Source organism: Bacillus sp. FJAT-49711, assembly GCF_018343715.1.
In the GTDB taxonomy this organism is placed as follows: Bacteria; Bacillota; Bacilli; order Bacillales; family Bacillaceae_C; genus Lederbergia.
The window spans coordinates 403701-461371 of the sequence record NZ_JAGYPL010000004.1; the positions used below are offsets into that span (position 1 = coordinate 403701).

The 57671-nt window shown below is 35.4% G+C and carries 54 protein-coding genes, 3 pseudogenes and 1 riboswitch (2 of these 58 cut by a window edge); of the genes and pseudogenes, 6 read left to right on the forward strand and 51 right to left on the reverse strand.

From position 1 onward, the window contains the following. Together KHA96_RS19595 and ltrA are read right to left on the reverse strand one after the other, a co-directional pair. Positions 1–72, reverse strand: the 5' end (the start) of a protein-coding gene (locus KHA96_RS19595) for an AAA domain-containing protein (RefSeq protein WP_213130990.1). 2157 nt of this gene lie to the left of the window's left edge; 72 of the gene's 2229 nt are visible here — the first part of the coding sequence; its start codon is at positions 70–72; its stop codon lies beyond the left edge, outside the window. Positions 73–355: 283 nt separating this feature from the next. Then, positions 356–1618: a group II intron reverse transcriptase/maturase gene (gene ltrA, locus KHA96_RS19600; RefSeq protein WP_213127439.1), complete on the reverse strand. Its 1263-nt coding sequence runs from the start codon at positions 1616–1618 to the stop codon at positions 356–358. A 785-nt stretch (positions 1619–2403) separates the two neighbouring features. Here ltrA and KHA96_RS19605 point away from each other — a divergent pair. Further along, positions 2404–2622, forward strand: coding sequence for a hypothetical protein (locus KHA96_RS19605; RefSeq protein WP_213130991.1), 219 nt, complete (start codon positions 2404–2406; stop codon positions 2620–2622). 119 nt (positions 2623–2741) lie between these two features. Here the strand turns inward: KHA96_RS19605 and KHA96_RS19610 are convergent, their stop codons facing one another. The 6 genes from KHA96_RS19610 to KHA96_RS19635 form a co-directional block, all read right to left on the reverse strand. After that, positions 2742–2993: a hypothetical protein gene (locus KHA96_RS19610; protein WP_249315777.1), complete on the reverse strand. Its 252-nt coding sequence runs from the start codon at positions 2991–2993 to the stop codon at positions 2742–2744. Between the two features lie 278 nt (positions 2994–3271). Then, complete coding sequence (locus tag KHA96_RS19615) at positions 3272–5320, reverse strand: DUF4179 domain-containing protein (protein ID WP_213130992.1); 2049 nt, start codon at positions 5318–5320, stop codon at positions 3272–3274. Between the two features lie 354 nt (positions 5321–5674). After that, the gene (locus KHA96_RS19620; RefSeq protein WP_213130993.1) at positions 5675–6241 is read right to left on the reverse strand and encodes a DUF4256 domain-containing protein; all 567 of its coding nucleotides are present in this window, start codon (positions 6239–6241) and stop codon (positions 5675–5677) included. A gap of 178 nt (positions 6242–6419) precedes the next feature. Further along, positions 6420–8456 (reverse strand): DUF4179 domain-containing protein, encoded by a 2037-nt coding sequence (locus KHA96_RS19625; RefSeq protein ID WP_213130994.1) that lies wholly within the window; start codon positions 8454–8456, stop codon positions 6420–6422. Positions 8457–8760: 304 nt separating this feature from the next. Next, complete coding sequence (locus KHA96_RS19630; protein ID WP_213130995.1) at positions 8761–10065, reverse strand: nucleobase:cation symporter-2 family protein; 1305 nt, start codon at positions 10063–10065, stop codon at positions 8761–8763. Continuing rightward, the gene (locus tag KHA96_RS19635; RefSeq protein WP_213130996.1) at positions 10065–10649 is read right to left on the reverse strand and encodes a xanthine phosphoribosyltransferase; all 585 of its coding nucleotides are present in this window, start codon (positions 10647–10649) and stop codon (positions 10065–10067) included. Before KHA96_RS19635 ends, KHA96_RS19630 begins: the two co-directional genes overlap by 1 nt. 140 nt (positions 10650–10789) lie before the next feature. After that, positions 10790–10891: riboswitch (purine riboswitch) on the reverse strand. A gap of 739 nt (positions 10892–11630) precedes the next feature. Here KHA96_RS19635 and KHA96_RS19640 point away from each other — a divergent pair. Then, on the forward strand, positions 11631–11939 hold the full coding sequence (locus KHA96_RS19640) for a DUF3784 domain-containing protein (protein ID WP_213130997.1): 309 nt from the start codon (positions 11631–11633) through the stop codon (positions 11937–11939). A 152-nt stretch (positions 11940–12091) separates the two neighbouring features. Further along, positions 12092–12412 carry a hypothetical protein gene (locus KHA96_RS19645; RefSeq protein WP_213130998.1) on the forward strand — a complete coding sequence of 107 codons (321 nt, stop codon included), beginning with the start codon at positions 12092–12094 and terminating at the stop codon, positions 12410–12412. Positions 12413–12522: 110 nt separating this feature from the next. On the opposite strand, the gene KHA96_RS19650 is transcribed toward KHA96_RS19645, so the two are convergent. From KHA96_RS19650 to KHA96_RS19690, 9 genes are all read right to left on the reverse strand, one after another. After that, positions 12523–13551, reverse strand: coding sequence for a phosphotransferase enzyme family protein (locus KHA96_RS19650; protein WP_213130999.1), 1029 nt, complete (start codon positions 13549–13551; stop codon positions 12523–12525). Positions 13552–13741: 190 nt separating this feature from the next. Next, the gene (locus KHA96_RS19655) at positions 13742–14386 is read right to left on the reverse strand and encodes an HAD family hydrolase (protein ID WP_213131122.1); all 645 of its coding nucleotides are present in this window, start codon (positions 14384–14386) and stop codon (positions 13742–13744) included. A 148-nt stretch (positions 14387–14534) separates the two neighbouring features. After that, on the reverse strand, positions 14535–15365 hold the full coding sequence (locus KHA96_RS19660) for a hypothetical protein (protein ID WP_213131000.1): 831 nt from the start codon (positions 15363–15365) through the stop codon (positions 14535–14537). Positions 15366–15396: 31 nt separating this feature from the next. After that, positions 15397–15765 carry a DUF5071 domain-containing protein gene (locus KHA96_RS19665; protein ID WP_213131123.1) on the reverse strand — a complete coding sequence of 123 codons (369 nt, stop codon included), beginning with the start codon at positions 15763–15765 and terminating at the stop codon, positions 15397–15399. Positions 15766–15781: 16 nt separating this feature from the next. Further along, positions 15782–16030 (reverse strand): YcxB family protein, encoded by a 249-nt coding sequence (locus KHA96_RS23165; protein ID WP_249315780.1) that lies wholly within the window; start codon positions 16028–16030, stop codon positions 15782–15784. A gap of 308 nt (positions 16031–16338) precedes the next feature. Beyond that, positions 16339–16818 (reverse strand): glutathione peroxidase, encoded by a 480-nt coding sequence (locus KHA96_RS19675; protein ID WP_213131001.1) that lies wholly within the window; start codon positions 16816–16818, stop codon positions 16339–16341. 272 nt (positions 16819–17090) lie between these two features. Beyond that, complete coding sequence (locus KHA96_RS19680; protein ID WP_213131002.1) at positions 17091–18044, reverse strand: tRNA dihydrouridine synthase; 954 nt, start codon at positions 18042–18044, stop codon at positions 17091–17093. Positions 18045–18475: 431 nt separating this feature from the next. Continuing rightward, on the reverse strand, positions 18476–19183 hold the full coding sequence (locus KHA96_RS19685) for a M48 family metallopeptidase (RefSeq protein ID WP_213131003.1): 708 nt from the start codon (positions 19181–19183) through the stop codon (positions 18476–18478). Between the two features lie 21 nt (positions 19184–19204). Then, on the reverse strand, positions 19205–19702 hold the full coding sequence (locus tag KHA96_RS19690) for a YehS family protein (protein WP_213131004.1): 498 nt from the start codon (positions 19700–19702) through the stop codon (positions 19205–19207). Positions 19703–19989: 287 nt separating this feature from the next. On the opposite strand from KHA96_RS19690, the gene KHA96_RS19695 reads away from it, so the two are divergent. After that, complete coding sequence (locus KHA96_RS19695) at positions 19990–20139, forward strand: hypothetical protein (RefSeq protein ID WP_213131005.1); 150 nt, start codon at positions 19990–19992, stop codon at positions 20137–20139. A gap of 18 nt (positions 20140–20157) precedes the next feature. Here KHA96_RS19695 and KHA96_RS19700 read toward each other — a convergent pair whose 3' ends face one another. From KHA96_RS19700 to KHA96_RS19745, 10 genes and pseudogenes are all read right to left on the reverse strand, one after another. Further along, positions 20158–20613, reverse strand: a complete 456-nt coding sequence (locus KHA96_RS19700; RefSeq protein ID WP_213131006.1) for a CBS domain-containing protein — start codon at positions 20611–20613, stop codon at positions 20158–20160. A 133-nt stretch (positions 20614–20746) separates the two neighbouring features. Further along, positions 20747–22261: a DHA2 family efflux MFS transporter permease subunit gene (locus KHA96_RS19705; protein ID WP_213131007.1), complete on the reverse strand. Its 1515-nt coding sequence runs from the start codon at positions 22259–22261 to the stop codon at positions 20747–20749. A gap of 140 nt (positions 22262–22401) precedes the next feature. Then, positions 22402–23022, reverse strand: coding sequence for a TetR/AcrR family transcriptional regulator (locus KHA96_RS19710; RefSeq protein WP_213131008.1), 621 nt, complete (start codon positions 23020–23022; stop codon positions 22402–22404). A gap of 496 nt (positions 23023–23518) precedes the next feature. Beyond that, positions 23519–23593 (reverse strand): annotated as a pseudogene (locus KHA96_RS19715) (M48 family peptidase); the annotation flags it as partial. 282 nt (positions 23594–23875) lie between these two features. Then, positions 23876–28303 carry a coiled-coil domain-containing protein gene (locus KHA96_RS19720; protein WP_213131009.1) on the reverse strand — a complete coding sequence of 1476 codons (4428 nt, stop codon included), beginning with the start codon at positions 28301–28303 and terminating at the stop codon, positions 23876–23878. Continuing rightward, positions 28304–29038, reverse strand: coding sequence for a DUF6063 family protein (locus tag KHA96_RS19725; RefSeq protein WP_213131010.1), 735 nt, complete (start codon positions 29036–29038; stop codon positions 28304–28306). Beyond that, the gene (locus tag KHA96_RS19730) at positions 29028–30539 is read right to left on the reverse strand and encodes a replicative DNA helicase (RefSeq protein WP_213131011.1); all 1512 of its coding nucleotides are present in this window, start codon (positions 30537–30539) and stop codon (positions 29028–29030) included. Before KHA96_RS19730 ends, KHA96_RS19725 begins: the two co-directional genes overlap by 11 nt. Next, positions 30536–31570 carry a Wadjet anti-phage system protein JetD domain-containing protein gene (locus tag KHA96_RS19735; RefSeq protein WP_213131012.1) on the reverse strand — a complete coding sequence of 345 codons (1035 nt, stop codon included), beginning with the start codon at positions 31568–31570 and terminating at the stop codon, positions 30536–30538. The genes KHA96_RS19730 and KHA96_RS19735 overlap by 4 nt, the downstream gene beginning before the upstream one ends. A 218-nt stretch (positions 31571–31788) precedes the next feature. Beyond that, entirely contained in the window at positions 31789–32172 is a 384-nt protein-coding gene (locus KHA96_RS19740; RefSeq protein WP_213131013.1) for a retropepsin-like aspartic protease, read from the reverse strand. Next, complete coding sequence (locus KHA96_RS19745; RefSeq protein WP_213131014.1) at positions 32169–32429, reverse strand: hypothetical protein; 261 nt, start codon at positions 32427–32429, stop codon at positions 32169–32171. Before KHA96_RS19745 ends, KHA96_RS19740 begins: the two co-directional genes overlap by 4 nt. Before the next feature lie 450 nt (positions 32430–32879). On the opposite strand from KHA96_RS19745, the gene KHA96_RS19750 reads away from it, so the two are divergent. Beyond that, complete coding sequence (locus KHA96_RS19750) at positions 32880–34433, forward strand: ABC-F family ATP-binding cassette domain-containing protein (protein WP_213131015.1); 1554 nt, start codon at positions 32880–32882, stop codon at positions 34431–34433. A 462-nt stretch (positions 34434–34895) separates the two neighbouring features. Here the strand turns inward: KHA96_RS19750 and KHA96_RS19755 are convergent, their stop codons facing one another. From KHA96_RS19755 to KHA96_RS19770, 5 genes are all read right to left on the reverse strand, one after another. Then, positions 34896–36347 (reverse strand): Na+/H+ antiporter NhaC family protein, encoded by a 1452-nt coding sequence (locus KHA96_RS19755; protein WP_213131016.1) that lies wholly within the window; start codon positions 36345–36347, stop codon positions 34896–34898. 56 nt (positions 36348–36403) lie between these two features. Continuing rightward, on the reverse strand, positions 36404–37450 hold the full coding sequence (locus KHA96_RS19760; RefSeq protein WP_213131017.1) for an aldo/keto reductase: 1047 nt from the start codon (positions 37448–37450) through the stop codon (positions 36404–36406). Then, positions 37450–37794, reverse strand: coding sequence for a TIGR04076 family protein (locus tag KHA96_RS19765; protein WP_213131018.1), 345 nt, complete (start codon positions 37792–37794; stop codon positions 37450–37452). Before KHA96_RS19765 ends, KHA96_RS19760 begins: the two co-directional genes overlap by 1 nt. Before the next feature lie 31 nt (positions 37795–37825). Then, the gene (locus KHA96_RS23310; RefSeq protein WP_283248476.1) at positions 37826–37960 is read right to left on the reverse strand and encodes a hypothetical protein; all 135 of its coding nucleotides are present in this window, start codon (positions 37958–37960) and stop codon (positions 37826–37828) included. A gap of 347 nt (positions 37961–38307) precedes the next feature. Then, a complete protein-coding gene (locus KHA96_RS19770) occupies positions 38308–39225 on the reverse strand; it encodes a phosphotransferase enzyme family protein (RefSeq protein WP_213131019.1) in 918 nt (305 codons plus the stop codon). Between the two features lie 104 nt (positions 39226–39329). Here KHA96_RS19770 and KHA96_RS19775 point away from each other — a divergent pair, with 104 nt between their 5' ends. Beyond that, a complete protein-coding gene (locus KHA96_RS19775; RefSeq protein ID WP_213131020.1) occupies positions 39330–39515 on the forward strand; it encodes a hypothetical protein in 186 nt (61 codons plus the stop codon). 137 nt (positions 39516–39652) lie between these two features. On the opposite strand, the gene KHA96_RS19780 is transcribed toward KHA96_RS19775, so the two are convergent. From KHA96_RS19780 to KHA96_RS19865, 19 genes and pseudogenes are all read right to left on the reverse strand, one after another. After that, positions 39653–39892 (reverse strand): helix-turn-helix domain-containing protein, encoded by a 240-nt coding sequence (locus tag KHA96_RS19780; protein ID WP_213131021.1) that lies wholly within the window; start codon positions 39890–39892, stop codon positions 39653–39655. Beyond that, positions 39876–40313: an RNA polymerase sigma factor gene (locus KHA96_RS19785; RefSeq protein WP_213131022.1), complete on the reverse strand. Its 438-nt coding sequence runs from the start codon at positions 40311–40313 to the stop codon at positions 39876–39878. The genes KHA96_RS19780 and KHA96_RS19785 overlap by 17 nt, the downstream gene beginning before the upstream one ends. A 156-nt stretch (positions 40314–40469) precedes the next feature. Continuing rightward, positions 40470–41636 carry a TcpE family conjugal transfer membrane protein gene (locus KHA96_RS19790; protein WP_249315781.1) on the reverse strand — a complete coding sequence of 389 codons (1167 nt, stop codon included), beginning with the start codon at positions 41634–41636 and terminating at the stop codon, positions 40470–40472. A 67-nt stretch (positions 41637–41703) separates the two neighbouring features. Further along, entirely contained in the window at positions 41704–42204 is a 501-nt protein-coding gene (locus tag KHA96_RS19795) for an antirestriction protein ArdA (protein ID WP_213131023.1), read from the reverse strand. 49 nt (positions 42205–42253) lie between these two features. Continuing rightward, positions 42254–42745, reverse strand: coding sequence for an antirestriction protein ArdA (locus KHA96_RS19800; RefSeq protein WP_213131024.1), 492 nt, complete (start codon positions 42743–42745; stop codon positions 42254–42256). Between the two features lie 159 nt (positions 42746–42904). Beyond that, positions 42905–43126, reverse strand: a pseudogene (locus tag KHA96_RS19805) (hypothetical protein). 129 nt (positions 43127–43255) lie between these two features. After that, positions 43256–44455, reverse strand: a pseudogene (gene mobT / locus KHA96_RS19810) (MobT family relaxase). Between the two features lie 212 nt (positions 44456–44667). Beyond that, positions 44668–46008, reverse strand: coding sequence for an FtsK/SpoIIIE domain-containing protein (locus tag KHA96_RS19815; RefSeq protein WP_213131026.1), 1341 nt, complete (start codon positions 46006–46008; stop codon positions 44668–44670). Continuing rightward, positions 46008–46388, reverse strand: coding sequence for a YdcP family protein (locus tag KHA96_RS19820; protein ID WP_213131027.1), 381 nt, complete (start codon positions 46386–46388; stop codon positions 46008–46010). Before KHA96_RS19820 ends, KHA96_RS19815 begins: the two co-directional genes overlap by 1 nt. 13 nt (positions 46389–46401) lie before the next feature. Beyond that, complete coding sequence (locus KHA96_RS19825; protein WP_213131028.1) at positions 46402–46716, reverse strand: YdcP family protein; 315 nt, start codon at positions 46714–46716, stop codon at positions 46402–46404. A 192-nt stretch (positions 46717–46908) separates the two neighbouring features. After that, entirely contained in the window at positions 46909–47034 is a 126-nt protein-coding gene (locus tag KHA96_RS23315) for a hypothetical protein (protein WP_283248477.1), read from the reverse strand. Positions 47035–47134: 100 nt separating this feature from the next. Beyond that, complete coding sequence (locus tag KHA96_RS19830; RefSeq protein ID WP_213131029.1) at positions 47135–48271, reverse strand: helix-turn-helix domain-containing protein; 1137 nt, start codon at positions 48269–48271, stop codon at positions 47135–47137. A gap of 23 nt (positions 48272–48294) precedes the next feature. Beyond that, on the reverse strand, positions 48295–49017 hold the full coding sequence (locus KHA96_RS19835) for a DUF5986 family protein (protein WP_213131030.1): 723 nt from the start codon (positions 49015–49017) through the stop codon (positions 48295–48297). Positions 49018–49567: 550 nt separating this feature from the next. Next, positions 49568–49936, reverse strand: coding sequence for a DNA cytosine methyltransferase (locus KHA96_RS23415; protein ID WP_349305816.1), 369 nt, complete (start codon positions 49934–49936; stop codon positions 49568–49570). A gap of 380 nt (positions 49937–50316) precedes the next feature. Beyond that, positions 50317–50661: a DNA cytosine methyltransferase gene (locus tag KHA96_RS23180; protein ID WP_249315815.1), complete on the reverse strand. Its 345-nt coding sequence runs from the start codon at positions 50659–50661 to the stop codon at positions 50317–50319. A 241-nt stretch (positions 50662–50902) separates the two neighbouring features. After that, the gene (locus tag KHA96_RS19850; RefSeq protein WP_213131031.1) at positions 50903–52618 is read right to left on the reverse strand and encodes a hypothetical protein; all 1716 of its coding nucleotides are present in this window, start codon (positions 52616–52618) and stop codon (positions 50903–50905) included. A gap of 1072 nt (positions 52619–53690) precedes the next feature. Next, complete coding sequence (gene rlmD, locus KHA96_RS19855) at positions 53691–55070, reverse strand: 23S rRNA (uracil(1939)-C(5))-methyltransferase RlmD (protein WP_213131032.1); 1380 nt, start codon at positions 55068–55070, stop codon at positions 53691–53693. 495 nt (positions 55071–55565) lie between these two features. After that, entirely contained in the window at positions 55566–56588 is a 1023-nt protein-coding gene (locus KHA96_RS19860) for a multicopper oxidase domain-containing protein (RefSeq protein WP_213131033.1), read from the reverse strand. A 425-nt stretch (positions 56589–57013) separates the two neighbouring features. Continuing rightward, positions 57014–57671: the 3' portion of a Gfo/Idh/MocA family protein gene (locus KHA96_RS19865; protein WP_349305806.1), read on the reverse strand. It continues 338 nt past the right edge of the window; the window shows 658 of its 996 coding nt (coding positions 339–996); the start codon falls outside the window, past its right edge — the gene reads right to left on this strand; it ends in the stop codon at positions 57014–57016.

The window sequence follows — 57671 nt, forward strand, 5'->3', positions numbered from 1 at the left end:
CTTTTTTAAATGATTAATCTCTTGTTGCAGAGCTTGCTGCCATTCCTTGATATATGTTTTCGTTGTTGTCATTTGCTTCCCCTTGTTATTCGGCTTTGTTCCAAATTTATATTTTGAATAATAACCTATGACCTAAAATAAGAGATTCCTAGGTTGAAACTTTTTTCTAAAACCATATATAACAGAATGACCAAATGTTAAGCAATCTTTGGTCAATTTCTCTGAATACGCCTAAGTTTTCCTCTAATTTCCTCTTTTGAAAAAATGAATCTCAAAGGAAAATCGAGTAGGAGGGAGTGATTAACCCCCGACCTCTCACACCACCGTACATACCGTTCGGTATACGGCGGTTCAACTAAGATTGGTGACGCAAAGTTTCGTAACGAGATAATAGACTTTTGAGCCCTTGGGAATTCCAGTAGGAGTTTCCAAGGGTTCTGTGTAGTATCGGACTTTTGGAGATTCTCCAATAACTTCTACGTGAGTTTCCCCATTCATAAGCCTTTCCTTTCGGAACGCCAAGTCTAATGAGGTTCCTCACCTTCGTGCTTGGTTTCTTCCAATTCTTCCACATACACATCCGAAGTCTTCTTCTAATCCATGAATCAAACTCCCTGAATACACTTGGCGTATCTGCCAGGGCGAAGTATCCGCACCATCCCATTAGATATTGGTTTAGTTTCTCTATTCGATATTCCATGGGATAAGGTTTCTTTCTTGAGGTAATTTCTCGGATTTTATTCTTCATCCGTTTCACGCTTTCTTTGGCAATCCGAACTTTGGGTTCTTTATGAAAGGTAAAACTGAATCCAAGAAATTTCCTCTTCCAAGGACGGTCTACAGCTGACTTTTTCAAATTAACTTTCAGCTTAAGCTTTCCTTCTATAAACAAGGTGATGGAATCCATCACCCGGTTTCCTGCTTTCATTGTTTTCACATAGATATTAGCATCATCGGCGTATCGTACAAATTTGTGACCTCTTTCCTCTAACTTCTTGTCAAATTCGTCAAGGACAATGTTAGAGAGTAAAGGACTGAGAGGTCCTCCTTGTGGAGTTCCTTCCTCACTGGTTGTCACAATGCCATTTATCATGATTCCCGATTCTAGATATTTACGGATTAACTTAAGCAGGCGTTTATCTTCGATTCGTTTCGCTAGTGTCCCCATTAATTTGTCATGGTTTACTCTGTCGAAGAACTTCTCCAAGTCGATATCAACCACCCAACGATAACCTTCCTGTATATAACCTTTTGCTTTCCTAACCGCATCATGGGCGCTTCGACCTGGTCGAAATCCATAACTATGGTCTGAGAACATCGGGTCATATATAGTCGTTAAAACTTGGGCAATTGCTTGTTGAATGAGACGGTCTGTTACGGTAGGGATACCTAATAATCGCACCCCACCGTCAGGTTTCGGGATTTCGACCCTGCGGACGGGTTGCGGTGTATAGGTACCCTCAAGAAGTTCCATTTTCATGGATTCCCAGTGTTTCTTGATATGCTCTCGTAGGTTTTGTACGGACATCCCATCCACACCATGACTTCCTTTATTTCGTTCCACCCTTTTCAGGGCGGAAAGGAGGTTTTCCCGTGACAGTATTCGTTCCATTAACATTGGTTACGCCTCTTTCCGTGAACAACGATTCCACTTATGCCAGTTCTGCTCCACCATCTTGAAGTCCCCCATGGGATTCACCATATCCTCCTTCAAGCATGCCTTATCGGTTATCTGTGTTCATCGCAGGTTACTGAATGCCAAGATGTTGCTCTCTCTTAATTGTTCAGCCCTTCCCATTCTTCTCGAGTTCGAATGGTACTATGGCCTCTGCTGACTTCTGATTGTTCAGCTATCCATCACTGGATAGGTTACCAAGTGAACTTGGCGTTCCAATCAGACCTCCCCAGGTAAGAACGTAGTCTTTCCCTCCACCTATCTGCTTCATTTACTACATACAACCTTCGGCAGAAAGGGCTTTGTTCTGTACTGCAAACTCACCCAATCGTAAATAGCCTAATATGAAGTTCGTGTTCCTCAGACCGGAGGTTTGCCGCTCGCTTCCTTCAGATTCCACGTCACCGTGGACACCCTTGCGTTAAGCTAACTGCTACTTCTGCCTTCGCAGTTCGGGACTTGCACCCTATAGACTACGCCCATGCTGGGCGCACAGTTAAAAGGCAACTCCCAAAGGGTTAGTTGCCTTCTTTCAATATTTATTTTACCACTTACTCTCATCTTGGATCAGTAAATTATTCTCCCTACAAGTATGTTGCATTCATCATTTTTTCAAAAGTTTTATACTAATCTTTTGTTCTAAATCTAACTGTAATCATATATTTTATTAGAAGAATACATTATGTGCTTTTATGTAACACCTACCATATGAATGAGGTGAAGCCAAAATGTTTGTTGTTTATTTTTTAGAAGACAAAAATATTTTATTAAATCAGCTGCTGAAACGTGTTCCATCCGTCGGTGAGAATATCATTATTAAAGGCCGTAAAGGTAAAGTTTCAAGTGTTGATCATATTGATGAAAAAAAGCTTCATGTTCAAGTTATTTTTGAAAAGGTAAATAAAAATAAACTTGTGGCAGATAATTCAAAAAAGAAAAAAAGGTAAGCAACATTTGTTTCTCTCTTCACTGAAGTTTTTTTCAATAGGAGTTTTTTTGCTCCATCATAAAGCCTCTCTTATTCGGAGAGGCTTTTGCATACTTTGCTTTCTATAGAGGTTCTTCACTATACTTTGAATACTTCTTCTTTCGAGCTCTCTAATTGCATTCTTTCTAATTCTAGTTTTAATTTTTCCGTCTCCAGCAAGTAATTCTGATGTTTCATTTTTTCCAATTCCAGCTGATCATGAATGAATTCGCCTTTGATTTTTGCACTAGATCGCAAATGATCCGTTATTATTCCAAGTATTGGAACTGAACAAACCATAATACCAATAATCCACCACAAAGAAATCACCTCGTTTTTTACTGTTTTCAATAGTTTAATACATTATTGATAAGTTATATATAGTGAATATACGTTGGAAAAGAAATTAAGATTCAAAGTGATATGAAATATTTTTCATGCTATAAAAAACTTAAAATCGGAATACTTAATTACACGAATTTAGGTTCAAATATGAAATGTTATTGACCTTTCTTAAAATAAGCATTGCTAAACAGCTCCACATAGCAGGCTGTATACGGCGGCATATAAGATACGGGTGAAATTTTTCACTTGATTACTCTTATGAATAAGCATGTTAGCAATTAATGTTATTTCAACGGAATCTTTACAACATCGTCCAAATATTTTGTTGTACTATATCCTTTAATTTCTAATCTTTCAGGAATTACCGCCTCTTCTGAATCATGACTATGTAACGCTATGCTTTGTACTGTAAAGAAATATCGGGGCTGTTCGATTTCTTCATATACATAAGGGTTTGTATAAATATCGTATTCAATTCCGTTTTTATCGATAAGTACTCCTTCAGAATCAAAATCTCTGGAACTAATTAGACTTTCATCCTCACCCATAATATTAAAGTCAAGCGACTGATATTTTCTATTCTCAATTTCATGATTACTAATGACAACATGGGTTGGCTGTCCTACTTCCACCTTGTCGATGGAGAGTGTACTACCTAAATATTCAAAGCTTTGAGGATATTCATTAGAAGCATCCAATTCGATAGTTTTTGGTTCTTCAACCGCTAATTCAACGGATAGGAATTTAATGTTAATGACTTTTGGCTTTTCTACAAAAAGCGGTTCAAAATATATTCCATAAGAAAGCCAATTATTGTTTTCATAATAGCCATAGCTGTTGTACTTATCAGCTTCCACCTTTTTATTATTTACTTGTAGATAGTCAAAATCAAGTCCGTGTATTCGCTTCTCTGGTAGGTCATAAATATAAGAATAATTTAGAGTCGTCGCTGTTGGAGCTATCGTTAGTTTATCAAATCGAACTGGGATTCCTTCTACTTCTATTTTTTCATCCAATTCATATTCGAGAGAGGGATGTTTCGTTACAGGTATCTCGAAGTTCCACTCTCCTGCTTCATACGCCATGCTCTCGTAAGCCAAAGGACTATTCTGTCTAGAGGGGTCACGAATCAATCGCTGCAGCTTAGTGATTTTAAGTTTAATGGTTTCGTTGTCCGCTTTAATTGGTAGCAGACTAAGCTTCCCATGGTATACGTTGTTTGCTTTATTATTTAGATCGGATTTAAGGTCAGGGGGATAGTATGTTGGGGATATTTCGCGACTCATGATTTCATGCTTATTTTCCGCAAAAACCCCATCATCATAATTCAACATATATTGGTTTTCTTTATCTGTATCTTCTATTTCATAAAAAACAAGGGTTTGTATATCATCAGCAACCACACTTTTAAGCTTAATCTTTATTCCATTGCTTTCCGCTTCAAGGTTCAACCTTTCACCTAGGCCATGTTTTAAAAATGCACGCAATTGCTGATCTTCTTCCGTCCACGTATAGTAAAGATTTGTAAAAGACCCTGTAAACACTCCTATACCTATTAATAAAGCAAAAACACCCGCAAAGATATATCCCATTCTTTTACGTTTCTTGTTTTTCTGTTCCTTCTGCATTTCCATTTCTGCCAGCCTATCTTTGACGTTTCCCATGAAATCAGCTGGCACATGAAAATTCCCCATCATTTCCGTAAGATTTAACATAGCATCCTGAAAGGCTCCCAAATCCTCCTGACAGTCTTGACAATGATAAATATGCATCTCGAAATCAATCTTTTTTGATCGTTCCAGTGTCCTTTCTAAGTAATCGATGTAATATGTATGGTACTCCTTACAACCATCGAACGATGACCCGAGCCCCATATCCTTCCTAAGAGACTGAATTCCTGAGAACAAAAATTCTTTCAACGTTCCCATAGAAATTTGGAGAAGTTGTGCCGCTTCCTCCAGAGAAATTCCAATAACATATGTAAGAACCACAGCCTCTCTCTCGTGGTCCTTTAACTGATCGAGTGCTTTAATAAACTTACTTTCCTCTAAAGCTTGTAAACTTCTTTTATGCGAAAGCTCTCGGCATGTATGTAGAAAAATAAATGTTACCCACATTTCGAACGATATTTCTCTATTACATTTAGGCAATTCCTTAGTCAGTTTTATAATGGACTCGTAAAAAAGCTCCTCTATCTGCTGTTGATTTTTAAGATAGGACCAACCAAGTATATAGAAAGATTGTTTATGTTGATCGAACCAATCAACGATAGAATCCACTTCTTTATCTCTTATCATAGACATTGACATGGGGTCTATTTTTGCTGGAATCATTAAGTGTCCCCCTTTTCTACATTCTCTTTGTAGGGATCTTTACAGATTGATCATTCTATTCATTAAAAAAACGAATGTAGGACATTGCAGAACCCTGTGAATGTTGCCACTATTTATTTCGTTTAGCTTTGTTTAATAGATAATTATATTGTACTCTGAATAGGTGAATATTTCAGTAAATTGAAGCGAGATCTTCTTAACCTTTTTGTATTTCGATAAATTAACTATTTTTGCATGTTCTGATTGGCCAAGGCGAAGTTAATAGCTATGATAGCCATTTAAGAAGCAGAATCCTTACCGGAATCCTGCTTCTTTTATTGAAGCCTTTTTTACTGGTTGCTTTCACACTAATATTTAAACCCTTAATGATCCACGGAAACCCCTGGCAGCATAATAGGAATCTGCTCCATTATGGTACACAAAGACAGTATCGTAACGACAATCACAAAAAATTGCCCCTCCCAGCTTCCTTATATTGGAAGGTGTTTTCACCCAGCTCGATGTTTTCATATCGAAATTACCAAGTTTCTGCAGCTCCCGGTATTGTTCTTCTGTTAAAATCTCTATACCCATGTCAGCCGCCATATCTATAGCATTATTTTCTGGTTTATGTTTTTTCCTTGACTCAAGTGCTTCACGATCATAACAAACACTTCGGCGGCCTTTAGGACTCTCAGCTGAACAATCGAAAAAAATGTATTCATCCGTGTCCTTATCATGACACACAACATCCGGTTCACCGCCAGTACGTTCCATTTCATAAAGCGACCATAGCTTTTCAGTATTAGCATCTAATTTTTCATGGACTTTGGCCCATTCAATCTCTTTATGAAGATTCATGTTTTTGTCAAAACGAGATTTTAATGTCCTAATCATTCCTTCACGTAGTTCTTGGGATAACATTCTTTTTTCCTTCTTCATACTAAAGCCCCCTCGTATCATATGTATAGAAGTCTATCATTAACGGTAATATTCATTAATACTTTGCAAAATTGTTTAGCTGTATCCGCTATTTCGTTTTGTTGGCAACACATGGCTTCTAGAAATTTATTAAACTTATTACCTATAGATGGATTAATATTTGGTGCATACATTAATATTATTTCAACAAGATCGTCACTACATCATCCAAATATTTGGTTGTGCTGTATTCATAAATCTCCAGTTTTTTGGGAACTACTTTCTTTCCAGGGTTACTACTTTGTAACTGTATATTTTCAACTGTAAAGAAATAACGGGGCTGCTCGATTTCTTCATATATGAATGGGTTTTTATCCACATCGTATTCAATCCAGTTTTTATCAACTAGCACTCCTTCTGAATTTATCCCGAATGAGTTAACTTCCTCACCTTCTTCACCCACAATATCGAATTGAATCGATTCATATGCTCGATTTTTAATTTCATGATCGCTTATGACAATCTTAGTAGGCTGTCCAACTTCCACTTTGTCGATGGAGATTGTACTTCCTGCATATTCAAAGGTTTGAGGATATGCCTTTGAAGCATCCAAGTCGATGGATTTTTTATCTTCGATCATTAAATAAACAGATTGGAATTGAATGTTAACCTCTTTTGGCTTTTCTCCAAAAAGTGGGTCAATATGTGTTTGTAAAGAAATCCAATCATTGTTTTCAAATACGACATTGCTGCCGTACATATCGGCTTTCACTATTTTATCGTTCACTTTTAGATTGTCAAAATTAAGAGTTTGTATTCTCTTCCCCGGCAGTTCATATTTAAAAGCACTATGCAGAATAGTCGTCGTTGGAGCAATCGTTAGTTTATCCAATCGAACAGGAAACCCTTCGATTTCAGTTTTTACATCCAACGTATATTCTTTCGAGGGCTGTTTATTTACAGGAATATCAAAATTCCATTCACCTGTTTCATATTCTATGTTTTTGTAATCCCTATTCTGTTCGGAAGAGTCACGAATCAATTTTTGAAGCTTTGAGATCTTAAGTTTTATTGTATCTTTATCATTTAAAAGCGGCCGAAGACTAATCTTTCCTTGGTACACATTCTTATCTATATTATTTGGCTCGGATTTAAGGTCAGGAGGATAGTACCTTGGATAGGCAACAAGATCCATTTTTTGATATTCCTTCACCACAGAAATACCCTCATCGTAATCAATCATATATTGACTTTTTTTAACGGTATCCTCTACTTCATAAAAAACAAGAGTCTGAACATCATCAGCAATCACACTCTTAATCTTAATTTTTATACCATTGTTTTCCGCTTCTAGGTTCAGCCTTTTTCCTAATCCATGTTGTAAAAAAGCGCGTAATTGCTCATCTTCCTCTGTCCATGTATAGTAAAAACTCGTAAATACCCCTGTAAAAACTCCAATACTTGTTAATAATGCGAAAATACTTGCAAAAATAAGCGCTATTCTTCTACGCTTCTTATTTTTCTGTTGTCTATGCTTTTCATTTTCAGCCAGCCTATGTTTGACATTATCCATGAAATGAGAGGGTACATGAAAATCTTCCATTCTTTCAGTAAGATTTAATATAACATCTTGGAAGGTGCCCAAATCCTCACGACAGTTTTGACAATGATAAATATGCATCTCGAAATCAATCTTTTTCGATCTTTCCAAAGTTCTTTCGAAGTAATCGATATAATTCTTATGATACTCCTTACAACCATTAAAGGTTGAACCGTATTCCACTTCTTTCCTTAGTAACTGAACTCCGGTAAACAAAAGCTCTTTCAACTTTTCCACTGAAACTTGGAGAAGATGTGCCGCTTCCTCCAGAGAAAATCCTATTATGTATGTAAGAACAACTGCTTCTTTCTCATCATTTTTCAACTGACCAAGTGAATGAAATAAAACTTTATTTAATTTATCTTTCTTAAACATTTTATCATCAGAAAGTTTCCGGCATATTTGTAGAAAAATAGACATTATCCACATTTTTAATGAGGTTTCTCTATTAAAACTTTGTAATTCCTTATCAATTTTTATAATGGATTGGAAAAATGCTTCTTCTACTTGCTGCTGATTTCTTAGATAGGAGCAACCAAGTGTATAGAACCATTGCTTATGCTGCTCGAACCAATCAACGATAGATTCTACACCTTTTTCTTTTATGGTAGTGAGCTCTATCTTTTCAGGGATCATAATTATGTCTCCCCCTTTTTATATTCACTTTATATCGAATGATGATAGATTGTATAATCCTATTATAGCTATATTTTAATATTAATTAAATTTTATTCTGAATTGAAGGAAATATCGGTAAATTTATTTAAGAATCTTTACTTTTCGATGAATGAACCACTAAATTTTTCCAAATTAAATGCAGTATTCATAAACTAATTTCATATCTTTAATATTGAAACCAAAGGGAACCTCTCATTCTTTGAGAATAAAAAATCCTATTCAGCATGTGTAATTAATCATCACAAGCTGAATAGGAATATTTTTAAGCACTTTGCTTCGATACAACAACGGTTTCCTGCCTTTTCCGATTTGGCAACATATTAAATATAATATTTAGTGCAATGGCAGTTATACTCCCAGCAACAATTCCATTACTTGTTAATATTTGCAGTCCTGATGGAAGTGCCGAAAATAAGTTAGGCGCTACTGTAACACCGAGGCCTAACCCGACAGAACAAGCAATAATCATCGAGTTTTCTTGGGAATCGGAAATAATTTTACTTAGCATTTTAATCCCTTGCGAAACGACCATGCCAAACATCGCCATCATTGCTCCCCCTAAGACCGATGTTGGAATAATGGTTGTGAATGCAGCAATTTTAGGAAAAAATCCAAGGGCGATTAGCATGGCACCCGTAATGAAAATCACTTTACGGGAACGAACACCTGACATTTGAATCAAACCAACATTTTGCGAAAATGTTGTGTATGGGAAGGCATTGAAAAGCCCGCCAATGACGGAAGCCAGCCCTTCTGCTCGATAGCCTTTTGCCAAGTCTTCTTTCTTCAACTTCTTATCACATATATCACTCAAAGCGAAATAAACACCTGTAGATTCCACTAAAGATACCATCCCAACGATTGTCATTGTAAGGATGGCTGACCATTCAAATGTTGGATATCCAAAATAAAAGGGTCTTACGATTTGTGCAATGGCCGCATCCTGAACGGGCATTAAATCAACCTTGCCCATAATACTGGCAGCAATTGTTCCTACACCTAGACCGAGTAAAATCGAGATGGCCCGAATAAAGCCTGTGGAAAATCGGAAGATTAATATAATCATGATTAAGGTTCCAAAAGCTAGTACAATATTCGACAATGATCCATAGTCTGCCGCATCTTGGCCGCCGCCCATATTATTGATCGCTACTGGAATAAGCGTAATACCAATTATGGTCACAACAGAACCTGTTACGACAGGAGGAAAAAACTTAATCAATTTGCCAAAAAAGCCGGCAATCAACATGATAATTAGGCCTGAAGCAATAACGGAACCATAAATAGCAGAAATCCCAAATTCCTCGCCAATTTTCATAATCGGTCCTACCGCTGTAAATGTACAACCAAGCACAACCGGAAGACCGATTCCGACAAATCGGTTATTTATGATTTGTAAAAGTGTAGCAACTCCACACATCAAAATATCAATCGACACAAGATACGTTAACTGTTTATGATCAAACCCCAACGAATTTCCGATAATTAATGGCACGAGAATAGCACCTGCGTACATAGCCAAAAGATGCTGGATTCCCAATGTCGTGGATTTCAGTGCATTTTTCATCAGATATAACTCCCCTCCATAAATTCAACTTTTCCATTTTGCAAGGAGGCGATATTGGCGAGTGATTCAACCCGAATACCGCGATCACGAATTAATTGACCACCTGATTGGAATCCTTTTTCAATAACAATGCCAACTCCAGCAAGTTTTGCTCCTGCTTGCTCAATCATTTCAAGTAAACCCAAAACGGCTTGTCCATTTGCTAAAAAGTCATCAATAATCAAGATGACGTCATCTTGTTGAATAAAATCACCGGAAATAGAAATTTCGTTTGTTTCCTTTTTTGTAAATGAGTGGACTTTAGCCGTATAAAGATTTTCTGATAACGTTAATGACTTCCTTTTCCGCGCAAATACGACGGGGACGTTCATTAAAAGTCCTGCCATCGTTGCTGGAGCAATTCCAGATGACTCGATGGTTATAATTTTTGTAACACCAGCTTCCTGAAAGCGAATGGCAAATTCCTCGCCTATTTCCTTCATTAAATTCGGATCTATTTGATGATTTAAAAACGAATCCACTTTTAAAACAGTATCCGACAAGACTCTTCCTTCTGAAATAATTTTCTCCAGTAATGTCTTCACATTGATGTCCCCTTTCAACGAACTGATTAAAAAACAAAAAAACTCGGAGACGGTGCCCCTATATAAATGGAGGGCAGCAAAGTCTTCGAGTTTACGTCTTAAGAAATAGGAAAAAACAAGATTATGAAATAACCTTATTTTTCCAATCATTTGCCACCCATAGTCGATTTGTTTACGGCAAATCGGTAGAAACTTGCAGGCCCTATCCCTGCGATTATATGAGTGAATTACTATAGAATTGTAGAATATTGTTATTATAGCATTTATTAATGGATTTTCAATCATAACTTTTTGGTAATTGAAAAAGGATTGTAGTAATAAAAATTAGTTCTTAAATAGGATGAATTCGAGAATCTTCTCGTATATTCCCAAGGCAGCAAAATCTGAATTAATTAAGAGATAAGTGTAAATAAAGCCTAAGGTTTTAGTTTTATTATTTATCATCTTTTTGATTTTAGTCTAGTAACTATATAGATTATTAAATCTATCGTTAAAAATAGTAAACCAATAACTAATAAATATTTAAAAAATTCAGATGTCGAGTAACCTCCAACGTAGATAAAATATAAAAATATACAAAAAAACCCTATACTAGAAAAGACTTTCTGAATCTTCATCACAATATTAATCTCCTTTTAAGATTGAGAGTATTGTATGTAATTCTTTTTTTAATATAAATAATTTTACTGTTTTTCATACTACAAATTAATATAATAATAATCCCCCTTAACGATCCTTTCTTATTTTCATTTTTAATATTTTTAGAAACCTTACTTGCCACAACTTTAAGTTATAGTAATAACAAAATGCACAAAAAACTTGCATTAATCCTACTTTGTTTATAGTCATATTGAATATTAGATTCGGATTGAAAATGATATTATTTTAAAATTAATAAAATACTATATGTGTGATTTAATACCCTTAGTTAGTGAAACCTTTACATTTGATTACCGTAAATATATTTATGGAGATGATTTTATGAGAACATTTACTACCATAGCATCAATAATAGCTGGGATATTTATCATTTATTTAGGTTATTTAATTAGAGTAAAAAAGATGTTATCCCTAATCATTGGTTATAGCGACAGTACTTTTTACGGTGACAAAGATAAATATGCTAAAAGAACAGGATTTACTGCAATAATATTAGGAATCATAGTTGCTGCAATGCCTTTAGTGGTTTTTGTTTTTGGTGAAGGTACTATACACATATATAAATACATGATTGGCGTATATGTCGTACTAATAATAATAATGGCTAATTATTGGCGGTTTCGTTTATAAAGAAATTCGTAAAAAGATATCATTTCTTTGTTCTCCAATATGTTAAGATTAAATATTCTTATAAGGATGGAAATTCCTTTTAATAAAACGCCATATTGTTTAATTAACTTTTTAAGATTTCATTAGAACAAAAAGTGAAAGGAGATTCTCATATGGGGTTAGTCATAGGAATTATGCGTATCGTACTACCTATTATAATAGTTGGAGGAATTGGAGTATTTGTAGTTAAAAGGCTTGAATATAAATATAACCAGGGGAACCTTGGCAAGAAAAAATCAAAGAGTGCTCAAGATTTATTAGTTAGTTTAATACCATTTGGGATGCTGTTTGGTTGTTCTATTGGGATAATTCTTAGTATATTTTTCCAATCATCACCATTATCTTCCATTAGTTTAGGCGCTGGAATTGGCCTATTATTTGGATATTTTGCTTTTGAAATTTATAGTACGAAAAGAACAGCCATTCATAAATAGCTATCTTCTTTATACTGCGCGTTTCCTCATGTAGGAAACGACGCAGTTTTCCTTATATTATTCACTAAGGTACATTTTGAACTTAAATGCTATTAATTCGAAATTTAGCTTTACCATATATTAACTACTGATTCACTATTTTCAATCCTTATTCTGCTTTCTTTTAGCCAATCAATATTCCATTGGTGTAAGGTAGAAAAGTCCCAACTTCGATAACAGCCTGCATACACAATGATTTCTCTTAATAGCAGAAATATAGGAATCTGTTTTAACCATTTTTCATCAAAATAGCTTTGTTCTTTATATCCTTTTAGAAAGTGTTCCATAAATAAACGGGCTTGAGATTCTCTTCTTGCTTTTCCATCTTCTCCACCGTAGACATAAACAAAATAATATAACGGAATGGCAATATCCTCAATAAACCAACTGTATTGCGCCTCATCAAAATCAAAAAGGGTTATTTTCCCTTCATCATTCACTAGGAAATTCCCAACACCTATATCACCATGAATAAGTCCATATGAATTTTCATCTTTAGGAATATTATTTTGAATTTTGTTTATTACATTTCGACTGGCTTCAAGTACTAAGATTTGATCTGATGGGATAAAATTGTCCACATTTTTCAGGTAATAATTTTGGTGCCAATCATGTCTACGTGTCAATTCATCCTTTGGTTTATAGACTTTTGATAAGGAATGGACTTTTCCCATGATTTGACCTAGTTTGTAATAAAGATTGGTATCATTTAGACATTCAGGATAGCCAATTTTTGAACCTTCCGCCTTTATAAAGGAGCTTACAATAAAAACTACGTTCGCTGTATTAATAACTTCTACATAATTTCCCGATTTAGACTGTATGGGTCTCGAGACAGAAACATCATTTTGGGCCAAATATAGTAGCCAATCCATTTCCCCTATTACAGCATTAACACTACGATGAGAGCTAGGGGTAAATCTTAAAATATATTTTTGATTAGCTTTTTTATATTCATATATAAAATTCTGCCAATTTCCAAGATGGGATAATTCTGTGAATGGAATACCGAACCTATTTGCTCCAGTGGATAAAATTTCCTTATTAAAATGATCAATAATATCTTGTTCCACAACTTCTTCTCCCTTTAATTTTTTCATGAAAAAGCATTCAAGGTAATGAGATTGATTTCCCTTATTAATTAATACTTTTAAAAAGAAAGAGCGCAATTCTTAATCAAAAAATGCGCCCTATCCTATGAAATAAATAAGAAATGATCCCAATCATAAAATTACTTGTTCACCTATCCCTAATACTCATTATGTAAAAATGCACTTGTTTTTGGTAGCCCTATTTCAAATTTTCAAGTGATTGTATAAATTCATTTACAGTATAAAACATTTGATCTGGTTGAACACTAAACTCCAGTGTCTGATAATTTGGCAACCACTTTACTCCAATAGTATGTACGTTAGAACGTTTACCCGCAAGTATGTCGGCGTCGCTATCTCCTAGAAAAACAGCTTCGGTATTTTTTATATTAAGTTGTTCCAATGCTTTATTTATTCCTTCTGGATGAGGTTTTGGTTTTTCAACATCATCACCAGTAATGATTACATCAAATAAGTTATTCATATTAAGGCAGTCTAAAGAAATGAGCAGACTTCTGCTCGCTTTTCCTGTTACGATCCCTAGCTTGTACCCTTCTCTTTTTAAAAGTAGAAGTAGGTTGTCAATTTCCTCATTATATTGAACGAGCTCTTGATGCTTTTCTATATATTTTTCATAATATAATTCAATGGCTTTATCATAATTGGAATCTCTAAGGTTTTCTTTAATAATCCCCGTCTCGGATGGACCGAACATAGCCTTAATATCATCTGAAGTAACCTCTAGATTGTCAAACTCCTTAAATACAGCCTGAAACGCATAAAAACAAACCGGCAAAGTATCGGCAAGAGTACCATCAAAATCAAAAATAATCGCTTTAATAATTAAACACCCCTGTAACAAAATAATTACTCTTTAGAATGATTGAATTTTCTACACCAAGTAATAATTTACATATACTTGTTTGAATAACTAACAGATTTAGAAAATTGTTTATGCCAAACTATCTATTCAGCTGTTTCTCCACTTCTATTTAAGCGATATTTCCACCGTGCATTGAAAACATATAAACATCATCTTCATCTGTTACAGTCCAGCCATCAAAATACTGACTAGCATGAAATACATCTAAAAAGAGGTTGTCACATTGAATAATAAGAAACGGACATTGTTCGAATAACAGTACATCTTGAATTGTTTTACCAATCAATAATTCCTTGATTGTTTTCCATTCCCTTTGGTTAGATTGGATATCTGTTTCTCCAAATAAAATTACATCCGTATCTCGAATTCTCCAGGGACATTCAATCATAATGGCACCTTTTACTAGTTGAATAATGAAATTAGGATTTGATTCGACGGCCGTAACCTTTTGCCCTATGAATTCTTTAAAATCGATTTTACTTATTTTCGTATGCCACGTCTTACGAGCATGTGTCATAATCATTTCATTCATTTTGTCCTTCGTATAAACATCATCATTATCTCTGTACTGAAAGTCATCAATAGCCTTACTGATCTCTTGCCAAATCATTTGTTCATCGAATAAATGATGGGCGATCGTACAATCATATATCTCTTTCACAATTGAAACAGCATTCTTAACAGGTAATAATAACTGTGAGTGTAGATGTTTTACATGATAATGTAAACATTGTTCTTTTGGAGGAGGTTTTTGCTGCAACGCTTTCATTACATTTGAAAACATTTCTTCCAATTCAAATAGATTAAATGGCTCTTTCATACTAGCTAACTTCTTAATTTCTATAACATCCAAATAGAGATGATGTTTTGCCCACTCTATATAATCTGATGCTCTTACAGAATGGGTATACTTCTTGTAGTACAATTCTAAAAGGTCCATAGAGATCTCCTATACATGTATCCTAATAAAATTATTTAATCGTTTGCAAAATAAACATGGCCGTTTCATCAAGTTCTTCTAATTTTTCTTCAGCTGTAGGTCTTTCAACCAGCCTGATTAAGTCAGTCTCAAATACCTTTCTGGATTCTTCAGGCAGTCTTTTAACTAAAATTTCTAAACACCAATATTTCCAAACGTTATCGTCGGTTTCTAAAACTTTCTCAATATAGGGAACGATTTCATTCGGGAACTCAAGTAGCAGTTCCGCCACTTCCTCTGCAATGGGCCAGTTCATGTCCTGAATCCATTTCATAAGACTTGGCAACAAGGGGAGAAGTTCTGTTCTATCCAGTTCCTTTAATTTATATATACTACCAAAATCATGCTTGTTTTGGGCAATTGATTAGCGTAAATATTCATTTTGTTACTTTGGATATAAGATAAGCTTTTACTTTCTCAACATCATTTAAATCTCTTTTCGGAAGTATGTATGCACTTACTGAGCTGTTGTACAAATAGATGTTATGCTGGTCCTCACTTATTGTTTTAATTCCAGACCAAGTTACTTTTGTTACACCATTAGAAGTTGAATCCATTATCCCCTCATCAGATAACATCATATTATGCTCACCTAATAAGCCATCATTCCCGCCCTCTTTTATCATTTTCTTTGTATTTCTAAGGACAAAAGAATAGAAATATTTCGGATAAAAAATAATCCACAGAATACTTATTGCTAAAAAAGTTATGAATAACCCAAGAAAAGGTAGGTTCCCTATTTTTGAAAGCACAAATGATGCAATAATAAAGAAGATCGGCGTTAAAAATCTTTGCATATTTAATGTTCTATTGACCGTTTTTGAATTTTTTATGTGAAACAGATTAAAGGTTAAATAATCTTCCTCTGTTAAATTGAATTTTATCTCTATTGAAATCACCTTCTTTTGTTGTCTTTAATATGAAACCTTTACATTTAATCTATATATCTAACTATGTCTTCTTCTATTTGATCTGGCTTTGTTGTAGGTGAATATCGTTCAACGACTAGTCCTTTTTGATCAACAAGAAATTTTGTGAAATTCCATTTAATTGCCTTCGAAAAAAGACCATTTTTTTGTTCTTTTAAATACGTGTATAAAGGATGTTCATTTTCTCCATTTACATCAATTTTAGCGAACATCGGAAAGCTGACTCCATAGTTGCGTTGGCAAAACTGAATAGTCTCTTCAATATTATCAAACTCTTGTTGTTTAAATTGATCACATGGAAAACCTAGAATAACAAAACCGCGGTCCTTATATTTTTCATAAAGTGCTTGAAGTCCTTCAAATTGCGGAGTAAAACCACATTTACTAGCCGTATTCACAATAAGCAACGTGTTTCCAGCATAATCTCTCAATGTTTTTTCCTTACCGTCTGACATTTTTACTGTGTAGTCATATATGGTTTTCACTAAATTTCCTCCTAACAAATTATCGTTTCCTCAATTTACATTTTACTATATTACTACAAGAAAGTAGAATTGACGGATTAATTACTGCTGTAGAAAAATAATGTTGTTATATAGATTTGGTCATTTCCTGCTCTTGATATTAAGTGCTAATGTGACGGCTTCTGAGATTACTGGGAAAGCAAGATTTGAGAAAAAAGTTACGAGCATAAGGGAAACTGACTAGAATAAGTCAGCACCTCAACGATACACCTTCCGTCCCATCAACATTTTCTTTACTTAAAGTTATTGAGCATCGTGCGCACTTCATCTGTTGAATTTGTGCTCATCAATTGATTTCTTAGTTCACTAGCCCCTCGAAAGCCTTTGACATATATTTTAAAGAAGCGATGAAGAGCTTTGAACGGACGCAGCTCTAATTTTGAATATTTATCATGGAGATCAAGATGCAATCTTAAGAGATCCAGTAATTCCTCACTGCTATGATCCTTCGGTTCTTTTTCAAAAGCAAATGGATTACTGAAAATACCACGCCCAATCATAACCCCATCTACACCATATTGGTGGACAAGCTCCAAGCCAGTTTGACGGTCAGGAATATCCCCATTGATCGTCAAAAGTGTATCTGGTGCCAGCTGGTCACGAAGTTTTTTTATCTCCGGGATCATTTCCCAATGTGCATCTACTTTGCTCATTTCCTTTCTTGTACGCAGATGAATCGAAAGATTAGCGATGTCTTGTTCCAATATATGTTTGAGCCAATCATGCCATTCGTCTACATCCGTGTAACCAAGCCTCGTTTTTACACTTACAGGCAATCCGCCTGCTTTTGCTGCTTGTATTAAATCTGCCGCAACTTCTGGACGACAGATAAGGCCGCTGCCCTTCCCATTCTGTGCCACATTCGGTACAGGGCAGCCCATATTAATATCTAAACCTCGAAAGCCTAATTCCGCCATACCAATACTCATTTGTCGAAAGTATTCAGGCTTATCCCCCCATATATGGGCTACAATCGGCTGCTCATCCTCTGTAAAAGTCAAACGCCCACGCACACTCTGAATCCCCTGTGGGTGACAATAACTCTCCGTGTTTGTAAACTCTGTAAAAAAAACATCAGGTCTAGCTGCCGCGCTTACTACATGTCGAAAAACAACATCCGTCACATCTTCCATTGGTGCCAATATAAAAAAAGGTCGTGGTAAATCACGCCAAAAATTATTTATCATATACAAATTCAAATCCTCTCATTATGGGATACTGAATCAACCTCTTATCCCAAAATCAAAAGCAAAGTGTCCCTGCTTCTTTTACACTTATACCATGCTTAATCACTTTTTTTCAATCAAATCGTAAATGTTTACCTCATTAACCAGTTTTCCACTAAAATAAGTTTGCAAAAAAGATTGAAAGAACATTTGGATTGACTAGATTTAACAGAAAAATGCCCCGAAATCGCAAAAGTATTTTTTCACGAAATCAGGGTCTAACTGGCAAATGTTTATTGATAATTGGAAGAGCGATTTTAAATTCTCATTCCAAATCTATCACGACTTCGACATATCTGAAGTGTATTGGTTACAGATAGTATGTTATACCTTCCTGTACTAAATAAAAAGATGTTATTTAATCTTGTACTTCGCAGTAGGTCTCGGGACTATTATATAGTCATCTTCCAGTTTGATAAAGCCAGCCAGTTTTCCTTTTCCTTATAATCAGGCATTATTTTTCCGACAAGGCGCCAGAAGGATCTGTCATGATTTAGATGTACCATATGGCACATTTCATGAACGACTACATAGTCAACAACCTCAGGCGGCGCCATTGCTAATCGCCAATTAAATGTTAACTGCAGCTTTGAATCACAGGTTCCCCAAGTCGTTTTACTATCCGAGATACGAATAGAACGTGGTTTTGTTTTGAAGTTGCTTTGATAGGAGGAAATGCTCTTTTCCACTAATGCCTTACACTTCTGGTAGTAAAATCTTTTCAAAGCTTGTTTTATTTTTTCATTGTCTGGCTGCACTACATATATATGGAGCTTACCCTCTTCAAACACTACGTGTTCTTTTGTGATATTAATGTCTTGGGAGATCTGGATGGGATAACTTTTTCCTAAATAAAGAAAACTCTCACCATACTCGTATACCTTTTTCTGAGGTCCCAGGAGCCTATCCTTCATTTCTTTTAATTTTTGCTGTATAAGATCCCATTTTTCTTCTAGTAATCGAAGCACTTTATCATCAGGTGTCCCTTTCGGAGCTTGAACTTCAATATTTCCATAACTATCTATTGTAATTCCAATGGAAGTGCGATTTTTGTACTTGATTTCAAAACGTATTGTCTCATCTAAGTAGGTATGTATCATGTCATCACCTGTTTTTAAGGCTTATCCCCTGTATTTGATCGCCAACCCTTTTAAGAAATTCCTTGCGTATTTATCTCCGCACTCTTTATAATTCTTATGACCTTCTTTTCTTAGTAAAGCGCCAAGTTCCCCTTTTGTGACCGTGATTCCTGCATTTTCAAATACATCCAGCATATCCTCAGTCGTTAATGCTAATGCAATTTTCACCTTCTTTAACAACAGATTATTAACATTTGCACTTTTCTTTATAGACGAATCTAGGGTATCAGCCTGCCCTGGTTTAGGCTCTTGTTTTCCTCTTTTATAAATAATCAAACCATTTAAAAACGAATCTAACATACTGTTATTACATTTTATTTGTTCTTCACTTTCCTCATCATATTCGTCCGACTTTGTGAGAATCTTTATTACTTCTGGGACCGTTACATTCACTCCACCAAGTTTAAAGATCTCTGCCATTGCTTTATTTTTAATTTCTAGCGCATATCTCAAACGAATTAATATATCGTTATTATCCATATAGACCTCCATACAAAAAATAGATATTTACCAACTGATTAATCTTATATTATCTCATAGCAAATCGGATATCAAAAAAGTATAAAGGCAACTCGTAATAGGTTAGTTGCCTACTGTTTGTAAAACTAAAATGACCTCTTTCGAAAATTCATCTTTAAACCTACATTCTTCAGTTACAGTTAATATTCGAAAACGGTCGAATTTAATTCGATTTTCCACATGTTTTTTACGACTTTTAGGTCTAAAAATAATCTAGATAAGGGATTAAGCAAGAAACAGCCCCGAAATTGGAAAAGTATTTTTCGCAAAATCAGGGCTGGAATCTATATGACAGAGAAATGATACACTTGCTTTCAGCAGGATTGATGATATTAGTTTTAGTTTTGAGACTAAAGGGAGCAATTCCTCATAATTCAACACAAGAGTTAGATGCATGATTCTAGATTCAAGTGCTGTTATAATATGGCGTTGAAAGAATGTCTAATGACATCTCCTCGACTAATTATTCCCACCAATACCCCATTACGCTCCACTGGCAGTTTTTTAATTTGTTTTTTTCCTAACATGGCCGCAATATTTTCTACCTCTTCATTCCATGAGACCGTAATAACTTTCCTTTTGGCGAGTTCAAGAACATTCATATTAAGCAATGTTTGTACTCTCTCTTCAAATTCTACATCGTCACCTTTGATAACAGTAATATAAAAGAAAAAGCTAATAATTCGATCCTCATGCTTGCCGATATATCGCATAATATCTCCGTCACTTATATACGCGACAATTTCGTTTCTGTCATTTACCACAGGGAGACCGCTTATTCGGTGTTCAATAAACTTTTCAATGACAGATCGAACAGTACCATTTTCCTTTACTTTATATACTTGCTTTATCATGATTTCAAATGCCTTCATACACATTTACCTCACAAATAAGGCCCTTATTGTACATGTTCTTGCTTAGCCTGGATAGTTTCCGCGGGACAAGTAAGCTCATCCCTTTTTTACTGAAGTTGCTCTAAAATAAATGTACATATATAATTATTGATTAATTTGAAACGGGTTTAGCTATGGTCTTCCCTTGCTTATTTAGTATATTCGCTGGTTCCTTACTTGTATCCACACGTTTAATAAAGAAAACTAATAGCAGTGCGACAATATTTATGCCAAGCGCTACATAGAATGAATATTGAATTCCGGCCAATAAAGCTTTCTGTGTTACTAATGTCTTCGTAGCTTCTGTAAAGGTTGTTGGATCCACACTAGCCATTAAACTTTCAGCTTTTGTTTTTGTCACGGAATTCATAATCGTAACTAGAACAGCTGTACCAATCGAACCGGATACTTGTTGAGCTGTATTATTAATGGCTGTACCGTGAGGGTTTAATCGAGTTGGTAGTTGATTAAGACCATTTGTCATAATTGGCATCATCACCATTGCCATCCCGAACATGCGTAAAGTATAAACAAGAATAATATAAGTGTGACTTGAGTCAATCTGCAGATGTGCCAACATATAAGTTGAAATGGCTGTTATGGTAAGCCCTGTTACACCAAGAATTCGTGGTCCATATTTATCAAAGAGTTTACCTGTAATTGGTGACATAATCCCCATGATGATTGCACCCGGCAGCATCATCAGCCCTGAATCCAGCGGTGAAATGCCGCGAACGCTTTGTACATAAGCTGGTGTTAAAATCATACCCGAGAACATCGCTACCGCATTGACGATTGCAATAACAGAAGCCAGTGCAAACATTGGGTACTTGTAAGCACGTAAATCTAATAACGGCTCATCCATTCTTAATTGACGAACAATGAAGACAGCAAGAGAAATTGCTCCGACGATTAACGTTGTTAGGACGATTTTATCTGTCCAGCCGTCTGAGCTTGCGGCACTAAAACCGTACAGCAGTCCTCCAAATCCGATGGAAGATAATACTACTGATAAGTAATCAAGCTTTGCATTTTTATTTTGTTCCATGACATTCTCAGATTTCCATATCCCTAACAATAAGCTAATGACCGCTAATGGTAAAATCATTTCGAAAAGTAAACGCCAGTCATAATATTCTACAATATAACCTGATAACGTTGGCCCAATTGCCGGAGCTGTAATCATAACCAACCCGAAAATACCCATTACCGCTCCACGTTTTTCACGCGGAAAACTTATTAGCATTATATTCATTAACAAAGGTCCCATTACCGATGAACCTGCTGCCTGAACCATCCTTCCGGTCAGTAATACTCCAAAGTTTGGTGCAAAAGCTGCTAAGGCAGTACCTAAAGTAAAAATGACCATTGATGTAATAAATAAGCTTCTATTCGAGAACCGTGTTAATAAAAATGCCGATGCCGGAATTAAAATACCACTAACAAGCATATAACCTGTAGCAAGCCATTGAATGGTTGAATAATCTTTAATTCCTAAATCAACCATCATAGACGGTAAGGCAACATTTAAAAGTGAGTTATTTAAAAAAGAAACAAATGCTCCGACAAAAAGAATCGCAAGCATAAAATACGGAGGTTTTTTTCCTTGTAGTTTTGTTGAATTCATATAGTTGTTTTCTCCTCTAGTAAAATTCTATTTGATCATTTTGGGCCGTTTGCATATTTGTGCATCAATACCTTGTTTTTGAAGTTTTTTAACAATATTCTCCAAGAGGCTTTCTTTTTTCTTCGTATTTAAGGAAATCATTATAGCTCTCCCTTATATAAACCTCTTTTAATTAGTTCCATTTGCTCAATAAAATTTTTAAAAGCTTCTTCATCCGTTAAATCCTTTACGAACGTTTGAACAAGGTTATGAATAGTTACAGATACCATGATTTTTAAAACATGTTGAAGTTCCCGCTCTTCTTTTATGTTTAAGTTTTTTGTATTTATTAAGCGAATTATAGATAAATGTTGATTTTTCCTACTCTCTTCATAAATATTATTTGCTATTGTATTTTCCATTTTATAATTCATATTTAAGAAAGTATTTTTAAAAAAGTTTTTGTGTTCTTTGTTACTATGGTTTTGAATCATAAACTGAAAGGAATCTATAAATGTTTCAAATATATCCCCGTTTTTCTCCTTTAAAGATGCAATAAATCGATCATTATTTTTCTGTGTAATCTTGTTTAACAGATAATAATATAGGTCCTCTTTTCCTTCAAAATATTGATAAAAACTGCCTCTTGGAATTCCCGCATCCTTGATAATATTTGCAATTGATGCTTCATGTAATGGAACCCTGGAAAATTCCTTTTTTGCAGCCTGAATTAATGTATCCTGTTTTTCTTTAGGTAAGTGAAAAAATGTTTGTGTCGGCATGTATACTTCTCCTATCTACAAAAGTGACAGTGTGTCATAAATGCTATAAGAAAATTATATGTGACACCTTGTCATATGTCAATAAAAAATGACAGTGTGTCATATTATCAAAACAATAGATTAGCTTATTATCTTCTGACTAATGAATTATCTCGCCGAGACTGCTTTAGAAGCAACAAATATATATTTTGCTATTGTATATCCATTGTCTATGCCTATACACTTTTTTACCTTTGTCCTGCTTTTAAAATATAAATAATCGAATTAAATAATGAAAAGATAGAGAAGTGGGGGAACAATAAGGGGGCAGACGAAAAAACGACCCGAAAATCGAGAAAGACAATTTTTCGCGATTTTGAGGTCGGAATGATGGATGTTTATTTTTACTGGTTAAGTTTATTGTAATGAACCAAAAAATGTACCTTAATTAAAGATAGCTAACACCTTTAGTCTAGTATTTTGTTAAATTTACACTTCGCAACTGGTTTCGGGACTACTAAATAGTCATTTTCCAGCTTGATAAGGTCAGCCAGTTTTCCTTTTCCTTATAATCAGGCATTATTTTTCCAACAAAGGGCAGTTGCCTTATTTTTAACAGAGTTGCGCGCCACACTCGACATGGCGTGGATTATGATGGCAGATTAATATAGATGTAGTAGTATCCACCTTGACCTAGTTATTTCGAACTTCCATATTATCGAAGTAATGACCAATTTATTGGAAAGAAAAAAATCACTATCTATCATTCCGTCAAATCCATGCATATCTTTAACATCGGCAAACTATTGTACCACAAAGTTATTGTAGTAACTGTTCTAATTTATTCGGGTTGGAATCCATTTTTGAACGTTAATTAAAACAGAGCCATTTGCTCCTGTTCTCCCAACCTTACAAGCACTTCAGGATCATTATCTTGAAAGAAAGCTGTTCGGATTTCTTTATTTTTGGTCATTATTTGGGTTTCTCCACTTGCTGAATCTCTTAGGCGACAGCTATAAACGACGGGGAAATACTTCCTGATGAACTTCCCTTCTGCGTGGGCAGTTAAAGCAATGATTTGAAATCCTAATTGATCAGCGATAAAAAATACAGGCTCTAATACATGATCACTTGATGCTTTTCCGAATGGGTTGTCAACAATAACCGTTCGATGTCTCTTTTGGTTACCTTGAAGTGGTACTCTTTTCTCAGCTATATAGTTAAGGATGCCAAGGAATAGTGTCATATTTTTACTCCACTTTTCTCCTCCAGACCAGGCGTTTGACTTCTCCCAACTAGTGAGAGCACCGCTAACTTTACCATCGTTACTCACTTTTCTACACTTCACGCTGATATCTTTTTCTTTCATGACATTTTTCAATAGCTGTTTCGTGTGTAGCCACTTTTCAATTTGTTTGCGAATAAGTGACTCATCTTCTTTCCCCTCATCATCTTTATATTCGTCTTTATCCAGTTGGATGACCATCCAATCAATATGATGACGAAGTGCTTCTTTTCCTTCTTGTTCATCCCAATCAGGTACAGAGAAGATATATATGTCTTTCGTTTTATCCTCAACCTTAACACGCGTCTGCCTAGGAATTAACCTTAATTCATCAGCGATAGTTCGTAAGTAAAGATGAAGATGAGCTATGAATTGCTGTAATTGCTTATCATGTTCCCGCATATCTTCTTCAGCAATTTTCACTGTTCGATGGATACGATCACTCATTTTTTCTTGCCATTCAATTACGTCATCATACGTAAATTTGTGTTCAATCCCTGTGATACACGTATTTCGTAGTTTTATATCAAAAATATTGTCATCACAAAACTTAATAAATTTTATTTTTTCATCGTTTCTCTTTTTTCGTAGTGACATCACTTTTTCTTGTACAGATGATATTGTTTTGACCAATTGGGAAATATACTCCATCCGCTTATAGACATAATCTTGTTTGATATGCTCTTCTAAAAGTTGTTCACGGACATTCTCATGTAGAAAGGCAAAACGCATATCTTGCTTTTCTAATTCAATAATTGCGTTAGTTATATCGGTTTCCAATAACGTATATCTTTTTTGTTCTCCGTCTAAAAACTTTTTTCGTTCCTTTAAACTTTTACGCTCTCTGTCAAGCTGGTCCTTCACTTCATTAAGAGTCACGTTAAAGATTACTAATTCCTGATAGTCTTTATAAAAATCACCTTCTCGAAGATCGAACTCACTACAAGCTTTTGTCCACTCCCCCCAAAGACTATCAACAGTAGGTTTTAACAAATCGATTCTTTCATCTAAAATCCTAATAGTTCTGCTAATCTGTGAGACTTCTTCATTCCCATGGGCAGGGAATTCGATTGCTGCGACGTTTCCATATTGTTGTTCTAGCAGTTTCATTTCATTAGTTAGGTCTTTAAGCTTTGACTTTACTGAAGTTAGTTTTTCTTCTAATAGGTCTCTACCTTGTTGCTTATATTCCAGCCTACCTCTTAATGATTTCCGTTCACTTACTAAAAGTTCTAAACTTTTGGAGGAATATTTCGGTTGCTCAGTTTCCACTTCTTTGTAATACGTATTGCCTTTTAATTCATATAATGGTTCCTTAGCTAATTGTAATTGCTTGTCTAACTCTTCAAACATTCCCTTTAGATTTGTAAGAAGTCTTCTTAATTTTTCCTGCTTTCTTTTTTGTTCATTCATTTCTTCTTGAAGTTTAATTAATTCATGTGTATGGGGTTCACACGCCTTCTTTTTAGCAAAATACTTTCTTCCATCGTTCAACTTAGTCATTAAACCGTTATACAAGCTGGTTGTTTCAGTTAATCGTTTATTATAACCCTTCATTTCATCGTCTTTTGATTCTATTTGCAAAGATAATTCATGCAATACACGTTTTTGTTTTGCTTCTTCCTCAGAGGCTATTTTAAATTGTTCTTTTAAGTGTGTGTATTGCTCGAATGGGTGATTTTGTAGAAATTCACGAATTTTTGCTAATACTGCTCTCCAGCTCTGAAGTTCTGATTCTTTATTTGTCCGTTCATCCTTTGAATCATTAGCCAGCTTCTGAACCTCTATTTTCCAGTTATTAAACGTTTCGATTGAAAGGTTTTCTTTCCATATACTTGGAAAAACTTGTTGATCGTTCGATTTCCCTTGTTCCCGTATTAACGTCCTTGCTCTTTCCTCCGTACAAATATAGACTGGATGCGACATTTCCATTTCTACTGAAAGCAGCTTGTCGTGCAGCTTTTCAACTTCTCCTTCTGTCACAATGAATGTGACTGCCCAATATGGATAATTGGTAAAATAATCCTCAACCGATCCTTCCAATGAACGAGCTGCCTGCTGAACGAAGTCAGTTCCTAGTTCAAGATAGGCAAACTGATTTCTCCATCTGTTTTTCCATAGTTCTAGCTTAGGATCCGCGGTAAACGAATTATTATTTTCATAGTCATCCATACTTCTCGTTGCTTGTCTTTCTTTATATAGCAACTCTTCTTTTTCTTTCGATAGCTTCTCAACTTTTTCCACAAGCTGACCTAAGATGGTTCCTTCTCTCTCATAAATCGAATAGTAATGCTGCCATTGAGGATTTCGAACAACTAGATCAGTTATAATCTCGTTTTGTTGGTCTTCTATTCCTTTTATTTGATGCTTTAACGTTGTTGCTTCATCCCTAAATTTTTCGTACTCACTTCGTACATCGGGTATCGTTTCCTGAAACTCACGTTTTGATTGTTCCAGCCCTTTTAATTGTTTATTAAAGTCGATTATCTTTTGTTCATACCGTTGAAAATCACTTTCCCATTTAGGAAACTCATCTTCTACCCTTTCTTTAAGTGGGTTAGACAATATATCTTTGGCGATTTCAGCCATATCTTTTTCCAAATGAGTTATCGCGGTATTCAGCACAGTTTCTTTTAATAATCCTTTATTTAATTCTTCAACAAGACTTTCATAAATTTTTTCCTGTTGGTCTATCTCTTCATTTTTCCTAGTTTTTTGGAACTCTATTTGCTTTATGTTTCCTTCAATTTTTTCTTCTTCGTGGTCGAAATAGCCTTTCAAAAATGCCGTATTATCAGCTAATTCCTCCTCTAAATCGATTATTTCTTCATCTTTTTCTAGCGAATTTAGCTGCTCAATAAAATGAGTCTGTAATTCTTCGTTTTTCTTTATTTCTACATTAACCTTTGCTACCTTTAATTGTGCAAGACGGTTATTTTTTTCTCTTTGATCCTGTACGATCTTATCAAATTCGTCTTTTTCTATTTTATACTTTTCATGTGCCTCATCTTTTTTTTGCCCCAAAAGTGAAATCGCATAAGATTTTTCCTTCCGCTCCCACTCATCCTTCTCAGCTTGCCAATCTTCCAAACTAGCTTGTATTTTTGTTACTATCGTTTTCGTCTCTTCCCGCTCTTGCTTCATATGAACGTACAGAGCTTTTGCGTTTACTTTTTGTTCTTCTAACTGTTTTTCGACTTGATCTAATTGTTTAAAGCAAGAAACATAGCTTTCTATTTGCTTTTCTACTTGTTTGTTCTCATCAATTACACGTCGTAACCGTTTATGTGCTTTGAAATGTTCACGCTGCTTCTCAAAGGTTTGCACAAAATCGACTGATCCTTTTCCAGCGATTGCTTCCTCTACTGTTGGAATAAGTAATTGGTCCACAAGCTGTGAGGTCGTTTTACAGCCATCAAAAAAACTTTCCACTCCACCCTCTGAGCTATTAATTACCGTAATCTTTTTCCATTCGGAAGCAATTATTTTAAATCGATCTTCTAAATGCTGATGATAGTTCTTTATCGTATCAAATGTGTAAGCCTTTAAGGGATGAGATGACTTCATTGTCGTATAATACTCATTCATCTCGTCACGACTTGCTGGTCTCACTTTTCCACCGATACTCGGACGGACAAATGGCAATTCCTCAATTCGATGCCTGTCCCCTTCCTCATACTCATATGTGTAACGATAGGATTTGACTCCTTCTTGTGTCATAAATAAAGTTACAGCAGTTAATCCATAGCGTCTTGGTCGTTCATTAATAATCCATTCAATTGCAATATGCGCACTTGATGACTCGAGGGAAAGCGTATCCTTCATCTTGCGCTCGGCAAGTTCTACATTAGGTAGGATCGCTTGGATGGCGGTTTGAATGAATACTGTCTTTCCTCCGCCGTTTTCAAGTAAAATCGCCCCATTATGGCTATCAAATAGGAAAATATCGTCATTATATCGCTTTGCTCCACCTTCATACACAACATTTGTGAATCTAATTTTTGAAATAGAAGGCATTTATACCTCCTCCTTTTGCCGATCTATCGAATAAATAAAATCCAAGATTCCACGGTTATACTCTAGCTCCATAAAATATCTTTGCACGATCACTTTCGCTTTTTCAGTTAACTGCAATTCATCATTACCTATGTCCTGCACTAATTCCTGCGCGACTAAAAATCGTTTCACCGTATTAAGAAAGCTAAGTCTACTAATCGTTCTACCAGATTGTGCTTTAGCGGTCTCTTTTATATCATCCATATCCGTCCATTTTCCAATAATCGCTCTCCAATTGTACTCATACTCTTTTTCAATCTCTTTTAACTCTTCTTCTTCAATCTCTTGCAACGTTTCTAGCCGTTCATTGACTTGCTCTAGCCAATCACTCATCGAAATAAAATCACGTATTGGCTCAGTAGTTTGATAGCTATCATAAAATTCTCCAATTAAAATAATAATTGTCACATACATAAAGTAAATATCGGCGTTGACTGTTTTTCCAGTAAAATATGTTTTTTTCAATGTATCATTCGAAATATGGAAGGGAGAGTTTAGCGCTAGTGGAACAAAATAAAGACGTTCCCCGACCGAGAAAATGGTACAATCTACTTCTTTTGCAAACTGGTCGACTAGTCCTCTCACCTTGTCTTCTGCTAAATATAGTCTGAGTTCATCCCCTTCACTATATCCCTTCCGACTAATCTTCGCGTAAATTTGAAAGGCTTTCATCACTTCATCTTGTCTATACTCCATCTTGTTCACCCACTTTTAAACGCAGCAGCATATTTTGAATTGAAAACCGCTCCGCCACTGTAATAATCTCCTGTGATTCTTCTACTTCGATACAGGTATACTGAAATTTAACTACTTCTAAAACTTCTTCAAATAATGATTCATGACGATCCTCCGTTTTTTCATATGTAATCGGAGATCGTTGATGCATGACATACCAAAATTGATAAAAGATTCGTCTTTTCAACCAATCCGAATCATCTTCACTGATATAGTCAACCACTTCTTTTAACGTGATAGTATCCCTGCCTTGCATTACCTTTAATACTAGATTCATAATATCTCCAAATAGTTTTCGAAACTTAGCATTCTCCAATTCCTGTAACGCCTCTTCTGAGAGATCATCAAAATCAGTTGTGCGCTCTACCCCGTCTTGGGTTTCAATTCGCTGTTCGGAAAAGATAACGAGTGGCGACCATGTTTCACTTTGTTCGATAGTCAAAAATGGCTCTATTAACAGTTTCGATGTGACTAAAGGTAATGGCTTGCTTACGAGTGGAGCCGTAATTTCTTGTTTGAAATTAAAGGAGTCAATTCCTACATAATATAGGGCCTCTTGGGCTGCATTCAGTGCTGTTGTTTTTAAATCAATGCTTTCCTTCAGTAACATGGTATGAATATGATGAACCTCACCAAGCTCTCGATCAATTTGTAAAATTAATTCATAAGCTTTCCGATCTTTCTCCGAATTCATATCATATGCCAAGCGATTCTTCGTTTCTTTTACAAATGTATGTAATTCACTGAATTCTTCGTTCTCTCTTGTTAATCTTGCATTGATATCCTCGACCATTTGTTTATAACGTTCATATGTTTCATCAGAAATAATATTTCTTTGGATTTCATGTTTGACAACCATCATTCGATTTCTTAATGATTCTACATCTATTTGCATTTCATCAATCTGCCTTAATGCCCCTACAAATTCCCCTTTTTCTAGTTGCTTTCTTAAAACCAACTGGTTAATGGACAACTGAAATTCAGTAAAATATTCCTTCGTCGCAAAAACTAACTCTAACCCCTGTTCATCCAATTTATAATATTGAGTATTCGTATTGACGTCTGCTCGATCTGCTTTCAAAATTGAATAATGTACAGTTTCGTGTTCTCTTGTTTCCCAGTTATAAAACTTTTTTTCATTTCGCTTTCCACTCGGCGGACGAAATGTTTCCACTATTGTTCTAGAAATCTTTTCATAGCCTTCAAGGGAAAGTGAATATTCCCCTTGATTTAACTCGTATAAATACCGAGCTAAATCTTGGATGCTCGTTTTCTTATTTCGTATTAACATATTTTCAAAGAAAAATAAAAGGGTTAACAGACCGTACCCGAAGTAATCGACTGGTTGGTTATTCTCATCCTTTTCCCGTTTATATTCTAATCGGAATAACGGCTCAAATAATGCTAACCGCTGCATTCGTTCCCGATAATTTTCAGTTATCCCTTTTAATTGTGTGATCATAACATGTTCCTCCAAATTGTATGTAACTCTTCCTTCGATAAAGCTTCTTGAGGATAATAACCATTTTCCTTAAATAAAGCTGCAATAATCTCTTGGTCTTCTTTACCGAAATAGTGAAAAAAGTGATGAAGAGCCATTTCATTTCTAGTTTGATTTTCTTTCCCTTTGTAGAAGGACTTTGTAATCAACGCCTTGTAAAAACATGTTGCAAGCCTTACACTGTACTTTTCAAAAAGATGATAGAAGATGCTAATCCCCTCATAATCTAAATCTCCAAAATAATAGATTTCATTCCGAATTTCCCTGTCGGTGAGGCCAAGCTGTTTAGATAGTTGATCTAAACTTGAAGATATTTTCCATCCCGAACCATATATCAGTGTAGTAAAATTGGTATGTGATAATGTATCTACAAGTCCTGAATAGGTAGCTTTATTTTCCACAATTAGGTGCCTATGCACTCTTTGATTAGATAATAGTTGGTTTGGGTTTACCGCAAACATGAGAGGATCCGGGGTGTTCATTATTTTCAACTTATTAAAAAGATTAATTTTTTCTAAAATCGTTTTTCCACCCTGTTCGTCAATCCATTTCTCATTCCCTACTAATTGATAAGAACGTTCCGAGGTATTTGTATAGGTGGAAGGTAATCCTTTGTTCCGTAAATATTTATCGATCAATAATATCCATGCTCTATCCTCCAGCCATTTCTTTTTGGTTGAAGAAAAATAAGGTCTTAAATTTATGTCAGGATGGACTTTAAACTGCATCTCTTGAATTTCTTTAATTAAAGCTTCCTTTACCTTCCCTTTTTGAATACGAAAACTATTAGGTAACCCCTTCCAATTGTTCCCATGGCTCTTTACAGCTGAAATAAAACCTTCGTTTATTAAAACTTGAACTGTCAAAGCAAAATCATCGTATGTATCATAGGTTTCCGCAACCTTTTCTAATTCACTAAGTGTAATAGTAGACTTTTTGGCTGTTTCAAGGACTAAAACTAATCTTTCTTTCATATCCATCTCAACTTTCAAAAGGTATTCTTTTATAGTTGGAAAAAATATTTCATAGAGAGAGGAACACAGGATGTAAGAAGAAAATGGGGAAGTTTTGAAACTGGCGTAAAAAAAGGAGAAAAAACAACAATATATATTCAATAAAGCAATTTCTATGCAATACCATTTATAAGATAAAATTTGGATGGTAAGGATAGATTATTATAGAATATAGACATAGCGGTGTTTACATTAACCTAGTTATTTAGTAGTTCCATAATTTCAAAGTCGATGATTATTTTATTTGCAAGAAAAAAATCATTACCTATGATCCCGTCAAATCCATGCATTTCTCTAACATCGCCTAGCTGTATAGTAAAATCATTAAGTTGAAACTTATCTATTGTCATACCGCGCACCTTTTGTTCGATACAGATTTCAGTACCGCCAATTCCATACATTTTCCTTGTTATGGCATTTTCTAAATCGAGCATTAACCCGATATCTTCGCATAGATCTATATCTAATATTGTTGAAGAACAGCCAGTATCTAGCAGCATGTTGCTAAATGTCTTCGCCTTTCCAAAATATTCAATCTCAACAGAAACTAAAGGCAAATGATCCACCATTTCAAATTTCATATTCCTCTTCGCACCCCTATATACGGTTGCTCAATTACTTTAATTTCTTGGTTATTTGTATGAAAGATATATAATTCACGACTTTGATTTTCAGTATGTAGTTTTTTGTATACTTTCCAAGCTGCATTGCCATTTTCAAAGTTATCAATTACTGCCATTTCTTCAATGATTCTTTCTTTCCCTCTTGTTACAGATTTTACTGCTTCTACTAAGACACAACGTTCCGGAAAAAGCTGACGAACTTCAGACCAATTCATTAACATGCGCCTCCAATTTATTATAGATTACATAAAATTATATCATATTTTAGGCACTACAATTAGTAACAGTAAAAGTTCACCATATTTATGTCCTAATTATTTTATACCATCTGTAAGCTTAGAGATCTCCATTTTGAATAATTTATTCCAATAATCAATATTGACATGAAAGGACCCCGAAATTGAAAAAATTATTAAATTTTTAGTTTAGAACTCCGCCAATTCTTTCATTTTTTCTACACTAATTCCCACTTGAAAATAACTCGTATCCTTACCGCCGGGATCGGTTGTATAATGGACTAATAATACTGCCTAGGTAAATATCATTCAATAACTCATTTTATTATTATGGGCAGATTAAAGTTTTCATAAAAATAACTTCAAGATAGAAAAAGCAGTCAAAATCTAGTAAGATTCACATGTGACATTATATAAGGGGTTAAAAAAATGAGCGTATTAAACGTACAAAATTTAAGCCACGGTTTCGGTGATCGTGCGATTTTTAATAATGTGTCCTTTCGACTTTTAAAAGGAGAACACGTTGGACTAGTTGGGGCTAATGGTGAGGGTAAGTCTACTTTCATGAATATTGTTACTGGGAAGCTGCAACCCGACGAGGGAAAAGTTGAGTGGTCGCGAAAAGTCCGTGTAGGTTATTTAGATCAGCATGCAGTACTTCAAAAAGGTACTTCGATGCGTGAAGCTTTGAGTTCTGCTTTTCAATATCTTTTTGATGCTGAATCAGAGATTAATGAACTTTATGCAAAAATGGGTGATGAAGGTGCTGATATCGATGCATTACTTGCAGAAGTTGGAGAGCTACAAGAAACTTTAGATAGTAATGATTTCTATCGAATTAATTCAAAAGTTGAGGAAGTTGCTCGTGGTCTAGGTTTAGACGACGTTGGGCTAGATCGAGATGTAGATGATCTAAGCGGTGGGCAACGTACGAAAGTTTTGCTAGCTAAGCTTTTGTTAGAAAAGCCTGAAATCCTATTACTAGATGAGCCGACAAACTATTTGGATGAACAGCATATCGAATGGTTGAAGCGCTATTTACAGGAATATGAGAATGCATTCATCTTGATTTCACATGATATTCCTTTTTTGAATAATGTTGTTAACTTGATCTATCACATGGAAAACCAAGAGTTGAATCGCTATGTTGGTGACTATGATAACTTCTTAAAAATATATGAAATGAAGAAACAACAGCTAGAGTCCGCTTACAAGCGTCAACAACAAGAAATAGCTGACTTGAAAGATTTTGTTGCCCGTAACAAGGCAAGTGTTGCGACTCGTAATATGGCGATGTCTCGTCAGAAAAAGCTCGACAAAATGGAAATTATTGAATTGGGGAAAGAGAAGCCGAAACCAGAGTTTATTTTCAAAGAAGCTCGTGCAGCTAGTCGTTGGATTTTCACGACTGAAGATCTTGTTATTGGCTACAATGAACCACTTTCTCGCCCTCTGAATTTGAAAATGGAACGAGGACAAAAAATTGCATTCGTAGGTGCAAACGGCATTGGTAAGTCTACACTTTTAAAAAGTATTCTTGGATTGATCAATCCAATTTCGGGTAATGTGGAACGCGGCGAGTATCAATACATTGGCTACTTCGAGCAGGAAGTTAAACAGTCCAGCAACAATACTTGTATTGAAGAGATTTGGAGCGAGTTCCCAAGTATGAATCAGGCTGAAGTCCGTGCTGCTCTTGCAAAATGTGGACTAACGACGAAACATATTGAAAGTAAAATCGAAGTCCTTTCTGGCGGCGAAAAATCCAAAGTTCGATTGTGTAAAATATTAAACACAGAAACAAATTTATTAATTCTAGACGAACCTACCAACCACTTGGATGTGGACACAAAAGAAGAATTGAAGCGTGCTTTAAAAGCATATCGCGGAAGTGTTTTGATGGTATCCCACGAACCTGATTTCTATCGTGAAATTGCGACCGATATTTGGAATTGTGAGGATTGGACTACGAAAGTGTTTTAAATATAGCTAAAGGGGTACCCAGTGAATAAAATTTCACTTGGGTACTCCTTTTTATAAACTTTACAAGATGTAGTAGGAGTCGAAGCACCATTTCAAAGTTTACTTGATGTTCCAATCGAATCCGTTTCTTACCTAGATAAGTAGTTAAAAGATGAAAAGGATTTAATAATTAAAATCATAGAGGCGATGACGGGTCACCAAATCGACTTCTACCGTAACACAGAGGATGCAGAAATTAAGTCGACCTATCTTCACAATCAGCAAGTCATTCAACTACTTTTAATGAAATATAAAGCTAAACTGAATGAGATATGCTGCAAGTCTCCTTATTTACTAAACACAAAAAAAGTTCACCAATAAACCCTTTTTGTATATATTTTGCTAGTATTTTTTTCAGTTCTAATTTCGCGACGTACAAAGTGTATTTGCCAACACTTTAAGTATCGGTGGGTTTCTCCTCTATTATGAAGCTCTTTGGTTTGTATATTCTTGAGGATTTCTAACCACTTCCCCTCCAGAACCTTCATATTCCCGACCCCATCCCGTTATGATAGAGAACAATAGAACTAGGAATAAGACCATGCAATAAATCATACCGCTGCTGACTTGTGTTAAAAAAAGAGGTGCAACAAAATCATAACCTGTCGTCAGCAAAGCACCAAGGAATACAAAAACACTTAAAAAAGGGATGACGAGAACAATCGCATTCGCAAAACCATCCAAGAGGTAGGCACGACGATATGGATGTAATCCAACACGTTTGCCAATCTCATTCTGTACTTTTCCAAATGTCGTCATCGATGCACTGGTTACACCACCGAAGATCAATGTTGTAAAGGAAATACCTAACATCATAGCGATTTCGGCACCGCGAACGGTCTTGCCCATTTTGCTGTTAAGTATGCCATTTGTGACTTTTTCAAGCACTCCCGCACCATTGAGCACACCCATTATACCGTAGACTGAAATAACCAACGTGACTATTGCCATCATGCTGCTGACTCCGCCCGTCAGGAATCCTTTTGGAGCCCCATCCACAACGGAGATTACATCGTTGAAATTTATAAGATTAAACCCTAGACCTGTTATTGTCCCTAATATAATACCTATAGTAATAGCTATATAGATATTGCGAGTTTTGATTGCTACAATTAGCATGACGGCCACCGGAATCAACATGACCAGTGTGGTAGGATTCATGTTATTCCCAAGAATATCCGAAGCTCCCGCCCCGACAGTACCACCGCCGCCTAAGATCCAGAACAGAACAAAAGAGATGGACCCTGCGACCAAGGAGTACTTCAACCGGCTTGCAACACAGCCGCCCACTTCAGCGAAACCTTCTTTTTTTGTATACTCTTGAGTTCCGGCGGAGATGATGGTGGTATCTGATATTGGTGCCAAATTATCACCAAAAATAGAAGCACTGACGATCGCGCCTGCAAGAACCGCAGGATCGCATCCCAACAATACTCCCGCTGGGTAGAAAATTGGGAAGCAGGTAAACATAGTTCCGATGGATGACCCGGTAGCAGTTGAAATGATACAAACTGCCAAGAAAGTAAATGCCACGAATAATCCCCCATCAACGCCTAGCAAATCGGCAAGCCATACAAAACCCGCGGAAATATTAGTGGATTTGATCAGTTCCGAGAACATTCCAATCACGAACAGCAGAATGGTAATCGGCACTGCTTCCTTTACGCCATCATAGACTGAATCCCAAAAACGATTGTAGTTACCTTTTTTTACGAAAATGGCACCTATCATAAGTCCGACGAAAGCACCCATTGCCAAAGCATACATTTCAAACGCTTTAAAGACGATAAAATATAGTATGCAGAAAAACAGAAAAATAACGACTGGAATAAACGCTGCTCCCCAGCCACCCCTAAATTCAAGTCTCTTATTCATATTGAAACTCCCTCTCCTCTACTAAACTCTCTCTTCTAGACTATACTTACACTCACTTATTCTTCATTTAAATTCATCTTCATAATATTGCGATACTTCGAACCAACAGTACGCTCTAACTCAAAAGGTTCCCCATCTAATATTGGATAGTTCTCTAAGAATTGTTTAATTTCTTCGATGTCGGAACAATCGAGTTCGAAAGTAAATATTTGCGCGTTGGACTCAACATGCCTGCTATTTCTAACTCCAATAATAGATGCCCCGACTCCTTGTTGACTCAATATATATTTTGTCGCAATCTGAGAAGCCTTGACAGAATACTTTTTACCGATTCTTTGCAGCATGAACAATAATTCCTGATAGGCATCCCACCCCAAGGTATCCTCGATTACTTGGAAATATTTAACGTGTGAGCGTGTTTCAGGTTGAATCGATGGTTGGCCAATCCATTTTTCCGCTATCAAACCACCTGATAATGTACCATAACACAGCAGGGAAATTCCTTTACTTTTACAATAATCGATTAATTCCTTTTCTGGACGTCGATCAAAAACCGAATATTGATTTTGACAAGATACAATAGGGATACCGGCATCAACGAGCTCACTCAAATGCTTCGTATCAAAATTTGTAACGGCGATGTTACGGATCTTTCCTTTTTCTTTAAGTTTCAGCAAATCTCCCGCTGTCTCAACACAGCCGGGCACATTGTAATCCCACCAATGAAACTGCACAAGGTCCAATACATCCCGCTTTTGACGTTTGAGGCTTCTGTCGATTATTTTTTCTGTATAGTCGTAATCAATCTCACCTAGCAAATTGATATCCGGTACATACTTAGTATGAACTTGAATATCGTGTGGTGAAAGAGTGCTTCCACGCTTCAATTCCGTTAAAAAGTCACCGAGTAATTCTTCAGTCCCCGTATAGATATCTGCACAATCAAATGTCGTAAATCCCCTTTCAGCAAGCAGATGGAAAGCCTTCATGACATCTTGCATGTCCAATTTTGTTTCTAAGCTATGGCCTTCCGATAGCTGCCAACACCCGTTGATCACTCTGCTGATCGTATAATCTTTTGCTAATTCGAATCGTTCCGCCATTATTGTTGATCTCCTTTATGTATGGGTTCTATTGTGCATTCAGCATGACTAAATTCCTGAGTCCCAGTACGAGTTATTTTAAACCTGGCCCCACAGTTTGGATCTGGGCAGGCAATAAGGCTATCAGACAACATCCAGTCATTATCATGTAATGGCCGCTGCTTGGCAGGCAATAATGGCAAAATAGCACTTAAAGCATACATGGAAAATGAATTAGCTTCTGGGAAGATAAGGTCTTCTCCAACAACTAGAAAATAGTCCCCTTCTTTGTGCCTGCATACCATCGGTTGATCTGTAGCAACAACCTCTACCTTTAAGTTATATAGTGTAAATTTATCATCCACGGCACGTCCTCCTTTCCACACTTGTAGCAGTTTAAGTTTCTATAAAAATAAAAAACGCCTGTCCTGAAATAATTAATTCAAGGACAAGTGTTAACCTGCGGTACCACCTTGTTTGATATGTATCGTACATATCCGCTCTGTAGAGTGCTCCTACACCCTTAGCCATGTAACGCTGGCTCTGCGTCTAAGCTACTAAAAATAATTTCGTTCACTTTGCCCTCTGAGGCCCACTTGCTGTTACTGCACCTATCCGGCTCACACCATCCCGGATTCGCTGAGAGATCGTTTAACAGTTTAACTTCCTCGTCTACGGTTTATAAAATCTTAGCATCCTAGTTTTCTATTGTCAATAATTACTTTAATATTTAGATAACTTAACTGAATGCTTAAAGACCTAGAAATAGGAAAAAGAATGTATACTTCTTGGTTTTGGAACATGTTAATTAAATTACCATGATAGTTTCTCGCATAGCATTAAAACTTTCATCACGAATCCGCACTCTAGCATCTGCCTCATACCATTCTGTATAATCCATCAAAATTATTACAGCACCATTCCGGAAGCCTTTTGATAAACCAGTCTTTAGTTACCCACAATTCATAATGCAAAATGATTCCCAATAAGATTTGGAAAGCAACATAATAATCAATTTCACTTTCATTTACTATAACGCCCATAACTTCCTCATAGCCCATTATGATACTTTTTCTACAATCTGCTTCATTTACAAAACTGAATACACTTCCAAAATCCAGCATAGGGCTACTATATCCAAATAATGAGAAATCAATTGGGACCAACCCTTTATCAGTAATCAATATATTAGATAACGACAAATCCGTATGAAGAAAAATAGATTCCGCTTGTTTCAATCTGTCGCCAATCAATTCCAATGCATTTGACATAGATTCAAAGTATTTCTTATCCAACTTACCATTATTATAGTAGGCAGAAAGAAAGCTTATTAGCTTTTGGCATAGCTTCTGATCATAATGGATCACTTCATTTGCATAATAGCCCTCAGCTGCTCTATGCATTCTTCCTAACATTTTACCCAAATCATAACCAAAGTGGTCAGTTAAATCATCTTTGTTAAGAGTTCTGCCCGGTAGCCATGTTAACATAGTGGCAACTGTACCGTCCTTATGGACTGTCACTAATTTATCATCTATGTTCTTTATTGGTAACTGTACATATAATCCATTAGCATGTAGATGCCTCAAAAATTCAAGCTCATTTTCATGCCTTTTCATTGTAATAACATCATTATCAAAATGCGCTGTATTAAAACCCGGCTTTGACTTGTGTATTCTAAGGAGATATTTGTCATCAATACAATAGGTCATATTTTCATTATGACGAACTAAATTAGCTTTTACATAAGGCATATCGTATTGCAATAATATGTCATTTAATAAATTCGCCTCCATCATACTTTCTCCTTTCTTACGCTTAACAATATTTTTCCAATTTTGTTTTATTTTCATAAAGCCAAATTAACATAGCCTTATTAATTTCAAAAATTGCTGGAGAATTGGAGAAGTATGCCATAAATATAGTCTGGATAGACAGCATTACATGCCATATTGAATTAATTTCAATATTTGTTAAAGCGTTAGTATTGTTGTATGTAGCAAAGAGATTTGCTGCAAAATTAAACCAAGTTTCTCTTAAGGATGTATCGGAAAATACTTCGCTCAAAACACTTGTTGAGCAATAACAAATATCGGCTCATCATCAGATGAATGTATCTGATTTTTTGTTATACTGCGCGACGTTATCTTCCGCGCTTTCTTTGTCAAGGAACAATATATATGTGAAAGGGAAAACCTAACCATGTAATCAAATCTTGAAAGCTTAAATGCCCTGCATAAGCTTCGAACGTAAACGATCATGTGTGTCTACATCAATGCCCCAATACGTATTACCACGCTCATCATAAAGTTTACGCATGGACAAACTAGTCATGTAGCTTCCATAATGCAAAATAACATATTTCATCGCTTCTGGATCACCCTTATTTGCAGCCAAAATAATTGGATATGGCAATAAGCCACGTTCGTTGTCTTTTGTGTTAGCATCAATCATCCCAGTCATCTGCATGTTCCTCCAAAAATCGCTTTAACCATTTAAAAGAGCTTGTCCGTCTATACTGAACCGTACTACGGGGAATCTCTAGTAGTTCGGCTATTTCTACATCTGATTTATCAAAAAAGTAGTATAGTAGGACTGTCTTACGCTTTTCTATTGGCAAAGTACGCATTGCTTCAGCAAGTAATTTCAGAGTGATGTTCTTACCATCCACTTGAAAACCTTGACCTTCTTCTCCTTCATATTGTTTATCTAAGGTGAAAAGTTGATTTTCCTCTTGTGGTGTCAAATTTGAAAACGTTGTCTCCTTTTCTTGTCGCTGTTGCCTTTCGTTATAAATATTAATTGCTTCATTCTTTAACACACGTTTACAAAAAGCATTAAATGCGCAGCGTACTTGCCACTCGGTACGATCTGGTTCTATCATGCATTTCCTCTCCCTTCGCAACTGCAAAGGCGGGTGATGATTTCCCCTTTCATAACCTTCAACAAGTTTTTTTATAAAATGCCAAAGTTATCCGCAAATTTATAAGGAGATAAAAAAAGAACGCTACGCTCATTATTTAAGCGCACGTTCCTTATTTTAATTTTTTTTATGTGTGAGGAAGAAACTTGGGATGAAAATTAATAAAAGGACAATTGCGGATACTAAGAATCCAGCATGGTAACCTTTTAAGCCATTGGTAATCGTTGGGTCTAATCCATGTGAGACAGTTGCAACAACCGTGGCAATAATAGCTGTTCCAAAACTTGAGCCGAGATTTTCAATAATATTAATGCCGATACCTGCTGGTGGGAGTTGTTTGTCTTCAATTCCTGTATAAGCATCACCCATCAACGGGAGCATAATCCCCCCAACACCAGTACCACGAATGAACAATACGATAGAAATCCAAATTATACTTGTTTTATCAGTGATAAAAATAAGCGGAATAAAGCCGATAAGAGAAATAACAATACTGACTATAACCACGTATTTTGCACCAATTCTATCAATCAGTTTACCAATCAACGGTCGAGTAACCAGCATTCCAACCCCTTGAGGAATTAGAGCAAGTGACGCTTGAATGGGTGTAAAATCATGAATATTTATAAAGAACAATGGAAGTATTAACATCGGCCCGATAATGGCAATGTTCGCTAAAAATAAACCTATGGTTGAGACTAAAAAGGTTTTGTGTCTAAACAAGTTCATTGGAAGTACTGTTTGATTCTTTCTGACTTGATTATATAAAAGGTAAATTATTGCAAAAGCAAAACCAATCCCCACCCACAAGATTGTATGACCATTATTAAATGAAGCATGATCTGCCGCTTTTGTAATTCCGAAAATAAATGCCACACTCGTTAAAGATAAAATAATAATTCCAAAAACATCGAGTTTGCTGTCCTTGTCAAATGGTTTAAAGTTTGGAATATACTTAATCATAAGTGGCTTCCCTGCATAAGTTAATTTAGGGCGCGAAAAGTAAGTGATGACGGATTTTAAAAAGCTATATGGCTTTTTACCATCAAATGTTTTTTGACTCATAAACCATGTTAAGCCAACAGGAATTTCCACATATTTTAATAACGCTCCATTGATCATAGAGAGTGGGGGAAGATTACCAAGTAACATGACAAGCAATAAAGAAAGTACAAACCACGACATTTGATTAAACGTGACGGGGAAGGGTAAACGAAAATCATTAATCGCATAAATCACTTTTTCAACCGACCAAATACGTGTATAACTTTTTAATTTTTTCATAGGTTCTCCTTTCAAAGAAGAAAACAGCCTGCATGAACACAGACTGTTTCACAATTTTTATATTTACTTATCCAACATATTCAAACACAACATGTGAAGTAACAAGAAAACTCCCGTTTATCTCTAAATCTCTTCCAAGCGCTTGATAGTCAATATAGTTTTGTAAATTAGTAGGTACTTCACCAAGCATGCCTGTTTCTTCTACATAATATCGAGCCACATCTTCCATATCTTCACAATCTGCATAACAGATAATATCATCTTGATTTTCTAGTAATTCTTCTAAACTATCAAACCAGTAGCCTTGAATATCAGATAGTTCATGATAAATTGGTGAGCCTTCCAATTCTTCTACCATGGCACATAACCGATTGATTTCAGAAATTGAGGTGTATTCACCAATCTCAAATGGCAATTCATAATCATGTATGGCATATTCTTCATATTCACTATTTAATCCAATACGTTCTTTCACTTCTTCCATATCGATTGGTGGGGTAAACCACGCTCCAACTAATTCGCCCTCATTATATTTTCCGAGATTGGCGATATATACTTGCATGTCCATTTAATGATCTCCTTTCCAAAAGGATTTTACTGATAGATACGCTTTTCATTTATCGTTTATATTCAAAAATTCCACGTGATGTCATCATAAAATTTCCCGTAGCTTCAAGATAACGACCATAAGCTTCATAATCCATATACTTTTGTAAACGTGGAGGGATAGCGACACTTTCTTCTATAAATATCTTTGCAACATCAATCATACTTTCACTATTTGGATAAAAGATAATTTCATCCATATGTTCTATTAATTTTTCAATGCTACCAAACCACTGACGCTGAACTTCAGAAAGGGCATCATATAAAGGAGAACTTTCAATATCACCAATTGCTTTACATATTCGTTTGATTTCAAAAACAGGTGTAGTTTCTTCTATATCAAAAGGTAAGTCATATTCAAAAATAGCGTATTCTTTGTATTCATCATCCAATCCAATACGTTCTTTCATTTTTTCGTAATCAATTGGTGGTTCAAACCAAGCGCCTCTGATTTGTTCTTCTTTATATCGATCAACATTTACGATAAAAACTTGCATCCTCATTTAAGTTCACCACTCTTCTAATAAAGATAAAAAAACAGCAGAAGTTTAACTGCTGATACACAAAGCAAGCCTATTTCCCCTACCGCACTACCGTTTGGTGCACCATTTTTTCACAAAACATAAGAAGACCACTTATCTTCCGCAAAAAAACGGTATAATTTAAGCCCCTATAATTCGATTAAACAAGTTTAACAATACATCTTTTACTCCACTTGCATTAAAGACCAATCCTACTGCAACCAACGCAACAATTAAAAATCCAATCAATTTGGAGAATTCTCGTTTAAAGCCTAAATAAATACCTATCACAACAATCGCCATTAATACTAAAGACTGTGCATTACTTAAAAATCAGTTATACAAATTTTGTCCAAAGTTCATCTTACATTACTCCTTCCACGTTCTAATATTTTGTCACTTGACGCAAACATTCGAAAAACCATAAAACGATACCGCCCAAGATTGTAATAAAAATGTATTTTAATAGTTTCATGGCAGTCCTCCAATCTATCATTTAATGACATCCTCTGTTTCAAGTGCCTGTTGCATCAATAATTGTTGATGACGTTTGGTTAATTTCGCTTGATCTAACATATCTTTAATCACGGTCGTTTGATTGATTTCATCTAGTTTAGTTGCCAATTTCCAAGTAGGAGCGACTTGTCGAGCCAACCATCTAAGTGTTTTATCAAATGTGTAAGGTTCAGGTTTTGTTGTTAAATAAATTTTTCTATTTTCACCTAAATCTAAAAAACGCTGCCACTCTGCATTCATTGGCCAACTGCTTCGACGTTTTTTCTCGTCTTTATCGACAAATCGAATATACCGATTAATAATAGAAAAAGCAGTTCGCCCCACATCTTCATACGTCATTAAATCAACAACCGCATGATACGCACGATCATTTTTTAATCGAATTTCAAACCGATTTTTAATGTCCGTATCTTCAAGTGATGCACCGTGTTTCACGTATTGTTCGTAATCCTTTTCATAGGCACAAAAATAAACATCGCTTTTTAAAGAGCCAATATATAACGTATTTCCCATATCACGTTTTTCTTCTCCATGAACCAATTCGCCAGAACGATAACTTTTAAAGCTGCGAAAAACCGAAATACATTCTTCAGTTCTACATTTGTTCGTTAGAAACGGAATATCCAATATGCCTGTCTTATCATTGATCGCAAGGTCAACTCGTTTAAAGACACCATTTACTCGAAATACATCCATGAAAAAATCAAACCATGTACGTTGTTAAGCTAGTAGGAAATTTTCAAATTGCCGACATCCTTTTCCTTTCAGTTCAAGTAAACAGCCTTTATCCTCATCTGGCGAAACCATAACGACAATGTCGCTAAAGACATATTGTTCCATGTAAGAATAAAACGCATAATCCTCATGGATCATATACTCCATTTTTAACCGTAAGATTTCTTCAATAACTGGCTTCGGGTTCGTTGTTAAAAAACGTATTCGCACATAATCAAATAAGATTTCCAAAGGCGCTTCTGGATTAAATTGTTCTAATATATCGAACATCGCCTGTTGTAAGGTTTGAGTCGGTGTCATTTTTCCTGTTTCAATCTCACTAATATATTGTCTTGAAATTCCCACATGTACCGCTAATTTGTTTTGCGATACGCCATATGCCAATCGTTTTTCTTTTAATTGTTGATACCAAGGTACTTCATTCATGTGCATTCCTCCCAACAGAAAAAAGATGTCAACTAAGGGCTAAAAGCTGACATCTTCGTAACATGACCTAAACCCTTGATGCATCAGGGTTTCTGTGCTTTTGAAATAGTTTCTTATTGTTTTTCTACCCCCCTGTTAGAAATGGGGGGTTAAGGCGTGGCTATCGCCACGCAGGCTTAGCCCAGTACGTCGGCTTTCGCTTCGCACGCCGCCGCACTGGGCAGCCTTTAGCGAGTCAGTTTAGCAATTTCGTTTAAAAAATCATGTTCTTTAGGGACTAGTGGTGTGTAAAATTCAGAAATGACATTATCCCCTTTATCGACATAGCCTCGCCCTTTAATCTGTTTTAAGAAAAATTGCTTTTGCACATCGCTTCCAAACATCATGCCATATCCAAGTTCACTCATACGACCTAAAGCAACCCGAAAATTAAACTGATCTCGAATGCCATCCCCAAGATATTTTGCTTCTGGTCGCTGACAGGCGAGAATAAGGAAAAATCCTGCTTGTCGTCCTAACATAACAATCTGTTTCAGTTTAGTTAACACCGCCGTATTTTCCTTAGAAACAAGCATTTCCATAAATGCTACATATTCATCAAAGACTAAAAAGTTCTGAGATAAGCCTAAATAAGCATAGTTTTCTCCTGTCTTATAGTTAGGCATCTGTTTCATTTCTTCACTACGAGCAATCATATCCTCATAAAATTGGTCAATACATGCCATCATGTCTTCCTTTTTATAATACACATCAGGCATAACAGTGGCTAAATCTGCTAAATCAGCATTTTTGGGATCTAAAATATACAACTTTGCATCTGTTTTTAATAACGCTTCAATCAAAGTTAAAATAAAGTAGGTTTTCCCACCACCTGTTCCACCAGCAATTAACATATGCGGAAGTTTATCATATTCCCAATACATCGAGTCCATTAGCTTTAAGCTACCATTTTGTGCGATTACTTCATCAATCGAAATGCGATTCGCAATCATGTCATAGAAAAGCACATACTCTACATAGGAATCATGTAATTCTTTGGAAACTAATTCACAATACAGACCACTTTCTAATTTCTTTTCCAAATTTAAAAGTGGCTCTTGATATTTGCCAAGTGTAATTTCTACTTGAATATGAATCATCCCTTTTTCATACCGATAATACATCTTTGGAAAATGGCTAATTTTTTCATTCGCTTTACTAGATGGTATATCTTTGAAAAACCCTTCTTTCGTAACTTGTTTTGTTTCATACCACTGATTTTCTAAAATCATTTTTGCGGGCTTTTGCCGATGAATAATCTGTTTTAAATGGTTATAACGATACCGATAATAAACAAAAGCATATACAGATACCATCACCAAACTAATCACTAATGAAGTTAACCCATACATACTCATAAAATGTGTTTGAATCGGATCAAGTTCCCACGTTGCCGAAAACAAAAACTTTACATGAAAAGAGATAAAGAAAGCGAACCATACAACAAACAGTCCAAAGAAGATAAATTGAAAAAAGAGAGATGCGTCACCAGGTCGTATTCGCTTCCCTCTTTTTCGGTAAAATTTCATTATTTATCCTTGTTAGGTGTGGATTTTTGATTGTTACTGCTTGGTTCCGCTACTTTCCCTTTTAGAATTAAATCATCTGCCTTGATATACCAATCCACGTCCGCACCACGAAACGTAGCATTTGCAACAGTATCAACAACGGGATTAATTAGTTCCACTTCTGCATTATAATCAAAGTCTTTCAATGCAACAGAAGCAGGAATACTTACTTGAATCATTTGCCCTTGTTCTCGAGACTTTAAGTCATATGTGCGTTCTTTTACTTCAGATGATACCGTTCCATCTTCATTTTGAAGAAACACTTCCCGACGTAATGAAGAAAACTTTAATAACCCAAATGTCTTCTCTTTATCAATCACAATTCCTTGTGCTAATCTCATCTCTTTTTCCTCCCTATGCTTTTACCATGTCATCTGCATGTAAAATATATTTTGTAAAACCACGATCACCAATTTTATAACCTTCTGCGGTAATTCTTGCATTGACTAATTTAACTTTTTCCTCATGTTCAAAAAGTTTCTCTCCTGCTTCTTGTGGCAAGATTACCTCAATATCATCCGCACGTTGAATATCGGAATACAAGTTATAACTGTGTGACAATGTTGTCATGCACCCATTAATACGACGTTGTTCCACCTTACCCTCACCAGCATATTCTAAATTACCAAAGGTTTTTTCCATGTTCGGAATAACATATTTAAGCTCCATCGCTCATTACCTCTTTTCTTTTTTAACTTTCTCTTTAAAAATACCAAAATCCCCTTTTTCAGGATTTAGCCTGTTAAAAGGGGATTAGAGTTGTTCTTAAATGATTCTAAATCACACTAAGAGTTAAAAATATAGAATTTTTTAATGATGGAATAATAAAGAATCCCTGCGTTTTACAAGGATTATTATTATTTAATGCTTTTTATCTTGATGACTTTTTAAAGTTTTACCCGCTTTAGATTTCGCAGATTTACTGCTATTTTTTGAAGCGAGCGTTTTACCAGCCTTACCTACTTTTCCGCCACTATGTTTTACCAAATTTAATCACCTCACATATCTAAGACATAATAAAGGTTTTATTTTTTATACTCCTATATTTTTACTCCCAATTACTAAATACCATTTCAACTTTCAATATTTAATCTCTTCTCATTTGAACAATTTTCCCTCTATTATTGTCTGTTAACTTTTCCAATGGAATTCCTAATAATTCTGCCAAAATATCATTCGGCAGACTAATTCTGTATTTCCTTTCCAACAAATCTGAAAGAGAGCTTTCTCCGATAATACCTGCTTGTTCTAGTAATTCAAAAGCCTGCTTCATAACAGTAGGTTTAGATATAGGATGAACGGTATCAAATGGTTCGCTTCTTTTCCATCCTCTTGAACTCATCCTTTTTTGCAATCGTAGATACTGCTCTGAAGATACTAATCCTAGACTTTTTGCTCGATATACCATGCTAGCAGCAGAAACTTTCCACTTTGATTTTAGATTAAGGTACGCATCTAAGTTATCTTCATATCCTTTTATATCTTCACAAAAGGCTTCCGAAGGTAATAAAAAGTTAGACGCAAAAATATTCGCCTCCTTCTCCATTTCGCGATATTCTTGTGGATTTAGCTCTTGGGGATTTACTTTTTCTGAATGTAATACCCAATGAGCTAATTCATGTGCCAAACTAAATTGTTGACGAAAAAAAGAATTATTATCTTGGTCAATTAAAATGCAATAATAATTTTTTCCATTCACCTTTGTTTGACTACCAAAAGCATCTACTTTTTCAGATTGAGAATTTATTGCTGCAACTTGAAATCCATGTAATTCAAGCAAGTGAAGCATATTCTTGATTGGCTTATCCCCTAATTCCCATTTTTTGCGAAGTTGCTTTGCAGCTTCAGCTGGCTTTTCCGATAATTCCAACTCTCTCAAAGTCGGAAAATTAACATAGTTTTCAAAGAAATTAGCTAATACAGCTAAATACTTTTTTAACATTTCGCTCGGTTTTTTTTCAGATTGTGTTGATGTTAGTCTACTTCTATAAAATGTACCTAATTCGTTGTAAGTAAATTCATCATCTTGTTGAAAATATTTTAATGGAAAACCAAGTGCAAATATTAATTTTTGATATGTTTTAGCACTTGGCTGAGCATCGTTATGCTCATATTTCGAAATCATTTGTTTTGATACTCCAACTCTATCTGCTAGTTGGGGTATAGACATTTGTCTAAAACGACGCGCTTCCTTCAATCTATCTCCATTGAAAGATATTGTCATTGTATACCACTCTCTCTAATTACTTAATCATCTATAGTTTTAGTTATATCTTTTAATGTTACTAGTGACTGTGTTGACTCAACAGAATCACTTGTATTATCACTCATAATGTTATCGCCAAAATATTGAGTATCCAATAAATCAGAAATATCCCACTCACTCGACAGTAAAAAATCAGAAGTATATTCTTGCAATAACGCTGCGATTGCTTCATCTTCATGGTAAGTGACGCTTACCATTTTCACCTTTTTTATATTGGTAGCATCTTTTCCAATCATTTTTTCAATATCTTTTTGTCTTTTATTATTTAGTTCCTCGATTGTCTCATCATCAATAGGAACGAGCTCTAATTGTTCATTCTCCTCCATCGGTAACAAACCTATGTTTTTCAGCAAAAAACTAACTGAATAATGGGAATTTTTTCCTTGTTTAATATATTTATTTTTGACTTGAGACAAATTAATATCGGAAAACAATAGATATAATACACCATTACTACGATCAAAAACAGGATCAATTTGCCAAAGGCTTGTCCTTTTAATATGAAAAACTTCTATTTCATCGAATTTGCTAAATTGAGCTTCCAAGTCGTCACTTCTTCTTGCCCATACACTAGCATGTAATCCATTTTTATTACTTTTTGAAATTGCTTCTTCAAAATCATCTACAACATCTTTACCAGTAATCGACATTGCATGTAAAATACCTTCTATAACGATTTGTTCCATATCGGTAGCGATAGCCATTAGAGACACTCCTAACTATGTAGTTTAGAAGTATCATACCATTTAGGTTGACCTTTTACAACACTTTTCCGATCCAAACTTACTATTAATAGATTTAACACAAAAACGTCCCTGCATTTCAGCTTAAATAAAACTTATACAATAGAAATATTTATCTTCATAACAAACAATAATAATAGTATTGTATTTTAAACTGTATAAAAATATTTTTATATTTTGAATGACCTAATTTCACTTATCAATTAAGGCGGAGAACGAGAGTTACTCATTTAACATCACAACTCCTTACGCTTCTTGAAAACGATAATCCACTCGTCCATAAAAATCACACACCAAAAGACAACCATGGTTTCTCCATTTTTATCACATACCTATTTCCCATGAGAAAAAAACGGTAAGTCTTCAATCTCTATCTCATTTAAAACAAAATGATCGTCAATCCAATCCATCACTTTTGCTTCATTTTCTTCCAAAGAAACCACACTCCCCCTTGATTTAGCCAATAAAAAAAGCATGACAGATAGAATTTGTCACACGTTAGTTTGTTTATCTATAATACTTCTGCAATACCAGCCATAATATATTCCGCACATGGTACTGCAATCGCTTTGTATCTAGCATAATCACTTATAGATTCATCTTTATTCCCAAGGGCTGTCCAGCCCTCTGGTAATCCCATCAATCGTTCACATTCTAATGGGGTAAGTTGACGAATAAATCCATCATTTTCTTCTCCTTCGTACCAAAATGAAAAATAATTCACGGATCCTGCGAGTAAAGTTGGAAAAGGATCTCCTGTTCTTCCGAAACTTCCATGAAACCCATTTTCTTTTCTTTTCTTTCTTTGTCTGTACTTCGCATTCGTCTTTCTTGAAAAGGTCGGACGATGGGTATTTTCCCCCTCGCTTTTTGAGTAGATATTCTACTGGTAATGGCGGAGGACAGCCTGCTCTCTCCGCAAGACGTAAAAACCGATTGCAAATTGCGGGCTTTAAATAATGTTTCTGTGGCACGTCTTCCTCCAAAATCTGCCACGAGGAAGATACGTCTTCTTCTTTGAGCAAGTGTGGGCCTTCCCCAATATTGGGCATCCAACAATCGCCAAGCGACATCAACATCATTCCCTCGGACCATTCCAGCGTTTGCCCAGACTTCAGAAACAGGCATTGGAATTTCGGTATTTGTGAACAATTCAAGCACGGCCTTAAAAACCAGCCTTTTATTTGATGAAAAAGCTCTTATGACGTTTTCCCAAACAGCGATAACTGGATATGTTCCATTCGTTGCACACCTCATTTCTTATATAATTCGGATTGCATGATAAAATAAACCAGATTGACTTCCTGTAAGACCTTCTCGTTTACCAATATTGGATAAGTTTTGACAAGGGGAACCAAATGTAATGATATGAACAGGTGGAATTTCTCCACCTTTTACTTTTGCAATATCTCCTAAATGATGGATGTTTGGAAAATGTCGTTTCGTAATAGATATGGGAGCTTTTTCAATTTCACTTGCCCATATTGGTTGAATCCTATAACGAGAAGCAGCTAATGGAAATATACCAATACCATCAAATAAACTTCCTAATTTTAAATTTGTGTTATTATCATTTTTAATCGTGTCATCATTCAAAAGTTTCATCTCCAATTTAACAACAAAAAACGCCATCTGTCGGTAAGTACCCTTCAAATGACGTTAAAAGCAATTATTGAAATAACAACAGTGAAAGGAAAAACTTGAGGTTTTTATCACTTTTGTTATTAATTCCCTCATAACAAAAGACGCTTCAAACCCTGTTAGGAATTTGCTGCAATTTTTAAAAATTTGATTTGAATTAATCAAAGTATTTGAATGATTTATAAAAAGCTATCTTGATTTTCAATTACTCAAATCCCTCTTTAAAACTCTGAACAGAAAGAACTTTTACAAGACTATCATCTTTTTGAATATATGGATATACGGTAGGATTGACGGTTAAAATTCCAACATTGACTTCATTAAATTCCGATTCCAAAATCTGCTCAAAAACATTTTTTCTGTCTAATACAAACTGCCTTAGCTTATTCATTTTTGTTTTTTGTTCATTAATTTTATCTACAACTTTTCTAACATCCATAAAATTATGCTGAATACCATAATTTTTTAAATCCATAATAACAAGTGAATTTTTCTCAAAATATAGTAAGTCTATTTCATGAGGCATTTTTTTTATAGATTTTATATCCTTTTTTAATTCTGGAATTTGTGCTAAATCTATATTTATCTGTGCATTGATATTCTTTTCATGAAGGAATAATTCCAATTCTGGAAGATCATACTCATCATAAGATTTCTTAATTAACTCATTCCATGTATTAGTAACCATATCTGAGTATATATCTCTATTCAATATTCTAAGGGATAGGTAATTCAGAGATTCTAGCCATGTATAAGTCGGGACAAGAATTTTTGTTTCCAATCTAATTATTGGCGTTCTAAAAAGTCGACTATTTGCACTCCCCATATTATGTTTCGTCTTTTTATCTTTATCAGCATCATTTTGTTTATAAAATTCCTCTTTGTTTAGTGTAAAAACATTCATTAAGTTACTCACACCCTGGGATGTAAGTTCTTGGTTTAGCATTATATCAATAGATAATAATTCTTTATCAGCTATACTTACATAATTATCAAGTATTCGAAATGCTCGTTCTCCCTCATTTGTAGTAACATATTTAATTATATCTTTTGGCTGAAAACCTAGAGATTCTTTAAAAATATCAAATAGTTTTTTAGTGAAGTCGTTTTCCACTCGTACCTTTTCACCTTTTGTTGTATTACTGTACAAAGAGAATGCCTCTAATATTTTTTCCGGTAGCATAATACCCTTTTCTTTGTCTAATTTAAAATCCTTACGATCACTTCTTAATATTGGAATAGATTCACCTATCTGATAGAGTATGTTTTTCGCATGATATAGTGTTAGGATTTTAAAAAAGTCGACTGGCTTCTTTGTCGCTTCATCGCTAAACTTCACTTTATTTAACAAAATTGAATCCACAGCACACTCTAACGACCCTTTTATTTCTCCCATAATCCCCCTAATATCATCAATATTACTCCTATCTATCATCCGCAACCAAAACGCAGTGTTTTCTAAACTTTCATTCAATTTTATCCCTTCGCTATCCTCTGCGCATACTAAGAATGTCAACCTACTTAGAACACTTGCAAACTTAAGAACTTCTATCAACAATTCTTCCGCTGTATGATTGATAGTATACCTTTCAATCTGTATGTCTATTTCCTTACCAATAAAATCTAGCAAGTCTCTAAAATCTCTATTACTAAATGAACTGAAATCAAATGGGATAATATCAAAGCCGTTAACCTCAATTATTGTTCCTATAATTTTAGATGAAGTATAGTTCAAAGAATTAATATCAAAAAATGGACCAAACTCTTTCATAAGTTCTTCATTGTCATTTAAATCACGTAATTGTCCAATAATCACTTTTTGAATGGTTTTTATTATTTCATCATAATTACTCTCTTCAATATTTATAGCGGTATTTTCAGTAATCATGTTTAATATAATATTTTCTCTTAATTTGAACATAAAAACTCCTTTTTTCTCTATTTATAACATATATTCATTAGTTGAATTCTTTCCTTCTGTTACTCCATCTTGGGAAAACTAATTATAGTAAAGCAAAAAATACGAGGGCACTTTTCAAATATTATCTTTTACAAAAGAGTTTTTAACATATAATAAAGTAAAATTATACAAAAGTAATACCACACCTAATCCGGACTAAATGCATTAACAATTACAACTTCGTTTAAAATCTGTAACTGAATACTGTTGTTCCAACGATACGATTCGCTTATGAAAAATTTCGAAATCCGCTTCAGAGCGCTCTTATTCATCTTCAAATATACAGCTTTTTTGGTTATTAATAACCAACGTACTTTTGCTTACACAAACGTGACTATATGTTTCATTTTACCTTCTCCAATTAATTATTCATAAAGGTCCTTCACATAACTTTATCCATTCCACTTTCACATATACGATTTCTATGGATCAAAAATACTAAATTGATTCTAATAAGGAGATGAAATTAGTCTGTTTGGGTGCATTACCCTTTTGTTGAAGATATCAATTATTTATAGTGATAACTCAAACTGTGATTTGCATTAAAAATTACATTTTCAAGAATTTTTCATATCATATTCTAAGCACTAACACTTCCTGAAATCCCTTTTAAATCAATGATATTGTTTTTTATTTGGTTACAGTGAGAGTAGAGTGAAATAGTAGCAATGATCCAAATAATTTTGCCTTATGAAGGATTATTTAAACTTTTTATGACTGGATCACTTTGATATTTTATCTGAATACATTGGTTATTACTACAATCTTCAATTTGTTTACACTGATTTCAAAATCGATAAATCATCCATTATTTTTAAATAGAAAAACGGCGATAATAAATTTTCTTATCTTATTGTCGCCGTTAAAATTAATATCACCTATATTGAATTTTATAATTTATCTCTTGTATTCCCACACCCCAGATCAATTACCACTGAAACGGTAATGTGGGTTTTCAGTACTTTATTTCTCGTTTTTTCACCTTCTCCTACAAACACGAAATGCTTATAAAAGTGCTTAAAACTAAGGATTTCTATATAGTTTTCCGTTGTATCCACGCCACACACTCCACATGCATAGTCTGCGGAAACATATCCACCGGCTGCACTTCCACTGTCTTATATCCCCCATCTTCCAAAATCCGCAAATCCCTTGCCAATGTCGCAGGGTTACAAGACACATACACAACCTTTTTCGGTTTCATGTTAATAACCGTATCAAGCAATGCCTGGTCACAGCCTTTACGTGGTGGATCAACTACAAGAACGTCCGCTTGAATCCCTTGTTTATACCAGTCTGGAATAACGGTTTCTGCTTCCCCAACTGCAAATTCAACATTTGCTATGCCGTTTAGTTCTGCATTCCTTTTTGCATCTTCAATTGCTTCTGGAACAATTTCGACTCCGTACACTTTTTTTGCTTTTTGGGCTAAAAATAATGAGATGGTGCCGATACCACAATATGCATCAATGACGGTTTCTTCTCCGCTCAGATTCGCATATTCCAAGGCCTTATCATAAAGGACTTTCGTTTGGTCTGGATTCACTTGATAAAAAGAACGTGCGGAAATGGCAAACTTGATGTCTCCAATATAATCATAAATGACTTCTTCGCCCCACAGGACCGTTGTTTGGTCACCAAAAATCACATTTGTTCGTTTGGTATTAACGTTTTGCACGATGGACTTAACGCCAGGTATTGCCTTAACGATTTCCTCTACAATTTGTTTACGATTTGGTAAATCTATCGTACGGGTAATCAAGACGATCATCATTTCACCTGTCTTTTTACCAGTACGTGCCATCACATGTCGTAAAGTCCCTTTATGAGTTTGTTCATTATACGCTTTAACACCATACTTACTGCAAATCTCCTTAACCCTTTGCAGGATTACGTCATTTTGTTCCATTTGGATGAGACACTTTTCCATATCGATGATGTCGTGGGATCTTCTTTGATAAAATCCTCCGATTAGCCCACCTTCATGCTCACCTATTGGAACTTGGGATTTATTCCGATACCGCCACGGCTCGTCCATTCCTAAGGCTGGATGAACGGGCACATTTTCAAGTTTTCCGATCCGCTCCAATACGTCGCGAACTTGCTTTTCTTTAGCCATCATTTGTCCTTCATAGCTCAAATGTTGAAGCTGGCAGCCGCCACATTCTTTATAAATCGGGCATACCGGCTCAACCCGATACTTACTTTCTTCATAAAGCTCAATTAATCGTCCAAATCCATATCCCTTATTTAACTTAATTACTTTAATTTTTGCTTTTTCACCTGGCAATCCATTCGGAACAAAAAGCGGATATCCATCAACCTTTGCTACTCCGTTGCCATCATGGGTCAAATCTTCAAATATTACATCTATATAATCATTTTTATTGACTGGTGCTTGAATTTTAGCCATTATTGTCTTCCTTTTCCGCGCAAATTTTCTTTATTGATTGTATCATAATTTGCTTTTTTCACATAAAAAGAGAAAGTAATTGAAGATTCCTCGTTTTATCATAAGGATGAGCGAAATTTCAGTATAGCATCTATGATAGACAAGATCGCCTTTATAAGTCGGACTTTGTCCATTATAAGCCTTATATTGGACAAATTTTCCTTTCCTTCATAAACTTTGTCAATCATAATCATTATATTGGACAGATTTTCCTTTCCAACCTTCACTTTGTCCAATAATGTGATCGCCTTGTTTTTATAAAGGTGAAATTGAGGAATTTTTTATATTTATTGCTGAAAATCTCCATTGAATTGATGTGGCTTTTTAAATAACTGATAAACATTCAGCCGGAATTGAGATTCAAGCAAGAATTGAGGTTAATTCTCGCTGGATTGTTAAAAATAGCGCACTAAAAAAGGATGAAATCCATATTAGATTCCATCCTCTTTCCACTACTTATTTTTCAACCCGCAACTTCGCTACCGCACCCTTGCTCGCATGGTTGAATTGATGCGTTACGATTGCATACTCGCCTTCCTCTGTCACAGTGAACTCAACAACGGCTCCACCGCTTGCTGGAAGTAATACTGTTTGCATTCCTTTAAAGTGGTTATCAGGATTTCCGTCGACATATACATCATCCATAATCGTGCCGACAATGTGGAAGGAGCTTACTTGGTTAGGTCCTACATTGTTCACATAGATTCTTACTTTTTCACCAACTTTAGCTACTAACGGTTCATCCTTTAAGCTAAAAGTATCACCGTTTGTATTGCGATCTCCTTCTTTTAATGCCTTTGTTGAAAATACGACTTCGCTTGGGTCCCCATTTAGAAAATCATCAAAGTCGTTGTATTTGTACCATTCATTTTGTATTAAGACAAATTCGCGATCGACTTGATCATCTGTTGGGTAGCCTTTCTTAGGTTTTACGATCATGACGCCATGCATACCATTTGCGATATGTGATAATACCGGATCTGTTCCACAATGGTACATGAAGACACCAGGATTATTAGCTGGATACGTAAATGTTCCGTGTTCATTTGGCATGATATCTGCAAAATTCTTTGATGGTGATGTATGCACCGCGTGAATATCCACACTATGAGGAATCGCAGGATCCATATTTTCTAAAGTAAAGTGGATCAAATCTCCTTCATTTACGACTAGAAGCGGCCCAGGTGCTTCTCCATTAAAGGTCCATGCTTTGTAAAACTTGTGTTTGGCAATTTCGATATCTGTGATTTGTGCCGTCATTCCGATATTTACTTCATGTTCTCCGATGCGTTCAAATGTTACAGGTATCGCTTTTTGATTTAGTCCTTCATGCGGACCAAATACCTCCTGCTCCGTTTTAGCTGCTGCTTTTACATGGTGCTCTCCACTAGTAACCTTTTCAGACGAATTCCCTCCACAACCAGCAAGCACACCAGCGACCAATACAACTGACATTCCTACACCAAGAAATTTTTTCATGGTTTTCGTCTCCCTTTATTTTGTATAGAGCTTTTTTACTATCTTCAATATAAAGGGAATCAAAATTAAACTTTGTGATACCAATCACAAAATAACATTCTGTCAAAAATTGTCCATAATTAGAAAAGCGCAAGCGCCTTGCTCATCGACTTACAGGCCCACAGGACGTGGCGGCATTTAGTCGAAATTTCTTCTTTGTCCTTCGACTGAGATAAAGGAATCACGGCGAGGAACGAGCTAGTGAAATTGGTACTTCAAATTCCCCCCGATGTTGACTTATCGTAGGGAGAAGGGCAAGAGGTTTGCTAGTCGATAGACGCCGGAGCTAGACATTGAAAGCCTATATTAAAAAATATAGACTTAAATATTTATACAATCTTTACCTATTAAAAAGAGCCCATCTACAATAGATGGACCCTCCTTGTTTAATTCAATTCTACTCTTTTTCCTTCTTGTTGAGAACGAGCAGCTGCCTCATTCACAGCGGTTAAACGGATAGCGTCATCCTTCGTAATTGAAGGGGCTGTACCATTCAAAATCCATTCTGTCCACTGTACCATTGGCATCGGCAATGCTTCAGGCGCTTCTGGAGTTTGCCAGCCTTCAAAATGTTTGCCGGTCACTCTAAGTTGTCCATCTTCATATAAAACGGTTCCTTCCGTACCGTACAGTTCAAGTTGGAAAGGGCTTCCATTCGATACAAAGCTCGTCTCAAGGATACCTAGTGTACCAGATTCATATTCTACTAGAACGACAGCATTATCATCAACACCAAGTCCGTTCGTTTGCTGTAATCTTGCTTGTACAGCAACAGCCTTTCCAGCTAAGCGATTTGTTAAATAAATTGGGTGAGCACCAAGGTCGATTAATGCACCACCGCCTGATTCTTCTTTATTGAAAAAGCGTTCTGGCAGCCAGCCGCTTGTTGATCCTTCAATTGGAACAGCTCCGTTATGAGCGAAGCGGCAACGAATGGTTGTCAACTGACCTAATTTTCCTGAGTTCAATGCTTCTTGAGCATATAAATAATAGCTTTCTGTCAGCCTCGGCAATGAAAGCATTAAATGAACGCCATTTGCTTCT

Coding starts and splice junctions, on each gene's coding strand:
- KHA96_RS19830 (WP_213131029.1), bottom strand. CDS start 48,271: ATGACAATATCTTTCAATGGAGATAGATTGAAGGAAGCGCGTCGTTTT.
- KHA96_RS19685 (WP_213131003.1), bottom strand. CDS start 19,183: ATGATACATACCTACTTAGATGAGACAATACGTTTTGAAATCAAGTAC.
- KHA96_RS19780 (WP_213131021.1), bottom strand. CDS start 39,892: ATGACTGGGATGATTGATGCTAACACAAAAGACAACGAACGTGGCTTA.
- KHA96_RS19725 (WP_213131010.1), bottom strand. CDS start 29,038: ATGGAGTATAGACAAGATGAAGTGATGAAAGCCTTTCAAATTTACGCG.
- KHA96_RS19750 (WP_213131015.1), top strand. CDS start 32,880: ATGAGCGTATTAAACGTACAAAATTTAAGCCACGGTTTCGGTGATCGT.
- KHA96_RS19720 (WP_213131009.1), bottom strand. CDS start 28,303: ATGCCTTCTATTTCAAAAATTAGATTCACAAATGTTGTGTATGAAGGT.
- KHA96_RS19705 (WP_213131007.1), bottom strand. CDS start 22,261: ATGAATTCAACAAAACTACAAGGAAAAAAACCTCCGTATTTTATGCTT.
- KHA96_RS19620 (WP_213130993.1), bottom strand. CDS start 6,241: ATGAAGAAGGAAAAAAGAATGTTATCCCAAGAACTACGTGAAGGAATG.
- KHA96_RS19740 (WP_213131013.1), bottom strand. CDS start 32,172: ATGAAATTTGAAATGGTGGATCATTTGCCTTTAGTTTCTGTTGAGATT.
- KHA96_RS19730 (WP_213131011.1), bottom strand. CDS start 30,539: ATGATCACACAATTAAAAGGGATAACTGAAAATTATCGGGAACGAATG.
- KHA96_RS19820 (WP_213131027.1), bottom strand. CDS start 46,388: ATGAGATTAGCACAAGGAATTGTGATTGATAAAGAGAAGACATTTGGG.
- rlmD (WP_213131032.1), bottom strand. CDS start 55,070: ATGGCTAAAATTCAAGCACCAGTCAATAAAAATGATTATATAGATGTA.
- KHA96_RS19680 (WP_213131002.1), bottom strand. CDS start 18,044: ATGATAAATAATTTTTGGCGTGATTTACCACGACCTTTTTTTATATTG.
- KHA96_RS19745 (WP_213131014.1), bottom strand. CDS start 32,429: ATGAATTGGTCTGAAGTTCGTCAGCTTTTTCCGGAACGTTGTGTCTTA.
- KHA96_RS19860 (WP_213131033.1), bottom strand. CDS start 56,588: ATGAAAAAATTTCTTGGTGTAGGAATGTCAGTTGTATTGGTCGCTGGT.
- KHA96_RS23180 (WP_249315815.1), bottom strand. CDS start 50,661: ATGAAACTTTTGAATGATGACACGATTAAAAATGATAATAACACAAAT.
- KHA96_RS19700 (WP_213131006.1), bottom strand. CDS start 20,613: ATGAAGGCATTTGAAATCATGATAAAGCAAGTATATAAAGTAAAGGAA.
- ltrA (WP_213127439.1), bottom strand. CDS start 1,618: ATGTTAATGGAACGAATACTGTCACGGGAAAACCTCCTTTCCGCCCTG.
- KHA96_RS19615 (WP_213130992.1), bottom strand. CDS start 5,320: ATGATTCCAGCAAAAATAGACCCCATGTCAATGTCTATGATAAGAGAT.
- KHA96_RS19770 (WP_213131019.1), bottom strand. CDS start 39,225: ATGGAGGCGAATTTATTAAATGACATATTATTGCAATACGATATGCCT.
- KHA96_RS23165 (WP_249315780.1), bottom strand. CDS start 16,030: ATGATAAAAGAGGGCGGGAATGATGGCTTATTAGGTGAGCATAATATG.
- KHA96_RS19800 (WP_213131024.1), bottom strand. CDS start 42,745: ATGAGGATGCAAGTTTTTATCGTAAATGTTGATCGATATAAAGAAGAA.
- KHA96_RS19850 (WP_213131031.1), bottom strand. CDS start 52,618: ATGTTCAAATTAAGAGAAAATATTATATTAAACATGATTACTGAAAAT.
- KHA96_RS19630 (WP_213130995.1), bottom strand. CDS start 10,065: ATGAAAAATGCACTGAAATCCACGACATTGGGAATCCAGCATCTTTTG.
- KHA96_RS19710 (WP_213131008.1), bottom strand. CDS start 23,022: ATGCCGACACAAACATTTTTTCACTTACCTAAAGAAAAACAGGATACA.
- KHA96_RS23310 (WP_283248476.1), bottom strand. CDS start 37,960: ATGGCTAAGGGTGTAGGAGCACTCTACAGAGCGGATATGTACGATACA.
- KHA96_RS19660 (WP_213131000.1), bottom strand. CDS start 15,365: ATGGACCTTTTAGAATTGTACTACAAGAAGTATACCCATTCTGTAAGA.
- KHA96_RS19605 (WP_213130991.1), top strand. CDS start 2,404: ATGTTTGTTGTTTATTTTTTAGAAGACAAAAATATTTTATTAAATCAG.
- KHA96_RS19650 (WP_213130999.1), bottom strand. CDS start 13,551: ATGAAAAAATTAAAGGGAGAAGAAGTTGTGGAACAAGATATTATTGAT.
- KHA96_RS19825 (WP_213131028.1), bottom strand. CDS start 46,716: ATGGAGCTTAAATATGTTATTCCGAACATGGAAAAAACCTTTGGTAAT.
- KHA96_RS19835 (WP_213131030.1), bottom strand. CDS start 49,017: ATGGCTATCGCTACCGATATGGAACAAATCGTTATAGAAGGTATTTTA.
- KHA96_RS19785 (WP_213131022.1), bottom strand. CDS start 40,313: ATGATAGAACCAGATCGTACCGAGTGGCAAGTACGCTGCGCATTTAAT.
- KHA96_RS19645 (WP_213130998.1), top strand. CDS start 12,092: ATGGGGTTAGTCATAGGAATTATGCGTATCGTACTACCTATTATAATA.
- KHA96_RS19795 (WP_213131023.1), bottom strand. CDS start 42,204: ATGGACATGCAAGTATATATCGCCAATCTCGGAAAATATAATGAGGGC.
- KHA96_RS19815 (WP_213131026.1), bottom strand. CDS start 46,008: ATGAAATTTTACCGAAAAAGAGGGAAGCGAATACGACCTGGTGACGCA.
- KHA96_RS19690 (WP_213131004.1), bottom strand. CDS start 19,702: ATGGATAATAACGATATATTAATTCGTTTGAGATATGCGCTAGAAATT.
- KHA96_RS19790 (WP_249315781.1), bottom strand. CDS start 41,636: ATGAAAAAATTAAAAAGTTATACACGTATTTGGTCGGTTGAAAAAGTG.
- KHA96_RS19755 (WP_213131016.1), bottom strand. CDS start 36,347: ATGAATAAGAGACTTGAATTTAGGGGTGGCTGGGGAGCAGCGTTTATT.
- KHA96_RS19640 (WP_213130997.1), top strand. CDS start 11,631: ATGAGAACATTTACTACCATAGCATCAATAATAGCTGGGATATTTATC.
- KHA96_RS19760 (WP_213131017.1), bottom strand. CDS start 37,450: ATGGCGGAACGATTCGAATTAGCAAAAGATTATACGATCAGCAGAGTG.
- KHA96_RS19625 (WP_213130994.1), bottom strand. CDS start 8,456: ATGATCCCTGAAAAGATAGAGCTCACTACCATAAAAGAAAAAGGTGTA.